The following is a 56,421-nucleotide window of genomic DNA, read 5'->3' on the forward strand; positions in this document are numbered from 1 at the left end:
GTCGGCGACGCGCTCGCCGCGTACAACCCCGTCTACGGGCACGGCATGGCGGTCGCGGCGCAGAGTGCCGTCGCGCTGCGCGACACGGTCCGCAGGCGGGGCTGGGGCAGCCCCGGGCTGGCCCGCGCCCTCCAGAAGGCGGTTGCCCGGCCGGTCAACGCGGCCTGGGACCTCGCCACCGGACAGGACGTCTTCTACCCGGGCGCGACGGAGAACGGCCCCACCCGCAGGGACAAGGTCCTCGCCGCGTACGTAGGCCGCCTCCTGCTCACCGCCACCGGCAACGGCCGCATAGCCCGCCGCTTCACCGACGTCTCGTCCCTGGAACGCGGCGCCCACGTCCTCCTCACCCCCCGTGTCCTCTGCGCCGCCGTGGCCGGCCCCCTCAAGCCCCAGCTCACCGGCCCCCCGCTCACGGCCGAGGAGTGGAAGGCCGCCACCCCCTAGGGCCCGGGGCGCGCGGCGAAAACGCCTGGCCCGGCTGCACGCCGGTTGTTAGCCTGCGGCCGGATCAGCAGGAGACCGCCGTACGAGGATGGAGTCCACCGTGGCCCGCAGTGCCGCACGTGCCCGGATCGCACTCGCCACCTACGACCCGGGCGAGGAGCCCAGCGCCGACCGCGATCTGCCGGTGCTGACGGCGGCGCTGGCGCAGGCGGGAGCCGAGGTCCGTGCGGTGTACTGGGACGATCCCGGTGTCGACTGGGCGGCGTTCGACCTGGTCGTGATCCGGTCCACCTGGGACTACAGCTGGCGGGCCGCGGAGTTCGTGGCCTGGGCCGAGCGCTGCGGGCGGATGACCCGGCTGGCCAACCCGGCGGGCGTGGTGCGGTGGAACGCCGACAAGCGATACCTCGGAATCCTGGCGGAGGCGGGCGTCCCGGTGGTGCCGACCCGGTATGTGGCGCCCGGTGAGTCCGTCGGCCTCCCCGACGACCGCGAGTTCGTCGTGAAACCCACCGCGGGCGCGGGCGCCCGCTACGCCGCCCGGTACGCCCCCGAGGACCGGGAGACGGCCGCGGCGCAGCTCGCCCGGATGCACGCCGAGGGGCTGACCGCGATGGTCCAGCCGTACGTGAAGAACATCGACGCCGGGGGCGAACGAGCGCTCCAGTTCTTCGGCGGGCACCTGGTGCACGCCAGCAGGAAGGGCGCCGTACTCGAGTCCGGCACCTCCTTCGACGCGAAGAAGGTGGCACACCCCCGGTTGGAGCCCTGGCAGCCCACCCCGGCCGAACTCTCCGTCGCCGAGCGGGCGTTGGCGGCCGTCCCCGACGCCGGTGAACTGCTCTACGCCCGGGTGGACCTGGTGGACGGTGACGACGGCGAGCCGTGCGTGATGGAGCTTGAGCTGATCGAGCCCAACCTCTTTCTGTGGCTGCACCCGGAGTCGGTCCCCGTGGTCGCGGAGGCGATCGTCACGGCTGCCCCCTGACGCCCACCCGCTGCAACAGCCCCCAGGTGAACTCCGCCGCGCACTCCTGTCGTACGCCCGACGCGTCGGGGGCCGTGAACGCCAGCCCCCAGCGGGTCGGGGCGGTGCCCTCCAGGGGCCGGACGGGGGCGAAGGCGCGGGCCGCCTCGTCGACGGTGCAGGACCAGGGGGTGAGGTCGTCGAGGGTGTCGAGCGCCGGGCCGGGGGCGCCCGGCGCCCGCACCAGCCATTCGTTCCAGGCCACCCCGTTCGGCGCGACCAGGACCTCGAAGCGGAGGTCGGGCCACAGGGGGACGGGCCAGAGACGCGCCTCGCAGGACAGGTCGCCGATCCGCCGGGGGACGACCGACTCGGGGGTGCCGAGGATCGAGCGGTAGCGGGCGGTCGCCGCCCTGGTGCGTGGGGCGTGCAGCATCGCCTGCCAGCGGCGGTTGGCCTCGCGCATGCCGGCGATGGAGACGCCCAGCTCGTGCCGGGCGTCCTCCACCAGGTCAGGGTTGTGATCCGCCATCCGGCGCAGCAGGACCAGCTGGAAGTCCAGAGGGGTGAAGGGGGTCGTGGGGCGTTTCGCGGGCGGCATGGGATCCATCGTCGCGCACCCGCGGAGCGCCCGGACGGCGGCCGTCCGTGAGGAAGAGGACCGAGTTCACGTAGCGGGGGCCTTGCGGGGGCAGCACCCTGCGCAGCAGACCGCGCGAGACGACGTGGCAGGTGCGGGCCTGGTGGGTCTCCAGGTCGAAGGACGCCAGGGGCTGCCAGGTGTCGCCGGGCAGGACCCAGCCCTCGTAACCCAGCCCGGCGAGGTGGTCGACGACGGGGGCGATGGGCTGGATACGGAACTCCAGCTCGACGAAGAGGGCCGGGCGGTCGCGGGTGAGGAGGGTGCTCGCGCCGTGCAGGACGGCCAGTTCGTTGCCGTCCACGTCGATCTTCATGAAGTCGACGTCGTGCAGGTCCAGGCTGTCCAGGGTCAGACAGGGGACGTCCAGGGCACGGGCGTGGATGTCCCGGCGGACGAGGGAGGACACCCCCCGGTCACCGGCGTCGTCCGCGGGCAGCCACAGGTGGGCGGTGCCCTCGTGGTCGGAGGCGGCGGCGTGCACCACCCGGACGTTCGAGGGGGCCCCGGAGGTGAGGAGCCGGGCCAGGTGCGGGACCGGTTCGACGGTCACCACGCGGTCCGCCAGGCCTGCCAGCCGGTGCGTCCAGGGGCCGTACCAGCCGCCCACGTCCACCGCCGTGCGGCTGCCGGCCGGGCAGAGGTCGGACAGCCGGGCCAGTTCGGGCTCGAAGCGCGGATAGACGCGACGAGCGGTCGCGGCGACCAGCCGGGTGGGGACGAGGCGGGCCAGCCGCGCGGTCAGGGTCGTCGTGGAGCCGGTCGCCGGACCGGTCGCGGGGCCGCTCATGGGGTCATCCGCTTCAGGAGTTCCTCGTGTTCGTCCTCGTCGACCTGTTCCCCCGAGGACGGCAGCAGTTGCGGAATGCCGTCCAGGATCGCGTAACGGCGTTGCAGGCGGGGGTTGTAGAGGGCGGCCTCCGACCCCGGGGACTCATCGGGTACGAGCAGATGGAGCGGGCCCTTGTCCAACGGGCAGGCCAGGATCTTCAGCAACGGGTCGTCGGGGTTCACGGGGGAGTCAACTCCTTGGTGGCAACGGAAGGTTGGGGCGCGGTGTCGTGCTTGGGCATGGCGAGCAGGACGGAGACCGCGAGTGCCGTGCCCGCCAGGCGCAGGGCGAGCCGCACCGGTTCGTGCGGCAGCGCCTCGCCGAACGCCAGAGTGCCCAGCACGGCCGTGAACAGACAGGTCACCGTCGTACAGACCGGCACGATCAGCGAGGCCCGGCAGCGCTGCAACGCGGCCTGCGACATGACCAGACCGAACGCGCCGGTGAAGACCAGGAGATAGGGGTACGGGGAGCGCAGCAGGCCGGCCAGCGCCCCGAGCGGTCCACTGGCCGTCAGATAACTGGACATGCCCTTGATGGCGAGCGAGCTCACCCCGTACAACAGGCCCACCGCCACGCCGTACTCGACGCCGGTGGTCGGCATCCGGTGCCGGTGCCGGGAGCGCCGCTCGGCCGCTCCGTACAGCCAGATGCCCAGCGCCAGGGACGGCAGGCAGACGGTGAGGATCAGCGGCGCCGGGGCGCTCTGGCTGACCCTGTCCGAGTCCTCGCTCAGGGACAGCACCACCATCAGCAGGGCGGCGAGGATCGCGCCGAGCGCGTACCGTTCCCGGCCGGTCGTCTCCTCGCCGAGCAGCCGGGAGGAGAGCAGCACCAGGATGACGAGCCCGGAGACGAAGATGCCCTGGGCGGCGGCGATGGGAAGCGTGCGGTAGACGGCGAGCTGCGCGCCGAACCCGGCGGCGAGGGACAGCGAACCGCCGATCCACAGCGGGCTGCCCAGGACCAGACGCAACAGGCGGGCGGGGCGGCGGATGTCCACCTCGGGCATGGCCGCCAACGCGCGTTTCTCCAGGACGAATCCGGTGCTGTAAAGAACGTTCGCCAGCAGAGCCGCGGCCACTCCCCACCACATGGGCTACGTCCTTCGGGCGTGCAGCAGGAGGATCGAGGACAGCGAGGGGGCGGCGCAGGCCAGGCGGTCCAGCGGGCGCAGCGGACGCGGTACGCCGTGGAAGGGCGCGCCCCGGAGCGCGACGACCTCGAAGCCCGACGCCGTCACGAACTCCCGCAGCGCGCGCGGTGTGTAGAGCCGCAGATGCCCCACGACCTCCTTGCCCGGCCGGCCGTGGATCGCGCGCAGGCTCACCTCGGAGAACACCGGCTGCACGCCGGCCAGCAGGAGGGCGCGGTTGTACCAGGCGGCGAGGTTCGGCGTGGACAGCATCAGGTGGCCTCCGGGGCGCAGCACCCGGCGGATCTCGTCGAGCGCCGAGTCCGGGTCGACGAGGTGCTCGACCACCTCGCTGAACAGCACCGCGTCGGCCGCCGCCGTCGTGAACGGCAGCCCTCCGTCGGTGAGTTCGCCGCGGATCGCGTACGGCACATGGGCGTGCGCCCGCCTGAGGGCGTCCTGCGACCAGTCGACCCCGACGAGGCGGTGCCCGGCGAGAAGGGGGGCCGCGGTCGCCGCGGCGCTGCCGTCGCCGCAGCCGATGTCCAGGACGGTCTTCGCGCCCTCCGTCGCCGGGCCGAGCGCCGCGGCGAGCATGCGGGCCTGGCGCAGACTGCGCGCGCCGCCGGAGGCGACGGGAACGGCCGGGTCCTCGTAGAAGTCGCGAAGTCCTCGGCGTACGGCACCTGGTGTCCGGTCCGCCGCGGGAGCCTTTGCCGTCATGGGCCCTTCTCCTGTGTCGCGTGCAGATAGTGCTCGAAGAGGTCGCGGAGGTGCGCGCCGTCACCGTGGCTGAGCAGGGAGCGCGACCAGCGCAGCGCGACGTGCAGGCGGCCGGCGGTGGAGGCGGTGGTGACCGTCAGGCCGCGGGGCATCCGGGCGGGCGCCGAGAACCAGACCGCGGTGGCGCGGCCCGCCGTCTCCCCGAAGTCCAGCGCGTACGGGATCCGGCCGATGTTGCTCAGCAGGGTGGTCGACGTCCAGGGGGCGGCGGCCCTGCGCAGGCCCCGGGTGACGGCGGCGCGCCAGGACACCGGGACCACGGGAGCGGTCAGCAGGGCGGCGCCGTGGCCGAGCTGGGGGCGCTCCGCGGACTTCAGCGCCTGGGTGCGCAGCGCGGTGCGGCGCAGCAGCGCGCCCATCTCCCTCTCGTCCAGCTCCTCGGGCGCGAAGGTCACTTCGACGAGTCTCGTGCCGTTCCCGATGGGCATGTCCATATCCCTGGAGCGGTCGTCGACCGGCATGGTGATCCGCAGCGGGCGCCGCCTGGCGCCGTGCTCCCGGTTCCAGTGGGCGAGCATCAGGGCGGTGGTGACCATGAGCTGGTCGTTCACCGTGTAGAGGGAGCCCTTGGGGCGGCGCGGGACGCTGAGTTCGGTGACGAGCAGGCCGTTGCCCGGGGAGGAGTCGGGGCTGCCCGGGGCCACCCGGGCGGGCGGGGCCCAGGTGGAGGGGGTCTCCACCCGCTCGGCCTCGGGGGCGCCGGGGGTGCGTACGGGGGGTGCGGTGGGGGAGTTGTCCCGGCCGCCGTACAGCTCCGCCGCCGTGGCCAGGATGCGGAGGCAGGCGGGGCCGTCGATCGCCGTGTGGCTCATGGTGAGGAAGAGGACGGTGCCCCGGGTCGCGCTGTCCCCGTCGACGACCTCCAGGCGTACCGGCGGTGCGGCCGTCAGCGGCGGTGCGGTGCTCAGCGCCCGGTCGCGGGCGTGCTTGAGGGCGTTCCGGTCCGGCGGCGGGAACGTCACGACCTCCTGGTCCGGTTCCTCGGCGAGCTCCCACTCGTACCGCAGCCGGTACCAGGACCCCGGCGCCTCCCGGATCAGGGCGCGGGGGTGCCTGCGCAGAGCCTCGGTGAAGGCCGAGCGCAGCCGGGCGTGGTCCAGCGGGCCGGGCAGATGGATCTCGATGTGGACCGTCTCCGGCTCCGCCTCCTGGAGGCAGTGCCGGGACACCTCGTCGACGACGGGGAAGGGGACACGGGTGGGCGGACGGACCGGTCCCTCCGCGCCGTTGCGTGCCGGGTGCCCGACAGCCGTCATGTGGCCTCGCCCCTCCCCGTGTCGTCCGAGGGTGTCGTTCTCGGCCTCCGCCCGCGGAACGGGATCCGGGTCGTCGGGGGGTCGGCCTCCCGCTGGGCGTGGCCGGGCCCCCGCGCGGAGACCGTCGGCCCCGACGCCGCCCGCTCCTCCGGCGCGCGGGGACGGGTCGCGGGCGCGGCAGGCAGGGGCTCCGTGTGAGGCGGCGGCGGCTGCTCGCCGAACGCACCGGGACCGCCGTGCTCGCCCCGCACCCGCTGCGGCAGCGGTGCCGTCGGCGCCTCCGAACCGGAGGGTTCCCACCGCCACGGCGGACCGGCGGGGTCGGACTCCCTGACGCTCACCAGCGCCGCGAACAGGCCGATCAGCGCCAGCAGTTGAGCAGCCGCGGAGAACGCCCCCGCGTCCGCGGACGGCGCGTCCCCGGCCCCCGTCGCGGCGGCGATCCCCGCCCCGGCGAACGCGAGGAACGCGATGGGTACGAGGAACGTGTGGCGCTTCCGGGCGAGCAGGGCCAGTGCCGGGACCAGCAGCGCGAAGAACCCGGCGATGACGATCCCGACCAGCGTGAGCGCGACCAGGCCCAGCCACACGCCGGGCCCCGACGGCACCGGCTGCGGCTCGTCCTGGCTGGGTGAGCGGCGGCGCCACAGGACGAGGCCCACGAGAACGGCCACGCCGACACCGCCGCCGATCAGCCCGGCCTCGTACGCCGTCGAGGGCTCGTACGACAGCTTGACCGTGCCGGCCGAGCCGGACGGGATCTGCCAGCCCTGCTGCCAGCCGTCGAGCCGTACCGGCGTGAGTTCCCTGCCGTCGAGCGTCGCCTTCCAGCCGTCGTTGAAGTTCTCGTACGTCGTCAGGTACGAGGCCGCGCCGGAGCCGACGGTCACCTCGCGGCGGTCGCCGAGCCAGTCGCGTATCCCCAGCTCACGTGCGGTGGTCGCCTCCTCCGTGACCGTTCCGCGGGTCAGCGTGACGTCGGTGACGGTGAGCGGTCCCGCGTCCCCGGCCTCGACCCGGTGCGAGCCGGAAGCGAGGTCCAACCCGGCGTTGTCGGCGCCCTCCTGGCAGAGCGTCAGGTCAATGGCCCGGCGTGCCGTCAGGTCCTCCACCGTCCCGGTCGCGCTCGTCTCGTACAGCTTCCCGTCGACCGCGAGCACCGGCCCCTTCCCGCAGGGGAGCGAGAACTCCCGGGTGCCGGACGGCTGTGGGGTGCGGTACTGGTCGAGCGCGGGGACGTACGCCTCCGTGAGGCCGACCGGGAGTCGCAGGTCGGCGCCCGCGACCGGGTTGTGGACGGTCAGCGGCGCGGTCTCCGTGACGGTGATGTCGAGCCGGTCGGTGGTGATGGGCTCGAAGCGGGCCCAGCCGTTCTCGTCGACACCGACGGTCGCCGCCCCGTCCGGGGAACTGATGGCGACCTTCGTGGGCCGGGTGGACAGGCCGCCCGCCGGGGCGAGCACGATCGAGGAGACCGCCTGCTTGTCCGGCCAGCTCAGGTGGATCGTCGGTTTGTCGCCCGCGATCCACGCCGTCGTCAGGTCGCCGTCCGTGAGGTTGCGCGCCGACAGACCCGCGCCGAGTCGCGCCGTCGAGTCCGCCGTCGCGACGATCCGGCTCTGCTGCTCGGGCGCGACCTCGTAGAGCAGCTTGTCGAGTTCCTCGCCCGGGACGGGGACCGCGCTCGCCCTGATCGCGTACGTTCCCGACGCCGAGGTCGAGAAGACACGGTGCAGGCCCGCCTCCGTGCCCGTCGGAGAGAGCCCGGTGGGGTCGGCGGAGCGGTGCAGGGAGACGATCTCGGCCGCGGCGTCCGAGTCGGCCGCGTCGGTCGGGAGCTTCAGCAGACGGGTCACCTGGACGTCCGGGATGTTGATCTCGGAGAAGCCGGCGCCGGTGAGACCCGCGTGCTGCTCGGTGGAGTCGACGATCGTGATTCTCAGCCAACTCGATTCGCCGGTGGGCGACTTGATGCTCTGCGTCAGGCCGTTCGGCTGGAGGTAGCTGGTGGCTCTGCCCCGCTCCGTCTCCACCCGCACCCGCGTCGCCGCGGACCGCACCCCGTCCTGCGCCAGCGGAGTCACCTTGAACGACGACGGCATGTCCACGGAGCCGGTGAAACCGATCCGCAGCCACTGTCCGTCGGCCGAGCCCGCCGCGCCCTCCGCCCACGCGGTGTCCGGATTGCCGTCGAAGGCGTTCACCGGGTCGTACTGCGGCAGGTAGAACAGCCAGTTGCCGGTCGAGGAGGCCGTCACCGAGCCGGCGCCGCGCAGTTCGGAGACCGTCTGGTGCTCGATGCCCTCCGTCGGCAGGATCTGGTGCGGCTTGTCACCCGGGTTCTGCGCGCTGTCGCTGTCGTTGCGCTGGTTCGCGGTGTACGTGTACGAGGTGTTGGCGTTGACCAGGCCGAAGCGGGTGTCGGCCCGCCGCAGCCCGTCGCCGAGCACCTGGACGGCCGGGGTGCCCAGGCCCGGATGGTTGTCGCCGGTGAGCACGGCGGCGCGGTCGCGCATCGCCGGGTCGGCGGCGAGCGGCAGGAGCGCCTCGGGTCCGCCGGAGACCACCGCGGTGTCGGCGATCGGCTTGAGCCCGGCCTGTCCCGGCCGCGGCACGTCCTCGCTCACCGGTTCGTAGATCTCCACGGACCGCTGGCGCGGATACAGGCCCTCGACCTGGAGGGGGGTGTCCTCGGCGATCCGGCCGCCCGTCATGACCGGACCGAAGCCCGTCACACGCTGGTAGCCCGACTGCTCCAGGGTCCGTTTCACGGTGACGGTCGGAACATAGCCGAGCTGGTCGGGGTCCAGGTCGTTGCGTACCACGACGTAGTAGAGGCCCGCCCGGCTCAAGTAGTCCGCCAGACCCGGGACTTCGGAGCCCGTCATCAGTGACTGCTCGACCGCGTCCATGGCCCGCCGGTTGCCCGCCGTGCCGAACGGGACGTAGTCGCGCTGCGCCCAGCGGGACTCGGCGAGGACGTCGAGGGGCTGGTCGATGGTGGAGCCCCAGGTGTAGATGCCGTGCGCGGTGGCGGGGACGACGAGGGCGCGGGAGTCGGGGGAGTACTTCTCCAGCCAGTCGGCGGTGGACTGCCAGTACTTGGGGAGCTCCTGGAAGGAACCCGGGTTCAGGATCGACCCGTTGAGATAGGGCCAGGCGAGTCCGGGGAGCACCAGGACAGCCGCTATCAGCGGGGCGAGACGGCGTCCGCGGACCTGTCTGGCCCCTCGCTCCTGCGAGGCGACCCCGACCAGGTGGGCCAGCCCGAGCACCAGCGCCAGCGCCAGTCCCACCTGGAACTTGTAGATGTTGCGGAAGGGGACGAGCCCGCCGTTCAGCAAGTCCTGGACCACGCCGTGGAAGGGCGCGCCGAACGAACCGCCGTACCCGGCAAGGGTGATGAGCGCGACGGACAGCACGGTGAGCACCAGCCAGCGCCGCTCGGGCAGGTCACGCCGGGCAAGACCGGCAAGACCCAGCGCCGCCGCGAACGCCGAGCAGACGATGACGATCACCGAGGACACCACGGTCCAGCCGGCCGGCAGCCAGGCCTCGCCGAAGTGCAGGTACGCGACCCAGTTCCCGGCGCCGCGCAGGGTCTCCGTCGCCGACATGGTGGCCGTGGTGGTCTGCGAAGTCTCCACGTACGGAAGGAAGTTCTCGCCGTAGATGCCCAGCATCAGCAGCGGGACCACCCACCAGGCGGTCGCCAGGATCACGCCCGGCACCCACCAGGTGATCAGCTTGCGCTGCCGGGGACCGCGCGGGCGGGAGAGGAGATACAGGCCGACGGGCAGCAGGGCGGCGAGTGTCGAGGCCGCGTTCACCCCGCCCATGAAGGGGATGACCAGCGCCGAGCGGAGGGCGGCGACCCGGGCGCTGTAGCGCTCGTCGGTGAGGGGGAGCAGGACCCAGGGGAGGAAGGCGCCGGGGAGCGCGGCGGCCGAGGTCGAGCCGACGACGATCGTGAACACCGGCCACAGCGCGTAGGCGGCGGCGGAGAGCAGCCGGGACGCGGGGGTGCCGATCCGCAGGCGCTCGGCCAGCCGCAGCGCACCCCAGAACGCGACCGACACGATCAGCGACATCCACAGCCGCTCGGCCAGCCACACCGGCAGGCTGATCAGCTTGCACAGGCCGTAGAACGGCAGCATCGGCCAGACATAGCCGACGAACTGGTCCTGGATGCCGCCGAAGCCGCCCCGGTCGTGCCACAACTGTCCGAGGTCGGACAGGAACTGCCACGGATCCAGCGCGACACCGAGCTTGGTGTCGAAGGTCGTCCGTCCGGGGTGCACGGCCAGGAACAGCACGAACACCACGGCCCAGAACCCCAGCAGCCACCGCCGCGACCGCGGCCCCTCCGGAGGGCCCGACCTGGTCGCGGTGGGGCGCACTGCTGCCGGGGGTGGAGCCTGGACCGTGCTCGTCATGGTGAGGACCGCCGGAGGATGAGGAGGAGATTCCAGGTGGCGAACTCGCGCAGCCCCGGCGCCTTCACGACGGCTCCCGCGAGAAACGGCCAGTAGCGGGAGCGCGCCGAGACGACCGTGACGTCGTCGCGGGCGCGCACCTGCCGAAGGGTGGTTCCGATGTGCACGGCGAAGAGGTTCTCGCCGAGGGTGTGCTTGGCCGGTTTTCCGGTGCGGCGGTGATAGCGGGCCCGCGCCCGCTCCGCGCCGAAGTAGTGCCAGGGCGCCCACTCGTGACCGCCCCACGGGGACAGCCAGTTGGTGAACGACACGTAGACGAGGCCGCCGGGCCGGGTCACCCGGACCAGCTCGCTGACGAACGTCTGCGGATCGGCCACGTGCTCAAGGACGTTGGACGAGAAACAGACGTCCGCGACCCCGTCCGCCAGCGGCAGCAGATAACCGTCCGCCACCACCGCCGAGTCGGGCGGCTTCGGCCCCAGCTCCGCCATGTCCGGCTCGAAGAGGTACGCCTGCGCCCCGCGCCGCCTGAACTCCTCGGTGAAGTACCCGCTGCCCCCGCCGACGTCCACGACGGTTCGGCCCGCCACGGCGCCGCCGTAGGCCTCGACCTGGTCGGCGGCGTCACGGGCGAGCAGCGAGTAGCAGGCCTCGGGGTCGTCCTGCTCGTGCAGGAAGGCGCGGAAGAGGGTCACCGAGCGGCGTATCGAGGGGTCCTTCATACGTTCGGTGGGGGCACTCAAGGGGCCCAGCCCCTCACCGCCTCCGCGGCCACCGCCCTGAACCGGCGGACCGTGTGGTCCCAGCGGTACTGCGCGGCCCGGTCGCGGGCCGACCTGCCCATCAGGGTCCGGCGGTGGGCGGACAGGGCGAGAGTGCACCAGGCCGCCGCGAACGAGGACTCCCCGCGGGCCAGTACCCCGGTCTCGCCGTCCACCACCGAGTCGCGCAGACCGGGTACGTCGAAGGCGACCGCCGGGGTCTCCCGGGCCGCGGCCTCGGTGACCACCAGGCCCCAGCCCTCCACCGCCGAGGGGTGCAGCAGCAGCCAGGCGGCGCACAGCAGCCGGTGCTTCTCGGCCTCGGAGACATGGCCGGCGAACTCAACTCCGGGGCCTGCGAGTTGCTCCAGACGCTCCCGCTCCGGGCCGTCTCCCACGATCACCAGACGGCCGCCGGTGACCGGGCGGACCCGCTCCCACAGCCGCAGCAGCAGATCGATCCGCTTGTACTCGACGAGTCTTCCCATCGCGACGAACAGCGGCTCCGGAGAGCGCGGACCCCGTGGGCCCGGCTCCTCGACCCCGTTGTGCACGACCCGGATCCGGTCCCGCTCGACGCCGATGTCGCGCAGCGCGTGTGCCGTCGAGGGAGAGACGGCTACCAGCAGGTTGCGGCGCTGCGCGGCGCCCGCCAGTGCCCAGTGCTCGAGTCTTCGGCCGATCCGGGCGGCGGGCGCCAGCGGTCCGCCGAACCGCATCCGCCACAGGTCGGTGTGCACGTGGTTGACCAGGCAGAGCGTGGGTCCGCGGTGCCACAGCGGCGCCAGGTACGGCATGCCGTTGGACACCTCGACCAGCAGGTCGCAGTCACCCACCTGGCGGTGGAAGGTGGGGCGGGCGCGCAGATAGTGCCCCAGGTCGCCGCCCGCCGACACGACCCGGTAGTCGCGATAGGCCGCGGGCCCGCCGCACAGCAGGGTGACCTGGTGGCCGAGCTGGGTCAGCCCCTCGGCGAGGCGGTCGACCAGCAGCTCGGAGCCGCCGGCCGCGGGGTTGTCGAGATCCCGGCGAGCGAGGAAGACGATACGGCGCGGCGCCTGGGGAAGCGCCGCGAGGTGCTGCGCGGAGCGCGGGGACGCCGCGCGCAGCGAGGACGGCACGTGCTGGGGCATGGGTGCTCCAACTCGTCTCAGGGTGCGGAACTCGGCGTGGGGGTCGGACGAGGTAAGGATCGAGGGTTGGTCGTACGGGTTCTGTAGGTCTGTGCGATTCGTGGGTACTGGCTGTATCGGGAGTGTGGGCGGGCTGTGTTCGGGTGGGGGTGGACAGTTTTCGCCCAGCGGTACCGTGCGGCTACTCACCCAAGTGATAATTTCCGGGGTTTGTGAGCTGACGCTTCATCACATCGTGGACGCAGGCTGGGATGACTCGGGCGTATCGGGATGCGGACGCCCGCGTACCACCAAAACGGCCCCCACCGCGGCGAGGACCAGCCCCAGCACACCCGCCCCGATCGGCAACGTCTGTCCCACCAGCCCCAGTTGGGCGCTCTCCTCGTCGGCCCGGTCCACCGCGAACTTCTGGGTGTCCGTGGTGAAGGCGAGCTTCTCGGAGTCCAGCAGTACCGCCGCGTCCTCGGTGCCGCCCGGTGCGCGCAGCGTCTTACGGGGTCCGGTCTGCGCGTACAGCACACGTCCTGTGCGCTGGTCGACGACGAGTTCGACGCCGTGGTTGGCGTACCACTCCTCGGCGAGCACCTGGCTGCGCTCGGGCTGGCCGACGATCGCGCCCGGTACCAGCCGCGTTCCGGTCTTGGTGGCCGGGACCGTGCCGGTGAACCGGTAACCCTCGTAGCCCTGGACCTTCTTGACGCCCCGGTAGTTCAGAGTGACCGTCGCGCCGAGGGAGTTGTCCCACCAGCGGTACGACCGTTTCTGCACGTCGAAGGGGAACTTGAGGTACGCCTCGCCCTGGATGTACGGCTTCTCCCGGCAGCAGTGCACCGGCTTGTTGGTCGTCCGGTCGCTGACCCACCGGTGCGGGGTGAACTCCAGTGCGTCGTGCGGGTCGGCGGCGGGCAGCGACTTGTCCGTGTCGACCGTGGTCGTCACGTCCCAGACCGCGTTTCCGCTGGTCTCGCTGGCGGCGACGTCACCGCGTACCCGCTGGGTGACGGTGATCCGCTGGTCGGGCACGGTCTTGACCTTCGTGACGTCGAAGACGCTGCCCGTGCCGGTGTAGACGGCGGTCTGGTCGATGTCGATCGGATTCACGGCGGCATGTGGTTTTACGTACCACGCGAGCAGTGGGGCCAGCACGAGGAGAAAGGTCCCGAGGCCCAGCAGAACGAGGGAGACGGGCGAGGCTTTCCGGTGCATCCGGGCACTCCAGAGGGCGTGAGGCGGTTCGACACGCGGGGTCGTGCGGCGGGTCGACACCGTGGGGAAAGTGCACCCGCGGTATGGGCCGGGAACCGTAGGCGCACCCTTGACGGAGTGTCAATGCATTGTCGAGACTGTGGACTTGCCGGACGGGACCGGCGAACATCGGGAACGCACCACGGGGAACGGGCAGGGGTCGCCGACCGCACGGCCATGGGACGACCATGACCGCGGACGCGGCGGCCGGGGTGGGGACGACCTCCGAAAGAGAGGCTGACCCTCGATGTCCAGACTGCTCGCCGCCGCACTGACCGTCCTGGCCGCCACCGCACTCGCGGTGGGTGCCGCCCTCGGCATCGTCGCGCTGCTCGAAGCGACCCCCGACCAGCCGAACACCCCGCTCATCACCTACGAGAACGCCGGGCAGGAGCGCTGACGTGCGCCCACCCCCGTCGCGCGCGGGAACGATGAGGCCGGCCTCCGTGGTGCCCCACGCCGGGATCTCCGGTCCACCACACACCGGGGCCCCGGCGGTGACCTCCGTCGCGCCGCGCGCCACGACGCCCCGCGCGGGAACCCCGACCGTGAGCTCCGTCACCCTCCGCACCGCGCCGCTCCGGCCCGGAGCCCCGAAGTGACCCCCCGCCCCGGAATCGTCACCACGCGCTCGGCGTGGCGTGACGTGCCGCGGCTCCAGGTGCGCCAGTTCTCGGCGCTCGCGATGGCCGAGGCGCCGGTGCTCGCGGAGGAGATCCTTCAGGAGATCCGGCACGAGTACCCGACGCTGCCCGTGTTCCTCGACGACTCGGGCGAGCCGATGGCGCTGATCGGCATCCGCCGGGCCATCGAGGTGTTCGTGCAGCAACTGGAGACCGCCGAGGGCCGCCCCCGCGTCCACCCCGAGGTCTTCCAGGAGTTCGGCCGCGGTGAGGGACTCAACGGCCGCAGCCTCGACTCGCTCCAGGCGATCTACCGGCTCGGAGTCCGGCTCGCCTGGCGCCGCTTCGCCGAGATCGGTCAGCGCGTCGAGATCCCGCCACCGGCGATGTACGACCTCGTCGACGCCGGCTACGAGTACCTCGACGGCCTGGTCAACCAGTCCGTACGCGGCTACGCCGAGGCCGCCGCCCGCCAGGCGGGCGAACGCCTGCGTCTCCAGCGCCGGCTGATGGAACTCCTGCTCTCCGAGCACCACCACCGCGGCGACCCCGCCGAAGCGCTTGTCGAACGTGCCGCCCGCATCGGCTGGCCGCTGCCCGACAAGGTAGCCGTCGGCGTACTGCGGCGCCCCGCCCGCGAGGCCGTCGCCCCCGCCGTGGGCCAGGGCGTGCTGCTCGACATGGAGTACGAGCAGCCCCGCATGGTCGTGCCCGAACCGGACGCCGCGGGCCGCCCCGAACTGCTGCACCGCGCGCTGACCGGCTGGTCCGGCGCCATCGGCCCCCCGGTGCCGCTCGCCGACGCGGCGAAGTCGCTGCGCTGGGCGGAGGCCGCCGTACGCCTGATGGAGCGGCACCTGCTCCCGGCGGGCGAGGTCCTGCACTGCACGGAACACACCGAGGCACTCGTCCTCCTCCAGCCCGAGGAACTCATCGACGACCTCGCCCTGCGCTGCCTCGCGCCCCTCGCGCACTGCGGGCCCACCCACGGCAGACGCCTCGCCGAGACCCTGCTCGCCTGGCTGGAGACACGCGGTGGCGCTCCCGAGGTCGCGGCCCGCCTCGGCGTCCACCCGCAGACCGTCCGCTACCGCCTGCGCCAGATCCGGGAACTGTGGGGCGACGAGGTCGACGACCCCGACCGCCGCTTCGAGCTGGAGCTGGTGCTCAGGGCCCAACGCCTGCGCGGTGAACTCGGCGACCCCCGAACACGGCGGTAGTCACACGGGGAACGGTGGCGCTCAGGTACCCCTCAGGTGGCCCACCGTCACTCACAGCGCACACCCATTGCCCACCCAACACCACTATGCGTAACCTGTGTTCGCCATGCCGATCGTCTGTTGAAATTTCGAACACAAGAGAGGGGGCCGGTTGTGGGACGACTCGTGCCTGCCGTGACCCGAGCTCTGGACATCCTCGAGCTCTTCCTCGACGGGGACGGCACGCTCTCCGCCCCCGACATCGTGCGCAGGCTGCAACTGCCGCGCACGACCGTGCACGAGCTGGTCACCACGCTCGCCGCCCGCTCGTACATCGTGCAGGTGCCGGGCCAGCCCGGACGCTACCGGCTCGGTGTGCGGCCGTACCAGCTCGGCAGCCGGTACGCCGAGCAGCTCGACCTCGCCGCCGAGGGCCAGCAGGTCGCCCGCACGGTCGCCGAGACCTGCGACGAGACCGTGCACGTGGCCATCCTGGAGGGCACCGACGTCATCTACATCGCGAAGGTGGACTCCACGCACGCGGTGCGCATGGTGTCCGCCGCCGGCCGTCGGCTGCCCGCCCACTGCACCTCCGTGGGCAAGATGCTGCTCGCCTCGCTCTCCGGGCCCGAGCTGACCTCTCGCGTCCCCGACGACGCCGAACTGGTCGCTATGACGCCCAACAGCATCACCGATCCCGCCGCGCTGCGCGAGGCCCTCACCGAGATCCGCGGCCGGGGCATCGCCGTGGAGAGCCGCGAGTCCAACCCGGACGTCAGTTGCGTCGCCGCCCCGGTGCGCGACCGTACGGGCCAGGTCGTCGCCGCCCTCTCCATCTCCGTACCGATGATCCGCTGGAGCGACGAGCGCCGGGACGAACTGGAGCAGCTCGCCGCGAAGGGTGCCGCCGACCTGTCCGAGCGGCTCGGCCACCGGAGCGTGGGATGACGGCGGTCGAGGTCGCCGTGCGTGAGCGGGCGGCGCTGGGGGAGGGGCCCACCTGGGACTCCCGGGAGCAGCGGCTGATCTGGGTCGACATCCTCGGCTCGCGGATCCACACCTACGACCCGTCAGGCGGGCGGCGCACGGTCATGGTCACCGAGCAGCACGTGGGCGCCGCGAAGCCGCGCGCGGGCGGCGGTCTGGTGGCCAACCTCCGTGACGGCGTGGCGGTCTACGACGGCATCGACGGCTTCCGGTGGCTGCACCGCGAGGTCGTCCCCGGCCGCCGCGGCAACGACGCGGCGGTCGCGCCGGACGGCGCCCTGTGGATCGGCACCATGCGCTACGACGAGGCGCCGGGCGGCGGCACCCTGTCCCGGCTCGCCCCCGACGGCACCGCGAGGACCGTCCTCGGCTCCGTCGCCGTCAGCAACGGCACTGGCTGGAGCCCCGACGGGCGGCTGATGTACTACATCGACTCGCCGACCCGCAGGATCGACGTGTTCGACGTGGGCGACGACCAACTGCCGGCCAACAGACGGCAGTTGGCGGCGATTGACGAGGGCTTCCCGGACGGGCTCACCGTCGACGCCGACGGCTGCGTGTGGGTCGCCCTCTGGGACGGCGGCGCGGTCCGCCGCTACACCCCGGACGGGAGGCTCGACCGCGTGATCGAGCTGCCCGTACTCCGCCCCACCGCCTGCGCGTTCGGCGGCGCCGACCTCACCGACCTGTACATCACCACGGCTCGTACGGGCCTGGAGGCACCGCATCCGCTCTCCGGCTCGGTGCTGGTGGTGCCCGGCGCCGGAAAGGGCGTGGCGCAACCCGCGTTCGCCGGCTAGCCACACCCGCGACACCCCCGAAGTCCCCGACCGGTTGCTGGTCGGGGACTTCTGATTTTGCGCAGACCATTGACGGGAAAGCGCTTCCTACTTACGGTCCCGTTCGAAGTTGCGAGCGTTCTCCGAAATATCGAACGCAAAAACTCCGACAGTTAGGGCAGGGCATGGGACGACCTGACCTGAATCGCAGGCACTTCCTGGCGGGACTGGGCGGACTGACGGTCGCCGGCAGCCTCGGCTTCGCCGCGCTCGGCACCGGCGCGGACGCGCTCGCCTCCGGCGCGGACACCCGTGTCCGCTACTGGAACCTCTTCAGCGGCGGCGACGGCTACAACATGATCGCGATGCTCGACGCCTTCCGTAAGGCGAACCCGGACATCGACGTCAAGGACTCCACCCTCCAGTGGGGCAGCCCCTTCTACACCAAGCTGGCCATGGCGGCGGCCGGCAACCGCGCACCCGACCTCGGCGTCATGCACCTGGGCCGGGTCACCGGCTTCTCGCCGGGCCGGCTCCTGGACCCGTGGGACGTCGAGCTGCTCGCCAAGTACGGCGTGCGGGAGGCGGACTTCAACCCCGAGCTGTGGAAGCGCGCCGTCATCGACGGCAAGCTCTACGCCCTTCCCCTCGACATCCACGTCCAGCTCTGCTTCTACCGCAAGGACGTGCTGAAGAAGGCGGGCCTGCTCGGCGACGACGGCAGGATGGTGCCGGTCACCTCCGCCGACGAGTGGTTCGACGTGTTGAAGGAGGCCAAGAAGGCCACCAGGAAGGGCCTGCAGACCATCGGCATGTGGTCCGGCGACCAGAACTTCCAGTGGTGGTTCTTCGTCGCCTTCTACACCCAGCTCGGCGGCACCTGGTTCGACGACGCCAACGCCGAGGTCACCTTCGACACCGAAAAGGCCACCCAGGTACTGGAGTTCCTTCGGCGGCACATCACCGACGGCTACTCCGACCCGGGCTTCGCGGGTGGCGCGGGCGCCGAACAGTTCGTCAACGGCGGGCCGTTCGTCTGGGAGGGCAACTGGTCGGTGCCGGTCTACGACGGCGCGAGGATCGAGTACGGCGCGACCCCGCTGCCGCCCGTGTTCGGCGAGCAGGCCACCCACGCCGAGTCGCACGCCTTCGTGCTGCCGCACCAGTCCGGCCGCGGCGGAGCCGCCGACGAGGGCGCGCACCAGCTCGCCGCCTACATCGTCCAGCACGCCGAGCAGTGGGCGGCCGGCGGCCACATCCCCGCGTACACGCCGACCCTCTCCACGGCCGCCTACCAGAAGCTGAACCCGCAGAGCGAGTACGTCTCGGCGATGGACCACCAGGCCACCGAGCCGAAGGTGTGGTTCGCAGGGTCCACCGGCATCCTCGCCCAGCGCGTCGGCCCGGTCGTCGTCTCCTCCACGATGGGCTCCGCCAAGCCGGACGCCGCCGCCCGCGGCATGAAGAGCACGCTCACCGAACTGCTCGCCATGAAGAACCCCATGGACGGCAGGACCGCCGCGCAGGGAGGTGCGGTCGCATGACGACGACCAGCGCACAGACCGTCATCGCGCCGACCCGCGCACGGACCGCGGCGAACAGCGCCACCGTCCGCCGCAGGCAGGGCTTCCAGCACGGCGCCTGGTTCGTCGCCCCGTTCCTCGTGCTGTTCACGCTGTTCGTGATCTGGCCGCTGCTGCGCGGCTTCTACCTCAGTTTCACGGACGCCAACATCTCCGGCGACGCCACGAACCTCATCGGCCTCGACAACTACCGCGAGGCCCTGGGCGACCCGCTGGTGTGGGAATCCCTAGGCCACAGCGCTTACTTCACGCTCCTGGTCGTGCCCTGCATCACCGTCCTCGCCTTCCTCCTCGCCATGCTCGCCCACCACATCGAGCGCGGCAGATGGCTGTGGCGGCTGTGCTTCTTCGCCCCGTTCCTGCTGCCGTCCACCGTCGCCGCCAACCTGTGGCAGTGGCTGTTCAACCCCGGCACCGGAATGGTCGACTTCGTCTTCGGCGGAGAGACGCCCTGGCTCACCGACAAGTCGTACGCCATGCTCGCCGTCGTCATCTGCACCTTGTGGTGGACGGTCGGCTTCAGCTTCCTGCTCTACCTCGCCGCCCTCCAGGGCATCCCCGCGCACCTCTACGAGGCCGCCAAGCTGGACGGCGCGAACGCCTGGCACCGCATGGTCCACATCACCCTGCCGTTGCTGCGGAACATCACCGGCCTCGTCCTCGCCCTGCAGATCCTCGCCTCGCTCCAGGTCTTCGACCAGGCCGTGGTCATGATGGACTTCCTGCCCGGACCCGAGGGCTCCACCAGGACGTTCGTGCAATACACCCTCGAAGAGGGCTTCACCAGCTACCGCGTCGGCTACGCCTCCGCGATCTCCATCATCTTCTTCGTGATCATCGCGGCCGTCGCCCTCGCCCGGATGTGGCTGCTGCGCAACCGTGAGGAGGGCGGCCGATGAGCACCACCGCACAGACCCGCGACGAGGCCCCGGCGCGTACAGGTGACGCGCCACGTGTACGCACCAGGACCCGCAAGGCCTGGACCCCCAGCCAGATCGTGCTCACCCTCCTCGCCACCGCGGTCTCCGCGGTGTTCCTCGCGCCGCTCCTCTGGGCCCTGTTCACCTCCCTGAAGTCCGAGACCGAGGCCGTCGAGGTGCCGACGCACTGGCTGCCGAAGGTGTGGACGACCCAGGCGTGGCGGGCCGTCTTCGAGACCGGCAACATCACCAACTGGTTCGTGAACTCGCTGGTGGTCTCGGTCTGTGTGACGGCCGTGGTGCTGTTCGTGAGCGCCCTCGCCGGATACGGCTTCGCCCGCACGGAGTTCCGCGGCAAGAACGCCCTGCTGGGCCTGGTCATGACCGGCCTGATGGTCTCGCCCGCGGTCCTCGGCGTGCCGCTCTTCACCACCGTGCAGCAGATGGGAATGGTCGACACCTACTGGGGCATGATCCTGCCGCAGTGCGCGCCCGCCGCGATGGTCTACATCCTCTACAAGTTCTTCCAGGGCATCCCGCGCGAGCTGGAGGAGGCCGCCTTCATCGACGGCGCGGGCCGCTGGCGGGTCTTCTTCACCATCGTGCTCCCGCTCTCCCGCCCCTCCCTCGCGGCGGTCGGCATCTTCACCTTCATCGCGTCCTGGAACAACTTCCTGTGGCCGTACATGGTGACCAACAACCCCGACCTGATGACCATGCCGAACGGCATCGCGACCGTCATGAACTCCTACGGCATCCAGTGGGCCCAGCTCATGGCAGGCGGCCTGATGGCGGGCCTGCCGCTGATCATCGTCTTCGTCTTCTTCCAGCGCCAGATCGTCGCGGGTGTCGCGCACACCGGCCTCGCGGGCCAGTAACTCCCGACAAGGAGCTACCAGTTGAAGCACATCAGACTCGCGACGGTACTCGCCGCCGCCTTCCTCGCCCTGCTGCCGACAACAGCACAGGCCGCCGCCTACCCCGACCCCGTCCAGATCACCGGACAGCAGATCATCCACGACCCGACCGTCATCCGCCTCAACTCCGGTGAGTACGCGGCTTATTCGACCGGCGGGGTGATCGGCGCCCGCCTGTCGACGGACGGCCGGCACTGGAACGACGCGGGCAACGCCTTCGCCGGGCCGCCGAGCTGGTGGTACGAGTACAACGCCACCGGCGACCCCTGGGCCCCCGACATCTCCTACCGCGCGGGCAAGTACTGGCTGTACTACGCGGTCTCCTCCTGGGGCACCAACCACTCCGCGATCGGCGTCGCCACCTCCACCTCCGGACGGCCCGGCACCTGGACCGACCAGGGCAAGGTCCTCACCTCGGAGACGACCGACACCTGGAACGCCATCGACCCGGCGATCACCAGTGCCGGCGGCAGACTGTGGATGGCGTTCGGCTCGTACTGGACCGGCGTCCGCATGGTCGAGCTGAACCAGGCCACCGGAAAGGCGATCCCCGGCACGACCGTCCACCACCTGGCGACCCGCCCGGACGCCCCGTACGCGGTCGAGGGCCCGTACATCGTCCAACACAGCGGCTACTACTACCTCTTCGCCTCCTACGACGCGTGCTGCGCGGGCGTCAACTCCACCTACAGGATCAGGGTCGGCAGGTCGGCCTCGGTGACCGGCCCGTACCTGGACAGCACGGGCAAGCCGCTTCTCAACGGCGGCGGCGACCTCCTCCTGGAGGGCCACGGCCGGTACGTCGGAACGGGCGGCCAGTCGGTCTTCCGCGACAACGGCCAGGACTGGCTGGCCTACCACTACTACGACGCGCAGGACGCGGGCACCCCGAAGCTGGGGCTGAACCGGCTTGGCTGGAAGGCCAACGGCTGGCCCCAGGTCCTCTAGGGGCGCGGGGCTGTATCGATATGCGGCTCCACCGCGTGAGCGCGAACAGCCCCCCGCCCCCGCGGACGGAACTGAACCACCGAAAGGAAAAGATGCGCACCGCCCACTTCACCCTCGACCCCGCCTTCACCATCGGTGACGTGAACCCCCGTCTCTTCGGCTCGTTCGTGGAACACCTCGGCCGCTGCGTGTACACCGGCATCCACGAGCCCGGGCACCCCACCGCCGACGAGGCGGGCCTGCGCCAGGACGTCCTCGACCTGGTCCGGGAACTCGGCGTCACCACCGTCCGCTACCCCGGCGGCAACTTCGTCTCCGCCTACGACTGGGAGGACTCGGTGGGCCCCGTCGAGGACCGCCCCCGTCGCCTGGACCTGGCCTGGCGCTCCACGGAGACCAACCGCTTCGGCCTGTCCGAGTTCATCGCCTTCCTCAAGAAGGTCGGCCCCCAGACCGAGCCCATGATGGCCGTCAACCTCGGCACCCGAGGCGTCCCCGAGGCACTGGCGCTCCAGGAGTACGCCAACCACCCCTCGGGGACGGCCCGTTCGGACCTGCGAGTGGCGCACGGCGACAAGGACCCCTTCGGGATCCGGCTGTGGTGCCTCGGCAACGAGATGGACGGGCCCTGGCAGACGGGGCACAAGACGGCGGAGGAGTACGGCCGCCTCGCCGCCGAGACCGCCCGCGCGATGCGGCAGATCGACCCGGACCTCGAACTCGTCGCCTGCGGTTCCTCGGGCCAGGGCATGGAGACGTTCGCCGCCTGGGAGGCGACCGTGCTCGAGGAGACGTACGACCTCGTCGACCACATCTCCCTGCACGCCTACTACGAGGAGAACGACGGCGACCGGGACTCCTTCCTGGCCTCCGCCGTCGACACCGAGTCCTTCATCGAGAACGTCGTGGCGACCTGCGACCACATTGGCGCCCGCCTCAAGTCGAAGAAGAAGATCAACCTCTCCTTCGACGAGTGGAACGTCTGGTACCAGAGCCGCCCCAACCCGCACCCCGTCGAGGACTGGCAGGAGGCCCCGCGCATCCTGGAGGACGTCTACTCCGTCACGGACGCCGTCGTCTTCGGCTCGCTGCTCATCGCGCTGCTGCGGCACGCGGACCGGGTGACGGTCGCCTGCCTCGCCCAGCTCGTCAACGTCATCGCCCCGATCATGACGGAGCCGGGCGGCCCGGCCTGGCGGCAGACGACCTTCTTCCCCTTCGCGCAGACCTCGAAGTACGGGCGCGGCCGGGTCCTCGACGTACGGGTGGACTCGCCGACGTACGGGACGAGGAAGTACGGCGAGACGGACCTGCTGCACGCCACGGCCGTGCGCGCCGAGGACGGCTCGGTCACCGTCTTCGCGGTCAACCGTGGCCAGAGCGAGCCGCTGCCGCTCGAAGTCACCCTGAACGGAATGGGGTTGACGAAGGTGATCGAGCACAGTGCGATCGCCGACGCCGACCCGGACGCCGTCAACACACTGGAGGACCAGGAGCGGGTCACCCCGCACCGGGTCGAGGGGACCGCTCTCCAGGACGGCACGCTGACCGCCGTCCTGGAGCCGCTGTCCTGGAACGTGATCCGGCTCGGCTAACGACGGCCACGGCACTAACCGGCGGCGCGGCCGGGGGAGTCCACCACGGACACCGGGACTCCGCCGGCCGCGCTGCCCATCAGCGTCAGCTCCACCTCGCCGGGCCCCGAGGGCGTGGTCCCGTCGGACAGCACGGCGAGCGCCAGGGTGTTGGAACCCCGGGTGCGCAGCAGCCCGTTCGGCAGGACGAAGGTGTGCTGAGGGCCCACGTCGTTGATGTACTGGCCCATGTTCCAGCCGTTCAGGAAGATCTGGACGCGGTAGGCGCGGTCCGGATCGTCGGTGAGCGTGAGGCCGACGGAGGCGTCGACAGCGGAGTCGACGGAGAGCCGGAATTCGGTGCGGTACCAGACGACGCCCTGCCGCCGCTCGGCCCGCGGGAAGCCGGCAGCCTTCCAGCCACCGTCCGCGAACCCGGGCAGATGCCAGCCTTCGCGTTCGCCGTGCAGGCCGCCGTGGTTGAGCGGCCCGCGCACCGGGTCGGCGGCCGTCTCTCCCTGGATCCGCCAAGTGACTTCAGGGGAAGCGCCGTTGAAGGTCACGGCGGTCAGGCCACGGGCCGCCTTGTGGGTGTCGTCCGCCTTCCCGTCCTGGTCGTGCTGCATCCGGCGGACGAGAACGGAGAGCACGCGCGGACCCTCGGACCTCTCGGCCGGAGGGAGGGGAAAGGTCACCGTGGCATCCCAAGTCCCTTGTCTGACCGTCTTCCTGTCCGGCACCGGCATCCGGTGCGTGCCCAGCGGCCGCCCGTCCAGCCAGGCCATCAGCAGACCCTGGGTACCCGTGACGCAGGAGAGGGACACGGAGTCCGCGGCACCCTCGAAGTGCCCCCGGTACCAGACGTCTCCGTAGTGGAAGCCGTAGTCGTCGGCGAACAGCACGGGCTGCCCGGCCGGCACCGGAGTGGTGCTGTGGGAGGACGTCCGGTCCGCGACCCGCCACCCCGAGTCGTCGAAACCGGCCGCGGACTCCGGGTTCTCCTCGCACCGCCGCCAGCCGGTCAGCGCGGGCAGCCGGACGTCCGGCACGCCGGGCAGCAGCCGCTCGGCCCGCAGGCTCCCGGAAGCCGTGGCCCGCGTCCGCAACACGCCCTGGTTCCAGTGGACTTCGCTCACCCCGCGCGGCCCCCACACCTCCAGCTCGGCCGCCTCCACCGTGTCCCCGGTGAGCTCCACGACCGAGCCGCGCAGGGCGGCGGTGCGCAGCAGCGCCGGGCCGCGTACCAGGACCGGGCCCGACGGGGTGTCGTACCGCCACAGCCGCCCGGAGGTCTCGTCGTCGGCGAGGAGCAGCAGAAGGGGCGCCGAGCTGCCGCCGCCTTCCACCAACACCCGGGTGAGACCCCCGAGTCGGGCGGAGACCCGCAGCACGCCACTCTCGTACTCGTGTGCCGCGTCCCCCGCCAGTACGGTCACCGTCGGCTCGCTCGCGCACTCCAGCGCGGTCTCGGTGTGCTCCCCGGAGCGGCCGGTGAACACGGCGATGTCCTGCCGCCCCGCCGTGAGCCACAGCATCGGCTGCGCGGTGGAGTACGCCAGCTTCCGCCGCCCGACCAGGATCCCGGCGGCCAGCAGTCGCGCGTCGAGCGCGGGCACGGTGAGCGGCAGCCGCGCGAACGGAACCGGTGTCGTCACCTCCGCCGTCCCGTCGTTGCGTACGACGTGGAAGCGCGCGCCGGTGTCCGGGTTGACCAGGGGATACACCGTGAGCCGCGGGTCCGTTCCGGTGACCGGACCGGCGCGGTCCAGCTTGGCCAGGTCGGGCACGGAACGCAGCAACTGCCCGATCTGGTGCATCGGGACCAGCTTGGGAGTCGGCCGCCGGGCCTCGTCGAGGGCGGCGCCGTAGTCGTACGAGGTGTAGACGACCGGCGCGGGCAGCCAGCCCCAGGAGGTGCCGCCGAAGGTCATGTAGACGTTGTGGATCTTGATGCCGTTGGCGAGGTTGGTGAGGTAGAAACGCCGCTCGTACGCCGCGTCACGCGTTCTGGCCGACTCCGCGTACCCCTTCCCGCCGAACTCGGCGCCGCCCCACGGGTCGAACCAGCCGCCCCCGAACTCGGGCATGAATCCCGGCGTCGAAGGACTCGCGGTCGAGCCCCCCTTCGTACCGCCGACTCCGAAGTAGCCCCAGTCCGGCGGGGGTTTGACCGGTGAGGGATACCCGTCGAAGCCGTACAGGTAACGCCCGCTCTCCCCACCCGTGTCGAAGGTCCCCGGGGTCCAATGGCCGTTCCTGCCCTTGTCGTTGTGGAACAGCGGTACGTCGATGCCGTCGGCGCGGACCTTGGCGTACAGGTGGGCCATGTAGTCGCGGCCGAGCGGGCCGGTGACGTGGTCCGCGTACTCGTTCTCCAACTGGTAGAGGACGACGGTGCCGCCGCCGTCGGTGTGCAGGTGCCGGGCGACGATCCGGTCGACGACGGTCAGCCACTCGTCGACGTGCCTGAGGTAGGCCGGGTCCGAGGTCCTCGCCGTGCCCTCGGTGACGGTCAGCCAGCCGGGGAAACCGCCCGCGTCGACCTCGGCGTTGATGTACGGGCCGGGACGCAGGATCACGTACAGCCCGGTCTCGGCGGCCGTCCGCAGGAACAGGTCCAGATCGCGGACACCGGTGAAGTCGTACCTGCCGGGCGCGGGGGAGTGGTAGTTCCAGGACACGTAGATGCTGACCGCGTTGTAGCCGTGGGCGCGCAGCTTCTGCAGGACGTCCCGCCACAGGGAAGGGCTCGGCAGCCGGAAGGGATGGACCTCGCCCGACCAGAGGACGACCCGCCGGCCGTCGATGAGCATCGAGTACCGGTCGAAGCCGATGGTGTGCCGCTCGCCGTCGGCCTCCGGCGGCACGGGCGCGGGTCCCGTGGGCGCGGTCCCGGCGGCGGCCGCGCTGCCGCTCCCCAGGGAGAGCCCGAGCGCGCCGGCCGTGGCGAGTGCGCTGAAGGAACGTCTGCTCAACACCATGTGGATCTCCCCTGGACAGCGGCGGCTCGGGCGGCCATTGTCCCCAGCGATTCGTCCCGCAATGGGTGTATGGGGAACTCGGCGCGGCGGCCACGGGGTGCCGGTGGTCACCGGGAGGCGGGAGCGGCCGGTGGAAGGCCTGGTTCTGTCTGTGAAGCGTCCTCATTCGGCACTAAGGCCGCGCTCAGGTTCAGCCCCTAGCGTCACGTCCCGTTCAGTCCTGTCGGCCCGACGGGAAGGACCGGAAACCGAGAACGACGGGACGGCTCCATGCGCACGCTCATCCTGCTGGCCCTCGCAGGCCTGGGCGCCCAGCTGGTGGACGGCAGTCTGGGCATGGCCTACGGCGTCACCTCCACCACCCTGCTGCTCGCCATGGGCACCAACCCGGCCCTGGCCTCCGCCACGGTCCACCTCTCCGAGATCGGCACCACGCTGATGTCCGGTGCCTCGCACTGGCGCTTCGGCAACGTGGACTGGAAGGTCGTCGCCAGGATCGGCGTGCCGGGAGCCGTCGGCTCCTTCCTCGGCGCGACCGTGCTCTCCCACCTCTCCACCGAGGTCGCCGAGCCCGTGATGTCGCTGATCCTGTTCGGCCTCGGCCTGTACGTCATGTCCCGCTTCACCTTCCGCGGCATGCCCAGGGGCAACCTCGGCAAGCCGCTCCGCAAGCGGTTCCTCGCGCCGCTCGGCCTGGTCGCCGGCTTCCTGGACGCGACGGGCGGAGGCGGCTGGGGGCCCGTCGGTACGCCCGCGCTGCTCGCCAGCGGCCGGATGGAGCCGCGCAAGGTGATCGGCTCGATCGACACCAGCGAGTTCCTGGTCGCCGTCGCCGCGAGCCTCGGCTTCCTCTTCTCCCTCGGCTCCCAGGGCCTGAACTGGGGCTGGGTCGGGGCCTTCCTGCTCGGCGGCGTGGTCGCCGCGCCGGTCGCCGCCTGGCTGGTCCGGCTGGTCCCGCCGCGCGTCCTCGGCTCCGCGGTCGGCGGCATCATCATCGTCACCAACGTCCGCACGCTCCTCAAGAGCGACTGGATCGCCGCGCCCGGCTCGGTCAGCACCCCCGTGTACGTCCTCCTCTACGCGCTGTGGGCTGCCGCCCTGACGTACTCGATCCGCGCCTACCGCAAGGAGGAGGCGGCGGAGGAGCAGGCCGCCGAGGAGCGGCAGCCCGTCGCGGTCAGGTGACCCGGACGGAGCCGTCGACCACTCAGGGGGAGTTGCCGACGCCGACCGTCGCGCAGAAACGTGCCGTTGTCCTCCGGGGTTCTCCCGGACAGCCCTAGGGGGTGTCGTTCGGATCGGCGTGGACCCGGGTTGATCCGAACGGCACCCCCTAGTTGCCCGCGGTCACGGCCTTCAGCTGCTCGAACGACTCCCGCATGATCTGCGACATGCTCTGCTGGTTGCTCTCGTCGATCCAGCGCTCGAACCCGATCTTGAAGACGGTGATCCCCGCCTCGGCGGCCAGGCTCGCGGTCGGGTCCGCGACGCCGCGCCGGCGCAGGGCGGCGGAGAGCGCCGCGGACAGTGACGCGAGTTTGATCAGCTCGCGCTCTCGCAGCTCCGCGTTCGCGGAGATGACCTTCTGGCGCTGCTGCGAGTGCGGGCGGCGCTCCTCGAAGGCCGCCGCCGCGGCGTCGAGGGCCCTGGCCACCGCGGCGATCGGGGTCGCGGAGCCGGGGGCACCCTCGAGGGCTCCCACCAGGAGTTCCTCCAGAGTCGCCGAGCCCGCGAAGAGGACCTCTCGCTTGTCGGCGTAGTGCCTGAAGAAGGTCCGTTCGGTGAGCCCCGCCCGTTTGGCGATCTCGGTCACGGTGGTCTGTTCGAACCCGCGCTCGCTGTAGAGCTCAAGTGCGGCCCGCTCCAGCCGGCCGCGCGCGTTCGGCTCCCATCGACTCATGCCGCTGATTCTATGTGATGACAGTGACTGGCATCAGGTGTACGTTGATGACAGTCGCTGACATTGACCCTGTCGCGTTCGCCGTGGCGTGGGCGGTCGGCATACTCAGGAGGTTTTCCATGCGCGTGTTCATGACGGGTGCGTCCGGCTGGATCGGATCCGCGGTCGTTCCCGAACTCATCGGCGCGGGTCATCAGGTCACCGGGCTCGCCCGCTCGGACGCCTCGGCAGCCGCGCTCGTCGCGGCAGGGGCGGAGGTGCGCCGCGGCGACCTCGACGACCTCGACGGCCTGCGCGAGGCCGCCGCCGCGTCGGACGGCGTGATCCACCTCGCGTTCAAGCACGACATCGCCTTCTCGGGAGGCTTCCAGGAGGCCGCCGAGGCGGACCGCCGCGCCGTCGAGACCTTCGGCGAGGCACTCGCGGGTACGGACCGGCCGTTCCTCATGGCCTCCGGGACGCTCGGGCTCGCGCCCGGACAGGTGGCGACCGAGGAGGACGGGCACGATTCCGCGGCGGTGGCTGCCGCTTGGGGCGAGGGCCCCCGGATCCGGTTCGCCACCGCCGAGTCGGCGCTCTCCTTCGCCGCCCGCGGGGTCCGCTCCTCCGTCGTACGGCTCCCCCCGACCAACCACGGCGAAGGAGACAACGGCTTCATGACAGCCCTGGTCGGTATCGCCCGCGAGAAGGGTGTGTCCGGCTACATCGGTGACGGGTCCAACCGCTGGCCCGCCGTGCACCGGCTCGACACCGCGCACCTCATCGCCCTGGCGCTGGACAAGGCCGCGCCGGGATCGACCCTGCACTCCGTCGCCGACGAGGGCGTGCCGATCCGCGACATCGCCGAGGTGATCGGACGCCATCTCGACGTCCCCGTGGTCTCCGTCTCCGCCGAGGACGCGGCCGGGCACTTCACCTGGCTGAGCGGCTTCCTGGGAGTCGACAGCCCGGTCTCCAGCGCCCGAACCCGCGAGGCACTCGGCTGGCACCCGACCCAGCCCGGACTCCTTGAGGACCTCGACAAGGGGCACTACTTCCACACGGTCTGACCGGCGGGCGGGAACGGCTGTACGTCCTGGCCGACCCGGCCGGGCCCCGGACGCGGCCGGGGACGAGTTGCTGCGAGTCGTCTCACGGGACCTCGCCGAGGCGGGAGCCGGGGCCGTGGTGCCGCTTGTCCAGGGTCTGTCGCTGATGCCGATGACGGACCAGCTCTTCGACGCCGTCACGGACGGCGGTGACGGCGGTGACGGCGGTCGTGGCGGTCACGGTGGCGGTGCGGACGGGCCGCTGGGATTCCGGCGGCTGCCGGCAGGCTTCGACGGACGGCTGGCCCGGTGGTCCGCCGCCGGCCCGGTCGCCCGCGTCGAGGCCGAGTACTTCGGCGGCGTCGGCGAACAGCGCGCCGCCGTCCGGGCCGGCGGGGCCGTCGTGCTCGGGCCGCTGCACGAACCGGAGGACCGGCCGAGGCCCTCCGCCGGCAGCCCGGTGTCCCAGGCCCTTCGGCGACTTGGCGCGGTGGCCGGCGCGACCGGGGACGAGTTCCAGGCCGTAGGACTCGACCGCCATCGGAGCACCGAGGACTGGCTTACGGCCGCGAAGGGTTGACCGACGGTCAGTGCTTGGCGTCCAGCCTGCTGAACGCGCTGGTCAGGCCCCGTTTGAGTTTTCGGGACAGGGGGACCTCGACGAAGCGGTGGACGAGCCAGCTCAGGGCGAGCATCGCCGTGATGACCGCGGGGACCAGGAGGCGGGCGTCGACGTGGTCGTGCAGATGGTGGATCAGCGTGGTGCCCACGCCGTAGTGGAGGAGATAGAAGGGGTAGGTGAGCGCGCCCGCGGTGGTGAGCCACTTCCACCGGATCCTGTCGGTCAGGCCGAGGGCGATGCCCGCCATGAGGAGCAGGAAGAGCGTGTAGAGGATCAGCGAGCCCGGCCAGCCCGACACCTTCTCCACGCTGATCCGGGCCGGCAACTGGTTCTGAGACATCACCCAGGCCAGGCCCAGGACGCCCCACAGCAGCAGGTCCTGACCGAAGCGGTGCATGAGGTACAGGGCGAGGCCGGCGATGAAGAACCAAGCGGCGTCGGGGTTGACGACCGTCACGAGCAGCGGAATCCCCGAGTCGTGCGCGACCGCCGCGAGCGCGCCCCAGACGCAGCAGAACACCACGACCCTGCGGTAGGTCAGCCCGGTCGCCACCACCAGCATGAAGACGACGTAGAAGCGCAGTTCGGACCAGAGCGTCCAGTACACGCCGTCCACCGCGGGCGAACCGTCGCCCTGCTGGAGCATGGAGAGGTTGAGGATGACCTTCACCGACGGAATGGCGGTGAACTCCGCGGGCCACAGCGTGAGTACCGCGGTGGTGAACAGCACCGCGAACCAGTAGGCCGGGTAGAGGCGGATCACCCGTGAGACGAAGAACTCCCTGGCCCGCCTGCCCCAACTCGACATGCAGATGACGAATCCGCTGATGACGAAGAAGAACTCGACGCCGATCCAGCCGTACGCGGCGACCGGGAACAGGCTGGGGAAGATCTCCGAGACCGGACGGTCCCAGATGTGGTTGTCCGGCTGGTTGGCCCGATAGGTGCCGATGTAGTGGTGCAGCGCCACCATCAGAGCCGCCATCAGCCGCAGCGCGTCGATCACGTACAGCCGAGGTCTGCGCCGCGCGCCCCCGGAGGCGGCCGGCGACTCCTCCCGTGCCGACGGGAGCGGATCCTGTCCGAGTGGCTGGTGGTGCTGCCGCCGGTGCTCGGTGGCGGCGTTTCCGGCCTGTATCACGTGTCCATTCCGCCTGTCCGGCCCGTGCGGGGGCCATTGTCCGAATGACCGGGAGGTGGTGGCGCGGCCCACGCGGATCCGGCTCGTCCGCATCGCGTCCCGGGCCGTGCACGGCAGCTCGGCGGGCTCGCTCGCGGACGCTCACCCGGGTGCCGCGCCGCCCGGCGGACCGTACCCGCAGAGCCTGGGAGGCTCCTGGGTGCCGAATGGCCGCGGGCGGCTACAAGAACTAGGGGGAGGTGCCCTGATCCGGGACGATGTGGCTCCTGACGCGGAAGCGGCCGACTTCCACCGCCAGGGCCGGTGCCAGCCGGACGTCCACCGGCCCGGCGAAGGTGTAGCCGCACTCCGCCGCGTGACGGCGTACCTGCGTCGCGAGATGTCTGGCCAGCAGCGCGCTGTCGGGGGTCAGCCGACGGTGGGACTCCGGCGGGAGTTCGATGACGAAGGCGTTGGGGACCAGGGTGCGCCGGCTGTCCAGGATCAGGGCGCGGTCGTCGCACTCGCGGCGGAGTGTCCCCACCACCGCGGCCTGTTTCCGCGCGGGCGGGATCACCAGTTCCCACAGGGCGTTCGACCATCGCTCCATGGTGCGTTCGAGGTCACCCAGGAATCTCATCCCGCTCCGCTGCCCACCGGGATACGGGGCACACGCACCCATACGGGTGTCGCGCGGAACGGCGCCGAGAGCCTACGGTGGAGGTGCGATGTCCACGCAGACCCACCGCCTGACGATCACCGAGGTCACCGGCTGCGACGCCTGCGCGGTGCTGCGGGTAAGTGGCGAACTCGACCAGAGCTGCGAGACGTACTTCCTGAGCACGCTCGCCGCCAGTGTCGACGCCGGCCACCGGCACCTGGTGCTGGATGTCACAGCCCTCGTCTTCTGCGACTCACGAGGCCTCAACTGCCTGCTCGCCGTCCGCTGGCTGCTGCTGCGCCGGGACGGGAAGCTCATCCTGGCCGGAGCGGGACGCCGGCTGACGGATCTGCTGGTGGGGACGGGGAGTTCCGAACTGCTGCCCACCCGGCGAACGGTCGGCCACGCCCTGCTCGACCTGCCCCCGGCGCATCGCCCCGTCTGGCCGCCGACACAGACGCCGACGTCTGCACCGAGGTCAACACCGACGCCGATTCCCATGCCGCCCGGTGACAGCGGTCTCGGCGATCCGACTCGGCAGCCGCCTCCGGCCGTACCGCGCCGCCACCCGCAGGACAGCGAGAGCGAGTAGCCGAGCGGGGGAGCGGACGCCCGTGCCGGATTGCCGAGCTATCTGGGAAGCTCCGCCCGTACGGTCTTGCCGCCGGGCCCCGTGCTCACGGTGACGCTGTCGGCCAGGTTCTGCACCATCGGCCAGCCGAAGCCGCCGGTTCCGCCCGTGAGGTCGGGAGTGCGCTCCCGCGGCGGCCGGGGGTCCGGGTCGGTGACGGCGATGGTGATGGTGCCGGCCCGCGCCGTCAGACGCAGTGAGCAGGTCGCGCCGTACGCGTGCCGTACGGCGTTGGTGACGAGTTCGGACACCACCAGGGCGACACTCGAGGTGGCCAGGGAGTCCATGGGCGGGTCGAGGCTGTTCATGAAGGCGTGGGCGAGATCACGTGCGTCCGCGGCGGCCTCGGGCCGTGCGTCGAAGACGGCGTGGTCCGGCGGCCTGGTGTCGATTCGCGGGTGGCGCGTTCGCATAGGCCCCTCCTCGTACGGGGTGGCTTCTGTTCAGGATGAACGCCTGCCCCTGAAGTGGGAGCTGTAACGCGCTCCAACGTGAGGACCATGAGTCACCACCCGTCACACGGATGACACCACCAGATGATCCATGGGGTGGGCTTCACACATTGTTGTGTTTCGGAGGGAGTGAGACGGCGAAGCGCGGGTAGGCGCGGACTACGCTTCTGTTGGGGATGGCAGAGGGCCGACGGACCAGGGAGGGCAACGATGACGACGATGGCGACCATGACGACGGCTACCCGGACACACACGGATGCCGGTTTCGCGGGGCTGCCGGAGATCGTCGACCCGCAGACGGTCGCGCCGAAGGACGCGCGAGACCTGTCGACGCGGTTCTTCGCTCAACTCGCCGTACTGGAAGAGGGAACCCCCGAGTACCAGTACGCGCGCAACACGCTCATCGAGATGAACATGTCGCTGGTGCGCTACGCGGCGGGCCGGTTCCGCCACCGCAGCGACGACATGGAGGACATCGTCCAGGTGGGCATGATCGGCCTCATCAAGGCCATCGACCGCTTCGAGCTCAGCCGGGAGAACCAGTTCGCCACCTTCGCCGTGCCGTACATCGTCGGCGAGATCAAGCGGTTCTTCCGTGACACCTCCTGGGCCGTCCACGTGCCGCGCAGGCTCCAGGAGGCCCGCGTCGAGCTCGCCAAGGCCACCGAGGAGCTCAGCACCCGCCTCGGGCGTGCGCCCAAGGTCGCCGAACTGGCCGTCCTGATGAACCTCACCGAGGATGAGGTCATCGAGGCCCGCATGGCCTCCAACGGCTACAACTCCACCTCCCTGGACGCCGCGATCCACGGCGACGCCGACGAGGGCGAGACCGCCCTCGCCAGCTTCATCGGTGAGGAGGACCCGGCGATGGAGCTGGTGGAGGACTTCCACGCCCTCGCCCCGCTCCTCGCCGAACTCGACGACCGCGACCGGTACATCCTCCAGCTCCGCTTCGTCGACGAACTCACCCAGTCGCAGATCGGCGAACGCCTCGGCGTGTCCCAGATGCACGTCTCCCGCCTGCTGACCCGCACCCTGACGCGGCTGCGTGAAGGCATGCTCACCACCCACTGACTCCGGCCCCGCACGTTGGCGAGCCCCACCCGCATGCGGGTGGGGCTCGCCAACGTGCGGGTAGGGGCGGATCAGCTCGCTTCGATACCGACCGTGAGCGTGCCGGCGTAGCCGGATGAGGGCGTGCTGCCCAGAAGCGCCAGCGTGAGGAGACCGGAGGCGGCGCCTCCGTCGTCGTAGATGGAGTCCTGCGCGAGGGTGGTGCGGGTGACGGTGTTGGTGGCGTACGGGGAGAGCCTGGCCACCGTCGCCGTGACCGTTTCGCTGAAGAAGAGCTGGCCCGTGTGGAGCTCCTGGCCTCCGGTGAACGAGCCGTCGGCGGTGAGCGTGACGCCGGTGTGCACCTTGAGGTGGATGTGGATGCACCGGCCGCGGTACCAGCCGGGGTAGATGGTCGTGATCCTCGCTACGCCGTCCGTGCCGGTCAGGACGCCGCCGCGCAGGAACGTGCCGTTGTCGGGCTCGTTGTGGCCGTTGCCGCCGACGAAGCCGGAGTACTCGCCGAGCGCGTCGCAGTGCCAGATCTCGACGAGAGCCTTGTCCAGCGGCGCGCAGGTGTCGTCGTCGACGACGGTGAGCGTGAGCTGGAGGGGGATCCCCTCCTTGTCCTCACTGACGTCGGCGCGTACGTAGGCGCCGTCCAGGTAGTAGGGGCCTTCGGTCATCTCCTTGGTGAGGGTGCAGACGGCCGCCGCGGCGGCGGGGGTCGCGGTCGCCGTGTCGGTTGTGGGGTCCGCGGTGGCCGCGGTGACGCCGACGGCCAGCGTTGCCGCTGTGGCACCCGTGGCGATCAGTACGGTGCGGCGCCCGATCGGGGCTTCTGGCGTGCCTTTCGAAGTGTCTGTCATGAACATGGCACCCTAGGGACGGAAGCTGTCGGTGGGCTGTGCGTCCCGTAAAGTGACAGCCCGTCAAGTTCTTTGTCGGACAAGGAACCTGACGGGGCTCCGGACCGACTGGCCCGCCTGATTCCGGACCGACTAACCCGCCTGGTTGTACATCGCTCCCGCGGCGGGCCACCCCATGGCCTGGGGCGGGGGTTCGGGTTGTGTGCGGCCGCGGACCTGGGCGGCGGTGAGCCCGCTGGGGTGGCCGCCCTGCGTCGCCGCCGGGGCGGGCTGCTGAGCCTGTACGGCGGCGGCCATGCCCGGCATCCCGGTCTGCGTGTACGCGGGCAGTCCGGCCGCCGGGACCGGGGCGTACCCGGGCATCGGGGCGGCCTGAGGCTGCGGAATCACGGCGGCCGGTGGCGCGGCGGGTATCAGGCCGGGCATGGCGCCGGGGGCCTGCGCGGCGGCCGGCGGGGGCCAGGTGGCCTGCTGCACGGGTTGTGGGGGCTGTGCGGGCGCGAGGCTCGGCATCGCCGCGGCCTGCGCCGCGAGCCCCTGCATGCCCGCCCCGTTCGTGGCACCGACCAGCCGGTCCACCGCCGCCGTACCCGAGCTGTAGTTCATCGCGTTGTTCAGCTCGGGCACGACGGCTCCCCTCCTGGTCCCGTAGAGCACGCCTTCCAGGCCGGACACCAGGCGACGCACGTCCACCTGGGGGCGCACCACGAGCCGCAGGAAGCGGCTGGACGAACCGATCTTGTTGCCGCACTCGCGGACCAGGATGCGGTGCTCGGTGAGCATCCGGTCCCGGACCACGGTGCCTTCGGCGCCCACGGGGAGGCGTACGAAGAGGAAGTTGCCCTGCGACGGATAGACCGTCAGGCCGGGCAACTGGGAGAGCTGCTGGGCCATGTCGAGCCGGTCGCGGCGGACCATGTGCAGGCTCTGCATGTACTCCTGGCCGTGGTTCTTGAGCATGAACACCACGGTCTCCGCGAAGGAGTTGAGGTTCCACTTGGGCAGCATGGAGCGGACCTTGCCGGCGAGCGCGGGGTTGGCGACCATGTAGCCGAAGCGGATGCCGTGCAGGCCGAAGTTCTTGCCCAGGCTGCGCAGGACGACGACGTTGGGGCGCATCACGGCGTCCTCGACGACACTCGGATCGTGCTCCGCGTCGGCGAACTCCAGGAACGACTCGTCGATGACGATGAGGTCCAGGTCCGCCATCGCGTCCATGAACTGCACGAGCGACTGGCGGGGGATGAAGCCGCCGTCGGGGTTGTTCGGGTTGCAGATGACGGCGACCCGGGTGCCGCGGGCGCGGATGAACTCGGCGTACTTGGCCAGGTCGAGGGCGAACCCGCTGGACTCCTGGAGCGGGAACATGTCGACCCGCTTGCCGGTCTCCATCGGCTGGTCGGTCCAGCGGCCGAAGGTGGGGACGGGTATCGCGAGGGACTCCCGGACCAGCAAGTGGTCGATCCAGGTGATGAGTTCGGTCGAACCGTTACCCATCGCGACGCACTGCGGCGGGAGTTGGAGAAGGTTGCAGAGCTCGGCCGTGATGGTGTCGGCGCTGCTCGGGTAGTACGTGATGATCTCGCGCAGCCGGCCCGCCAGATCGTCGAACATGGCCGGCGTCGGGAAGTACGGGTTGCACGGGATACAGAAGTCGACCGGACCGGCCCCGTCGCCGCCCTCGCGGGTGAGCGCTGCCATCGAGGGGCTGTGCGCCGCCGTGCTGCGGAACAGCGAGGTGACGTTGTCGGCCATGGAACCTCCGTAAGGCGCGGGCCCGGTGGGGAGGACGGGCCCTCCGTCTGTGGGTGGCCCGCGCGGGGGAGCGCGGGCCACCCATACATACGGATGCGTAGGAGGCGCTGTTCAACTCGTGTGAATTCGGTGAGTGTTGGTGATCACAGGCAACCTGGAGGACCAGAAGTCCGTCAGGGCCCGCTGAATTCTCAGGCGCCGAAGGTGTGCACCGTGCTCGTACGGTACGCCTGACCTGGCCGCAGCGTCGTCGACGGGAACGACGGCTGGTTGGGGGAGTCCGGGAAGTGCTGGGTCTCCAGGCACAGCGCGTCGCCCTGCCGGTAGATGTGCCCGCCGGTGCCGACCAGCGTGCCGTCCAGGAAGTTGCCGGAGTAGAACTGGAGGCCCGGCTCGGTGGTGGCGATCTTCAGCGTACGGCCGGAGGACGGGTCCCGCAGGGTCGCCGCGTGCTCGGGCTTCGCCGTGATGCCCTTGTCCAGGGCCCAGTTGTGGTCGATGCCCTTGCCGTACAGCAGTTGCTGGTTGGCGACCCGGATGTCCTCGCCGACCGTCTTGGTGCGCCGGAAGTCGAAGGGGGTGCCCGCGACCCTGGCCAGTTCGCCCGTGGGGATCAGCCCCGAGTCGACCGGTGTGTAACGGGCGGCGGGGATCTTCAGCTCGTGGTCGTAGATCGAGCCGCTGCCCTCGCCTGCCAGGTTCCAGTAGACGTGGCTGGTGAGGTTGACGACGGTCGCCTTGTCGGTGGTGGCCGCGTAGTCGATCCGCCAGTCGCCGTGCCTGGTGAGCGTGTAGGTCACCTTGACCTTGAGCGTGCCGGGGAAGCCCTGCTCGCCGTCGATGCTCGTGTAGTGCAGGTGGAGGCCCACGTCGGAACCCTTGGTGAAGGGCTCCACGTCCCAGATCCGCTTGTCGAAGCCCTTGGCGCCGCCGTGCAGGGTGTTCTCGCCGTCGTTGACGGAAAGCTGGTGGGCGGTCCCGTCCAGGCTGAACCTGCCCTTGGCTATGCGGTTTCCGAAGCGGCCGATCAGTGCGCCGAAGTACGGGCTGGAGGCGACGTAGTCCTCGATGTTGTCGAAGCCCAGCGAGATGTTCCTGTACTTGCCGTGCCGGTCGGGGACTTCGAGGGACTGGACGATCCCGCCGTAGGACAGGACCTTGAGCTTCGTCCCGCCGTTCGCCAGCGACCACCGGTAGACCTTGGTGCCGTCGGCGAGCTTGCCGAAGAGCGACTTCACCGGCGTCCTGCCTCCCGTGGCGTGTGCCGTGCCGCCGAGCGAGGCGGCGGTGATTCCGGCGGCTGCCGCCGCGGCGAGTACCGTACGTCTGTTCGTTTCCATCTCTAGCGGCTCCAGAAATAGGTACGGGGGCCCGAGCGGACCCCCGTAGGACAGGACTTACGAACCGACCTTGCGTTTGTTCCACACGTCGAAGCCGACCGCTGCCAGGAGGGCCATGCCCTTGATGACCTGCTGCCAGTCGGAGCCGACGCTGAGGAGGTTCATGCCGTTGTTCAGCACGCCGAGGACGAGACCGCCGATGATCGCGCCGAGGACGGTGCCGACACCGCCGCTCATGGACGCACCACCGATGAACGCCGAGGCGATCGCCTCGAGTTCGTAGTTCAGGCCCGCCTTCGGAGAGGCCGCGTTCAGGCGGGCGGCGATCGCCATACCCGCCAGGGCCGCGAGCGCGCCCATGTTCAGGAAGACCAGGAAGGTGACCTTCTTGTCCCGCACGCCGGACAGCTTCGCGGCCGGCAGGTTGCCGCCGATCGCGTAGATGTGGCGGCCGAAGACGGCGTTGCGCATGAGATAGCCGTAACCGACCACCAGCACGCCGAGAACGAGCAGGATGATCGGCGCGCCCTTGTAGCTGGCGAGCAGCATCGTGACGACGAGGATCGCGGCGATGATCGCGACGAGCTTGAGCAGGAAGATGTTCCTGGGCAGTACCTCGAGCGAGAACTCCTGCTGACGCTTGCGGTCGCGGACCTCCTGGAGGACCGCGAAGACGATCAGGGCGAGGCCGAGCAGCAGCGTGAGGTTGTGGTAGTTGGTGTTCGGTCCGGCCTCCGGGAGGAAGCCGTTGCCCATCTTCTGCAGCCCGTCCGGGAACGGGCCGAGGGTCTGGCCCTCCAGCAGGATCTCCGTCAGACCGCGGAAGATCAGCATGCCGGCCAGGGTGACGATGAACGACGGTATGCCGCCGTACGCGATGAAGAACCCCTGTACGGCGCCCGCCGCCGCGCCCATCAGCAGGCACAGCACCACCGCGACCGGCCACGGCACGTCGTGCTGCACCGTCAGCACGGCCGCGAACGCGCCCACGAACGCCGTGAGCGAGCCGACCGACAGGTCGATGTGGCCCGCGATGATCACCAGCATCATGCCGATCGCGAGGATCAGGATGTAGCTGTTCTGCAGCACCAGGTTGGAGACGTTGCGCGGCAGCAGCAGGTCGCCGTCGGTCCACACGGCGAACAGCGCCACGATCAGGCCGAGGGCGATCAGCATGCCGTACTGGCGCATGTTGCGGCGCAGACCGTCCAGCACAAGCTGGAGCAGGCCGCCGCTGGTGGCCGAGCCGCCGGACTTCCCCGGCGGCGCCGGGGCCGGGGACTTGGCGGTCACATCCGTGCTCATCGGGATACCTCTTTGTCCTTGGTCATCTGGCGCATCAGCGCTTCCTGCGTGGCCTCGGCCCGCGGGACCTCGCCCGTGAGCCGCCCGGCGGCCATGGTGTAGATGCGGTCGCACATACCGAGCAGTTCGGGCAGCTCGGAGGAGATGAAGACGACCGCCTTGCCCTCGGCTGCCAGCTTGTCGATCACCGTGTAGATCTCGAACTTGGCGCCCACGTCGATCCCGCGGGTCGGCTCGTCCAGGATCAGCACCTCGGGTCCCGCGAAGATCCACTTACTGAGGACGACCTTCTGCTGGTTGCCGCCCGACAGCTTGCCCACCGGCTCGAAGACGGTCGGCGCCTTGATGTTCATGGACTTGCGGAAGCCCTCGGAGACCTGCCGCTCCTCGTGCTCGTCGACGACACCGTGCCTGGAGACCTTGCCCAGGGCACTGAGCGAGATGTTGCGGTTGATGGTGTCGATGAGGTTGAGGCCGTAGTGCTTGCGGTCCTCGGTGACGTACGCGATCCCGTGCCCGACCGCCTCGGGCACGGACTTCGTACGGATTTCCTTGCCGTCCCGCAGAACCGTGCCGCCCGCGTACCGGCCGTAGGTGCGCCCGAAGACGCTCATCGCGAGCTCGGTGCGCCCGGCGCCCATCAGGCCCGCGATGCCGACGATCTCGCCGCGCTTGACGTTGATCGACACATCGTCGACCACCTTGCGCGACTGGTCGATCGGATGGTGCACGGTCCAGTTGCGGACCTCCAGGGCCGGGGCCGCGCCCACCTCCCCCTCGTACGGGGTGCGGTCGGGGAAGCGGTGGTCGAGGTCGCGGCCGACCATGCCGCTGATGATCCGGTCCTCGGTGGTCTCCGCCGCCTTCACGTCGAGGGTCTCGATGGACTTCCCGTCGCGGAGGATGGTCACCGAGTCGGCGACCTTGCGGATCTCGTTGAGCTTGTGGGAGATGATGATCGAGGTGATGCCCTGGTTCTTCAACTCCAGGATGAGATCCAGGAGTTTGCCGCTGTCCTCGTCGTTCAGGGCGGCGGTCGGCTCATCCAGGATGAGCAGCTTCACCTTCTTCGACAGCGCCTTGGCGATCTCCACGAGCTGCTGCTTGCCCACGCCGATGTCGGTGACACGGGTCTCCGGGTGGTCGTTCAGGCCGACCCGGCGCAGCAGTTGGGACGCGTGCCGCAGGGTCTCGTTCCAGTTGATCAGCCCACGCTTGGCGTGCTCGTTGCCGAGGAAGATGTTCTCCGCGATGGAGAGGTACGGCACCAGGGCCAGCTCCTGGTGGATGATGACGATGCCGTGCTGCTCGCTGGCCCTGATGTCCTTGAACGTGCAGACCTCTCCCTCGAAGAGGACTTCTCCCTCGTAACTTCCGTGCGGGTGGAGGCCGGAGAGGACCTTCATCAAGGTCGACTTGCCGGCCCCGTTCTCCCCGCAGATGGCGTGGACCTCGCCCTGACGGACGGTCAGTGTGACGTCCGACAGCGCCTTGACGCCGGGAAAGGTCTTGACGATCGAGCGCATTTCCAGGACGGGTCCCGCCATGGTCGTGCCTTCCTATCCTTGCTAGTGGTCCCTGCGGTCCTGGCGGTTACTTGAGGTCGCTCTCCTTGATGTAGCCGGAGTCGACGACGACCTTCTGGTAGTTGTCCTTGTTGACGCTCACCGGCACCAGCAGGTACGCGGGAACGACCTTCGCGCCGTTGTCGTACGTCTTGGTGTCGTTGGTCTCGGGCTTCTTGTCGTTGAGCACCGCGTCGACCATGTTCGAGGCCACCTTGGCCAGTTCACGGGTGTCCTTGTAGACGGTCATCGCCTGCTCGCCCGCGATGATCGACTTCACCGAGGCGACCTCGGCGTCCTGGCCGGTCACGATCGGCAGCGGCTTGCTCCCGGAACCGTAACCGTCCGACTTCAGCGCCGAGATGATGCCGATGGAGATGCCGTCGTACGGCGAGAGCACCGCGTCGACCTTGCCGCTCTTGTACGAGGCGGTGAGGATGTCGTCCATGCGCCGCTGCGCGGTCGCGCCGTCCCAGCGCAGCGTGGTGACCTGGGTCAGCTTCGTCTGGCCGGACTTGACGACGAGCTTGCCCTCGTCGATGTACGGCTGTAGGACGCTCATCGCGCCAGAGAAGAAGTACCGGGTGTTGTTGTCGTCGTTCGAGCCCGCGAACAGCTCGATGTTGAACGGCCCCTTCTCGCTGCCGTCCTTCAGCCCGAGCTGCTCGACGATGTAGGAGCCCTGGAGCTCGCCGACCTTCTCGTTGTCGAAAGACGCGTAGTAGTCGACGTTCTTCGTACCGAGGATCAGACGGTCGTACGAGATCACCGGGATCTTGGCGTCCGCGGCCTGCTGGAGCACGTTGTTCAGCGACTTGTTGTCGATCGCGGCGACGATCAGCGCGTCCACGCCCTGCGTGATCATGTTCTCGATCTGCGAGACCTGCTGGTCCGGCTCGTCCTCGCCGAAGACCAGCTTGGTCTTGAAGCCCTTGGACTCCAGGTTCTTGACGACGTTGGCCCCGTCGGCGATCCAGCGCTCGGAGGACTTGGTGGGCATCGAGATCCCGATGGTGGCGTCCTTGGCGTCGCCCCCCTTGTCCTCGCTGCCGCCGTCACTGTCCTGCCCGCAGGCGGAGAGGGTGAGGGCGAGGGAAGCGGCTCCGGCTATGGCGGCGAGTGCGGCTCTGCGGTTACGCATGATCATCATCCTTGATGTGTGGGCCGGTTCTGGCTGGCGGTGCGGGAGACGTTTCCCGAAGGGGGTGCGAAGTGGGACCGAGAAGAGGTGTGTGGGATTGTGTGCGGCTGCGTCGTCTTTTGTGAAGCGGTTGGCCCGGAACGTTATGAGGGCGTTTCGAACCGCACGAGGGCGCCGGGCAACCGCGAGCCGAGCGGCGCCATTTCGCCGTCGGCCCCGTGCCGTGCGAGCAGGTCCAGAGCGAGCCGGCCGCGCCGCACCCGTTCCCTCGCCGTGTTCAGGGCCAGGTCCCGCAGATGGTGCCCGTAGGGGTAGATCCCGGGCGCCTTGGACAGACCGAACTTCAGATAGAGCGGTGCGCCGCGCCGGATGAGCTCGGCGACCTCGTACATCCGCACGTACCCGCCGAGGTCGTCGGGGGCCTCGATGTACATGTCCATGGGTGCGGCCGAAACCCGCCGGATCTCGGTGAGGTGATCGAGCGTCAGATCACTGGGCACGTTGAGGGAGTCCGCGCCGAGGTGTTCGTACACGGCGTACGAGGCCGGGTTGACGGGGCCCACCAGCGCCGAGAGCTTGAGGGTCGTGTCGGCCGGGATGATCCCGGCCACCCGCGCCCTGTGCAGCGTCCACAGCACGCCCTCGTCCGCGACGAGCAGGCACTTGACGCCCAACTCCGTTGCCCTGATCGCGTCTTCGACGCATCCGGCGACCGCGTCGTGGCCCCGGGCGCGCAGCCCGCCGCCCCGCGAGTCGGAGCGCACCGAGCCGCCGATGTCCCAGGTGCCGCGCGGCCCGGTGAACAGGCAGAGCTCGATGTCGTGTTCGTCGGTGGCCTCGACCATCTCGGTGATCTCCGAGTCGGTCAGCATCCAGACGCCGCTGCCCTGGCTGATCCGGTGGATCGGCACATCGAGCCGCGAGGACTCCTTGAGGACCACGGCGAGAGCCTCGGGGCCCTCGACGGAGGGAACCTCGGTGCGCCAGCGGCCGCCTCCCGGGAAGGTGTGCGGTGAGGCGTCGGCGGGGGAGAGGGGCGGCGCGTCGAGGCCGAGCGCGGCGAGCGCCTGCTCGCCGGGTCGACGGGCTGCCGGAGGCGGGGCGTCGGTCACAAGCTGTCCTTCGCGTTCGTTGACTTGGGGTGCGTTCGTTGTCTCGAACGCGGTTCGTGTCGGTGGGTGTACGCCGGTACGGAGTGGTCAGGCACCCCGCACCGGCGTACTGCTCAGGGGAGCGGAAGGATCTGGCTCATGGGCGGAGAAGGGCGAGGTTCATGGGCGCAGCAGGACCTTTCCGACCTTGGGATCGCCGGACCCCACCAGCTCGATGGCCTCCGGGAAGTCGGCGAGCGCCAGCTCGTGGGTGACCAGCGGAAGCGGGTTGAGGAGCCCGGCGCCGAACACCCGCACCGTGTGCGCCCAGGCGTCCGGCGGCGCCCCGAACACGGTGTGCACCTCAAGCTGCCGTACGACGAGATCGGTGGGGTCGAGACCCTCCGCGCCCGGCGCCGGGATACCCGTGAGGACAAGGCGTCCGCCGCGCCTGAGCAGGGAGGCGGCGGTGCGCGCGGCGGACGCCGACCCGGCGGTTTCGACGACCACGTCGAAGTCGTCGGGCAGTTCCTGGTTCCTGGTACGGAAGTCGGTGGCGCCGAAGTCCCTGGACAGCGCCGCGCGGTCGGGGCGGGTGCCGACGACCAGCAGTTCGGCCGGGGAGCCGGCCTTCAGGAACTGCACGGCGAACATCCCGAGCGTCCCCGTGCCCACGACGGCGACCCGTTCCCCGGGCAGCGCGTTGGCCTTGAGCGCGGCGGCCGCGATACAGGCGGCGGGCTCGAGCAGCGCTGCCGCCGTCAAGTCCGCGTCGTCGGGCAGGACATGGAGAAGGCGGGCGGGGAGGGTGAGGGTGGTGGCCATCGCGCCCGGCTGGGTGAAGCCGGTCTCCTCGTACCCCGCGGTGCACAGCGTGGTCTCGCCCGCGTGACAGCGGTCGCAGACCTGGCAGTTGCGGAAACCCTCGCCGACGACCTTCCGGCCGACGAGAGCCGCGGGCACGCCGGCGCCGGCCGCCTGCACCGTCCCGGACCATTCGTGGCCGGGCGTGAGGGGGTAACGGACGTACCCCTCGGGCCGGTTGCCCTGGTAGAGCTCGCGGTCGCTGCCGCAGATGCCGACCGCGTGCACGCGCACCAGCGCCTCGCCCGCGTCCGGCTGCCGGGGCTCGTGGCGGATCAGCCGGTGCTCGCCCGGCGCCGCGACGACGACCGCCGTACTCACTGCGCGCCCTTCGGCTTGCGCTGCTCCCAGCCGTCCGCCCACAGGTCGAACCGGGCCTGCTGCTGCGGGAACTCGGCGGCCGCGTCGGTGTCGAGCTCGACACCGAGGCCGGGCGCCTCGGAGAGCTGGAAGTAGCCGTCGACGACCTCGGGAGCCCCCTTCACGACCTTCTTGATCTCCGCGTCCGCGAAGTCGTTGAAGTGCTCCAGGATCTTGAAGTTCGGCGAGGTGAAGCCGACTTGGAGGGAGGCGGCGGTCAGGACGGGCCCGCCCACGTTGTGCGGCGCGACGAGGACGTAGTGCGCCTCGGCGGTCGCGGCCAGCTTCCGGGTCTCCCAGATGCCCCCGATGTGACCGACGTCGGGCTGGATGATGTCGACGGCCTGGCTCTCGAACAGCTCGCGGAACTCGACGCGGTCGTGGATCCGCTCGCCGGTGGCGATCGGGATGTCCACCTTGGCGGCGACCTTCTCCAGGGCCTTGAGGTTCTCCGGCGGAACCGGCTCCTCCAGCCAGGCGGGCTTGAAGGGCGCGAGTTCGTGGGCGAGCCGGACGGCGGTCGAGGGCGAGAACCGGCCGTGCATCTCCAGCATCAGCTCGGTCTCGGGGCCGATCGCGTCGCGCACGGCCTCGATCAGCGAGACGGAGTAGAGGGTGGCCTGGTGGTCGAGCTCGAAGTGACCGGTGCCGAAGGGGTCGATCTTCAGGGCCTTGTACCCGCGTGCGACGACCTCCTGCGCGGCCTTGTGGTAGGCCTCCGGGGTCCGCTCCGTGGTGTACCAGCCGTTGGCGTACGCCTTGACCCTGTCGGTGACCTTGCCGCCGAGAAGCTGCCAGACGGGAACGCCGAGCGCCTTGCCCTTGATGTCCCAGCACGCCATCTCGATGACGGCGATACCGGACATCACGATCTCGCCGGCCCGGCCGTAGTCGCCGTACTTCATCCGCCGGACGAGGTCCTCGACAGCGAACGGGTCGGAGCCGAGAATGTGATTGGCCTCCGCCTCCCGCAGATAGCCGATCAGCGCGTCGGTATGGCCCAGCATGCGGGTTTCGCCGACTCCGGTGACACCCTCGTCGGTGTGCACCTGGACGTAGGTCAGGTTCCGCCAGGGTGTCCCGACCACGTGTGTGCTGATTCCCGTGATGCGCACGGCAGTTGCCCCCTGTGCTCTTCGGCTCTGTTCGAAATTTCGTCACACGTTCGAAATGCTGGCGTGACAGTAAGGACGCGGCCCCGTGGGTGTCAATGGGTCGAACACATAACGGTTTCGACGCGATGGGCGCGGGATGCCCGGCGATGGCGGGGAATGTTCGGGGGCGTCCCCGATCCGGTACACCGGAACGGACGGTTCCCTACACAACATTCACAGCCGTGACTATGAACGGGACGTCCGGGGAACCTAGTCTTCCGGCGTCATGGACTACTGCCACCCGTGCCGCAGGCACCTCAATGGCGCCCTTGCATGCCCGGGGTGCGGCACACCAGCCGATAAGGTCCGCGAGCACGCGGACGCGGTCGAGTCACGCCCGGAGGCCGACGACGACGTCGGTGAGTCTCCCGAGGGCGACGACGCGCATCCCCGGGGGCGGCGGCGGGGCGTCGGCGCCGGGCCGGCCGGGCGGCGGGACCGGAAGGCCGCCGCGCACCGGAAGCGGCGTCGCGGGGCCCTGATAGCCGGCGCCGGACTGCTGCTCGCCGCGGGCGGGCTGAGTCTCGCCGAGCTCGGTGTGGAGGGGGCGGGGTCCAATCCGCAGGCCTCCAAGGCGGACGAGTCGCCCGAGGGTGGTGCGGCTACTCCGGCGCGGACCGCTCGGGCGATCGACGATGCGGCGGGGTCCGACGGTGCCTCCGCCTCCGGCTCGCCGTCGGCCTCCTCGTCGCCTTCGCCGTCCGCGTCCGTGTCGGCCTCCGAGTCCGCCGCGGGCGACGAGGAGGAGCAGTCGGCGCCCTCGACCCAGGGCGTCACGACCTCGGCCCCGACGTCGAGCCGGCCCACCGCCACCTCCCAGCCCCCGAGTGCCGACCCGACCTCGGCGGACCCGAGCCCGGACCCTTCGCCTTCGGAAACGTGCGCGCAGTTCCTGTGGTGGTGCACGTAGGGGCTGATTCTCAGCCCGTCCGGCGTTTGAGGACGAGCGCGTCAGCGCGATGCGGGGGTCTGGGGGCGGCAGCCCCCGGGAACGGGACGGGAAGGGGCGGAGGGGGCGAGGAAACCACCCCGGCCCACCTACGCCGCGAGCATCCGTTGAAGCAACCCCCGCAAAGACACCCGCTCCTCCCGGGACAGCCCCGCGAGCGGCTCCCGGGCGAAGCGGAGCGAATCCCGCAGGCCGCGGGCGACCCGCCGCCCCTCCTCCGTGGCAGCCGCCAGCTTGACCCGCCGGTCCGCGGGATCCGGACGCCGCTCCACCAGCCCCCGCGCCTCCAGCCGGTCCACGATCCCGGTGACATTCGACGGCTCGCACTTGAGCTTCTGCGCGAGCCGCCGCATCGGCAGCGGCTCCAGCGACAGCAGGCTCAGCAGCCGCGCCTGCGCCCCCGTCAGCGCGTGCTCGGCCGCGGCCTCCTCGTACTCCTCGTGATACCGCGCCACCACCGTGCCGATGAGGTCGACGACCTCCAGCGTCAGCGGGTCGATACGGGGTGTCTTCTGGGTGGCCATGCGCTCAATGCTAACCGGTTACTTGACATCATGAAATATTCAGGAGCATGGTTGTTTCAGTTAGTGAAGTAGTTGAGAGAGGCGTAATTTCATGACCGACACCCCCCAGCTCCCCGCCGTCAGCCGCGAGTGGCTCCTCGTCAGCCGCCCCGTCGGCTGGCCCAAGCCGGAGGACTTCGCCCTCGTCGAGGCCGAGGTCGGACAGCCGGGCGAGGGGCAGGTGCTCGTGCGGAACAAGTACGTCTCGGTCGACCCGTACATGCGCGGCCGCATGAGCGCCGCCAAGTCGTACGTCGCCCCCTTCGAGCTGGGCAAGGTCATGCAGGGCGGCGCGGTCGGCGAGGTCGTCGCCTCGAACGCCGAGGGCATCGCGGCCGGCGACCACGTGCTGCACTTCTTCGGCTGGCGCGAGTACGCCGTGGTCGACGCCAAGCAGGCCGTCAAGGTGGACGCGGAGGCCGCGCCGCTGAGCACGTACCTCGGCGTCCTCGGCATGACCGGCCTCACCGCGTACGCCGGTCTGCTGCGCACCGCCTCCTTCAAGGAGGGCGACTCGGTGTTCGTGTCGGGCGCCGCCGGTGCCGTCGGCAGCCAGGTCGGCCAGATCGCCAGGCTCAAGGGTGCCTCGCGGGTCATCGGCTCGGCAGGCTCCGACGAGAAGGTCAAGCTGCTCGTCGAGGAGTACGGCTTCGACGCCGCGTTCAACTACAAGAACGGCCCCGTGAACGCGCAGCTCCGCGAGGCCGCTCCCGACGGCGTCGACGTCTACTTCGACAACGTCGGCGGTGACCACCTGGAGGCGGCCATCGGTCAGCTCAACCGGGACGGCCGTATCGCCGTCTGCGGCGCGATCTCCGTCTACAACAGCACGGAGCCCGTCCCCGGCCCGAAGAACCTCGCCCGCCTGATCCAGACCCGCGGCCGCATCGAGGGCTTCCTCGTCGGCGACCACTACGACCTCCAGAAGCAGTTCGTCCAGGAGGTCGGCCCCTGGGTCGCCTCGGGCGCGCTCAAGTACCGCGAGACGGTCGTCGAGGGCATCGAGAACAACCTGGAGGCGTTCCTCGGGGTCCTGCGCGGCGACAACACCGGAAAGATGATCGTCAAGCTCTGACCTTCGCCCGCCCTTCTGCTGAACTTCCGACATGCGGTAACTTCTTTCCATAATCGCCGCGATCGCGGGCGCGAGTCGCGGCGGACCGAGGAGGAACGCACCGTATGTCCATTCAGCAGTCGGACGTCCTGTACACCGCCGTCGCCACCGCCGAGAACGGCCGCGACGGCCGGGTGGCCACCGATGACGGCAAGATCGACGCCGTCCTCAACCCGCCCCAGGAGATGGGCGGCAGTGGTGTCGGCACCAACCCCGAGCAGTTCTTCGCCGCCGGGTACAGCGCCTGCTTCCAGGGCGCGCTCGGCGTCGTCGCCCGTCAGGAGAAGGCCGACATCTCCGGCTCGACCGTCACCGCGAAGGTCGGCATAGGCAAGAACGAGGACGGGTTCGGGCTCATCGTCGAGATCTCCGCCGCCATCCCGAACGTGGACGCGGCGACGGCTCAGGCGCTGCTCGAGAAGGCCCACCAGGTCTGCCCGTACTCGAAGGCGACGCGCGGCAACATCACCGTGACGCTCGTCTGAGGTCTGAGGTCTGAGGTCTGAGGTCCGGCGACAGTCGTCGCACATGGCGGAGGCGGCACCCCGAGGACGTGGGGTGCCGCCTCTGTCGTAGGGACCCCGCTAGTGGGCCAGTGCCAGCAACGCCCTTGCCACCTGCGGGAATTCACCCTTGGGATGGTCGCGGAAGAGCGGCTCGGTGCCGAACAGGACCGCGTGCGGGCCGCTGACGACGGAGGCCCGACCCGCGGCCGCCGTGGGCCCGGCCGTGCCGTCGGCCAGCGGACGCCAGTGCCCGGAGACGAGCGGGTTGCCGTTCGCGTACGACTGTTCCACGCGCACCCCGGGGCCGAGACCGGTGAACCAGAGCGGGGCGTAGACGAAGCTGTGGTCGGGGGCGCCCGCGGTCACCACGCCCGAATTCACCACACGTACAACGCCGTTGGCGTCCCCGTCGGCCGCCACCGGCCGTACGGCGAGCAGCCCTGTGGCCGCGTTGAGCGCCGCGCCGGTGGCTCCGCGCCCCACCAGGCCGTGGGTGCCCAGAAAGGCGCCGAGAGCGGCCCGTGCGGACGCGTTGAGACCCGCGTGGCTGAGCCCCGACGACGCGAACAGCACATCGGCCGCCGACCAGTCGAAGCCCGCGTTGAGGATCGCCGTCGACACCGGGACCACGTCGAAGTTCATCTCGCGCAGCGCGAACAGCTCGCCCGGGGTGACGGCGGCGGCAACTCGCGTGAGGCGCAGGGGAGTACCGCCGGTCGCGTTCGCCTTCGTCGCGTCGAAGACGACGTCGTACACGCGGGCGAGAGCGACGGCCCTCGCCCGGGCCGAGCCCGGTACGAGCGCGCTGCCGTCGGCTGCCTGCCGTACCGAAACCCCCTGCTTCAGAAGGGAGTTGAGGGCCGCGATCTCCTGCGGGTCGTCGAGCCGGAGCCGCAGGTCGCCGCGCGGCGCGACGTAACCGACATCGGTGGCCGCGTGGACCGTGCGCCGCGGGACCGCCGCCAGACCGGTGCCGCCGCGCACGGGCGTGACCGTCGCGCCCCACAGCCGGCCCAGGCTCCACCCCGAGATGTCGTACATGACCGACACCTTGCCGCTGATGTCCGTCCCGTCCGCCAGCAGCACGTTGGCCATGCCGCGCTTGGGCTGACGCAGGTCGACGACGTAACTGCCCTTCGGGTACGACCGTCCCGCGAGCCGGAAGCGGTCGGTCGCGCGGGTGACGCGGACGTCGTTGGCGAGCAGGTGGTCCACCAGACGGGCCGCGGCGGTCGCGGAGCGCTGCGTCGCGCCCGCCGGAATGACGTACGCGCGCGGGAACTCGGTCGTGTAGACGTCCTCGGGCCCGATGCCCGGGACGCCGGGGACCGTCTCGGCGGAGACCGGTACCTGCGCGGCCCCCTCCGCGCCGCGCCGGAAGACCTCGATCTGGTCGGCGACGAGTGAAGTCCGGTGCGTCCGGGCGAAGTCGAGGGTCGCGCGGATGGCCGCGCCCGCGACATCGACGTTGACGGCGGCGCGCCGCCTCAACTCCTCGACCGGCAGCGACTCGTAGGCCGCGTTGTTCACCTGCAACGGGATCTCCACGGTGTGCGCGGCGACCGTGCCGTGGAACGCCGCGTACTGCGGCGTGAAGATCGGCGGCCAGTCGTCCCAGCCCTCCTCCTGGTCGCGGAAGGGGATCTGCGCGGGCTCCACACCGTCCTCGGCGGGCGTGTAGCCGAGGCCGTTGACGGCGGCCTCCATGCCCAGCGCGTTGGCGTAGGTGTTCTTGAGGAAGAGGTCGTACTCGTAGTTCTCGCCGTGAGGCGGGGTCGTCGGCTCGATCAGCGTGCCGTTGACGTAGCCGTGCAGGTCGACCATGACCGCGGGCTGCTTGTCGATGCCGATCTGGCGGATCGCCCGGGACTCGGGCTGCGAGGCGGTGACGAAGTCCCGGTTCAGGTCGAAGCCGTTGGCGTTGGCCCGGGTTCCGGCGATCCGGCCGTCCGGGTTCGCGGTGATGTTGAAGTACAGCCGGCTGTGGGCGAGGAGGTCGGCGGTCCTGGCGTCCTTGGCCGTCGCGAGCCGCTCGACGGCTCCGAGGGCGGCGTCCGTGCCCTCCCACTCGTTGCCGTGGATGTTGTTGTTGAAGAAGACGGGCGTCTTGTACGTCTTCTTCACGGCAGGGTCCTTGGCCGCCGCCCGCGGCGCGTTCTCGATGAGCTCACGCATCCGTTCCTGGGCGCGGGTCTCGCGGGCGGACTCGGGCGCGGTGACGGTGACGAGATAGAGCCGGTGGCCGCCGGCCGACTCGCCCGCGATCTCCACACTGACCCGGTCGCCGAGCCGTTGGAGGGCGTTCAGCTTCGGGGCGATCGCGTGGTACGGGGTGAGGCCGAGCTTGACGGACCTGTCGGCCGGGTTCTCCGGGTCGGGGGTGAGGACCTGCTCACGGGGATAGCCGGCGGTCGTGCCCGAGAGGTCGGTGACGGGGGTGGCGAGGGCGTTGCGGGCGGCGCTCGCGGAGTTCCTGGCGGCGCCGCTCCCCGCGTCACCGTCCTGGGCGGAGCCCTCGCGCACCGGTGGATTGCGGTCCGCGGTGGCGCTGTGCGGGGCGAGCAGGAGCGAGCCGGTCGCCGTGACGACGACGGTGGCGGTCAGGACGGGTCTCGGTAGGCGCACGCGTCGTACCTCCTGAGTGATGCCCGGGATCGGTACAGGGCCGGTGGTCGGTACGGCGAGGTGTACCTGTTCGACTCTCCCGCAACAAGAGGGCGTTCCCGCCACGCACGCCGCGGGGCGCACCGTGGCGTACGTCATCCGCGCCGCGACCCGGCCTGCGGAGCCGCACGACGTCTCGGCGAGCTGTCTGGCCCAGCGGTCGCGGGCGCTCTCACGCGCCGGGCTGGTGCGGTCGGTGCGGGGCGAGGCGGGCGGCTGCGCTCGCCCGGGAGCCCGCCTCGATGACGGTGGTTGACGTGGTTGACGTGGTCGAAGGGGTCGACGGGCTCGACGTGGTCGAAGGCGGCGACGGGCCCGCCCCGCCTTCGCCCGCACCGAGATCCGCAGGCGCGGCCCGTCGGCCATCCCGGCGCCCAGTCCCGCACCGCGCACCGTGCGATCGCCGACCCGGTCCGGAGCGCCGGCTCGGACGGCGGCCCCGCCGCGATGGCCGGCATCGGGAAGTGGCTGACCGCGACGGACGCGTGAAGGCCCCGGGAGAACGCGGCTAAGGTTCCCCCATGCGTGACTTCGGGGTGGGCTTCAACTACTTGATACAGGGCCAGCGATGGGTGGCCAGGCACGGGAAGCAGTACGGCTTCGGCCTGCTCCCGGGACTGATCACCCTCGTGGTGTACGCGGCGTCCCTCGTCGCCCTGGGGATATACGCCGATGACTTCGTCGGCTGGGCCACCCCGTTCGCGGACGACTGGTCCAGCCCCTGGCAGGGCGGCTTCCGCGGCCTCCTCACCGCCGTGCTGTTCGCCCTCGCCCTCCTCCTCTCCGTCGTCACCTTCACGGCGGTCACCCTCCTCATCGGCCAGCCCTTCTACGAGAACCTCTCGGAGAAGGTCGACCGGGACGTCTCCCCGGACGGCACGGCACCCGAGTCGGGCCTGCCGATGTGGCGGGAGCTGTGGATCTCGGGCCGCGACAGCCTCCGTATCGTCGTCAGGGCGGCTCTGTGGGGCATCCTGCTCTTCGCCTGCGGCTTCATCCCGTTCGTCGGCCAGACGGCGGTCCCGGTGATCGGCCTCTTCGTCACCGGCTTCTTCCTGACCGAGGAGCTGACGGCGGTGGCCATGCAACGCCGTCGCGTCGACCTCCGCCGCCGCCTCACCCTGCTCCGCGGCCGAAAGCGGCTGATCTGGGGCTTCGGTACCCCGCTGGCCGTCTCCTTCCTGGTCCCGTTCGTCGCCGTCTTCCTGATGCCCGGCGCCGTCGCGGGCGCCACCCTGATGGCCCGCGACCTGCTGGGCGAGGAGACGACTGACGGCGACCGGGGCAAGGGCAAGAAGGCCGCGAACCACCAGCGGCCGGCGCCCACGGCCTGACCGCCGCCCCGCCACCCGTCAGGAACCCGACTCCACCGCCACCGTCAGGATCGCCCGCACCTGGGCGATGATGTCCAGCCGGTTCCGTACGAACTCGGCGTCGGTGACCACCCCGGTCGCCGGGTCCGTGTTGTCCGTGCCGAACTGGAGCACGGGCGTGTGCACATGCCCGCCCGGCAGGGCGTCGTGCAGACCGAGCCGGTCGCGCAGCAGCGTCGCGCGGTACGCGATCTCGTTGGAGAGGTAGTTCCCGCCGCCCCCGGCACGAGCCGTCGAACCGGGAGTCGGGCCGTCCGGACGTACGACCGCGGTGGTGCCGCCCGCCGGGATCTCGGTCACCGACGTGTTGTCGTACACCGGGAAGCGGCCCGTGTTCGCGGCCACGATCTCCGCGTACGGAAGGGTCGTCGACGTCCACTGCGGCTGTGAGGCCGGGTGGGTGACCGGCACGGTCCCAGTGACCGAGAGATTCCGGTTGTCCGGGAAGCCGCCGCGCCAGGCCCCGTTGGTCCGCTCCACGTCGAAGCGGCCCACCCGGCCCTGGCTGATGGTCGTGAACAGGTCCACGCGGGGCAGCTTCGACCGCAGCGTCCGCTCCACCGTGCCCTCGGCGAAGTCCTCCCAGCGGACCGGGAACACGGCGGTCTCCACCCGAGCAGGACCGTCCGCGGTCCGGATCGTCGTGCCGTCCAGGGCGAGGGCACTGGCTCCGGACGGGTTGGAGATCCGGACGTCACGGTCCAGCGTGAACGGGTCGAATCCGGTCACCAGGATCCGCTTCACGCCCTTGGCCCGCGGATAGTGAATGGCGTCCTGACCGCGTGAGGACACCTCCAACCTGGCCAGCAGATTGTTCCGTTGAGCTTCGCTGAGCCTGAACTCCGGCTCCCACGCGCGTACTTCGCGTGTCATACCGAGCCGCGCCCAGTACAGCGGCCGGTCGTCGTCCCGGCTCAGATCCCCGCCCGCCGGACCCCGGCCCTGCGCCCGGTCCACGGCCCGCCGCCACAACCGCGCACCCTGCTGTACGGCGGCCCGCTCGGCCTGCGCGTACGAGTCGGCCTTCGCCAGCGCCCGGGCGAACCGCGGTGCCACGGTGTCGAATCCGGACCGCCGCAGGATCTCCTGGGGCGCGGCCCTGTCGAGCCGCAGCTCCTCCACGGTGGGGGGCTCGGCGCTGGAGGGGCCGGCGGACGCGGTGGGCGCCGCCGACAGACCCGCCGCCAGGGCCAGTCCGAGTACGCCGATCCGAGTACGTATGTGATTCAAGGGAGTTCTGGCCTTCCGCCGCCGTGGGGTGTGCCGGACGGCGGCAGTATCGCGTGACGGACGGGGCGTACGCCATGGGGCGTGACTGCCGTGACCACCGGGCTTCGCGAGGTCTCGCCAGGCGTTCTCCGCGTACCTTCCGCGAGTCGGGAATCAGACGCCCGAAGCAGGATTGAGACGCCGAAAGCCTGTCAAGGACTCCAGGGACTTCGATGTGGAGGTACCCCCGTGGCGGAGACCGCGCAGACCCCGCTGGACCAGGCCCGCGAGGCGGTCGTCGAGGCGGCGCTCGGCAGGCTCGGCCTCGACGCGAAGGTGAGGCTGCTGTCCGGGCAGGACATGTGGTCGCTGCCCGCGCTCCCGGAGATCGGGCTGAGGTCCCTGGTCATGTCCGACGGCCCGATCGGTGTCCGCGGCGTGCGCTGGAGCGCCGACGATCCCTCCGTCGCGCTGCCGTCCCCGACCGCGCTCGCCGCCACCTGGGACCCCGGCCTCGCCCACCGCGCCGGTGTCCTGCTCGCCCAGGAGGCCCGCCGCAAGAACGTCCACGTGCTGCTCGCGCCCACCGTGAACCTGCACCGTTCCCCGCTCGGCGGCCGGCACTTCGAGGCGTACAGCGAGGACCCGTATCTGACCGGCGTGATCGGCGGCGGCTATGTGCGGGGCGTCCAGTCCGGCGGCGTCGCCACCACCGTCAAGCACTTCGTCGCCAACGACGCCGAGACCGACCGCTTCACGGTGAACAACCTCGTCTCCCAACGCGCCCTGCGGGAGCTCTACCTGGCCCCCTTCGAAGCCATCGTCGACAGCGCCCGCCCCTGGGGCGTGATGACCGCCTACAACTCGGTCAACGGCACGACCATGTCCGAGCACCGCCGCCTCGTGAACGGGATCCTGCGCGGCGAATGGGGCTTCGACGGCTTCAACGTCTCCGACTGGACGGCCGCGCGCTCCACGACCGCCGCCATCGAGGGCGGCCTCGACGTCGCCATGCCAGGACCGCGCACCGTGTACGGCGAACCGCTCGCGCGGGCCGTACGGGACGGCCAGGTCGCGGAGTCGACGGTCGACGACGCCGTACGCAACGTCCTGCGCCTCGCCGCCCGCGTGGGCATCCTGGACGGCGCCGAACCGGTCGTGACCGAGCCGCCCGCCACCGTCGACGGCGAGGCCCTGGCCCGTGAGATCGCCCACCGCTCCTTCGTTCTCGTGCGCAACGAGAACGCGGCTCTACCGCTCGAACCGGGCACGGTCGCGCTCAGCGGCGCCGCCGCCCGCGACGCCCGCGTCCTCGGCGGCGGCTCCGCCACCGTCTTCCCCGCCCGGATCGTCTCGCCTCTCGACGGCCTCACCGCCGCCCTCCCCGAGGGCAGCCTGACGTACGCCGTCGGAGCCGACCCGAACGAGGAACTCGCCATCGCCGACAAGGGGTTCGAGCTGCGCGCCGTCTGCCGCGACGAGGCAGGCGAGGTCATCGGCAGTGGCTCCGCCCCCAACGGCCAGATCCAGTGGACGGGCAACGACCTACCGGACGGCGTCACCCACGACGCCCTCCGCACCGTCGAACTGACCGGCACCTTCACCCCGCGCGACACCGGCACGCACACCTTCGGCATCAAGGGCCTCGGCGCGTTCACCCTCACCGTCGACGGCACGACGTACTTCGACGAAGTCCAGCGCACCGACAAGGACAGCCCCTTCGAGACGTTCTTCGGAGCCCCGGTGCCCCGCGCCCACGCCGAACTCACCGCCGGCCGGCCGGTGAGCGTCTCCCTCACCCACACCGTCACCCTCCCCGAGGGCGGCCCCGTGAAGGTGATCGGCTTCTCGCTCGCCCACCAGGAGCCGCGGCGCGACGCCGACGAACTGATCGCGGAGGCCGTCGAGTCGGCCCGCGCCGCCGACACCGCCGTCGTCGTGGTCGCCACCACCGACCGCGTCGAGTCCGAGGGCTTCGACCGCGAGAACCTCCGGCTCCCGGGCCGCCAGGACGACCTGGTCCACGCCGTGGCCGCCGCCAACCCGAACACCGTCGTGATCGTCAACTCCGGCTCCCCGGTGGAGCTTCCGTGGCGCGAGGAGGTCGCCGCCGTCCTGCTGAACTGGTTCCCCGGCCAGGAGGGCGGCGCGGCCCTCGCCGACGTCCTCACCGGCGCCCACGAGCCCGGCGGCCGGCTGCCCACGACCTGGGGCTCCCTCGCCGCCGCCCCGGTTACCCAGGTCGCCCCCGAGAACGGCGAACTCCCTTACACCGAGGACGTGTTCATCGGCTACCGCGCCTGGGAGAAAGCCGGCGCCGTCCCCTCGTACGCCTTCGGGCACGGCCTCGGCTACACCGACTGGACGTACGAGTCGATCGAGGCCGACGGCACGACCGCCACGATCCGGGTCCGGAACTCCGGCGAGCGGGCCGGCCGCGAGGTCGTCCAGGTCTATCTGGCGCCCACCGAACAGGACACCGACCGCCCGGCCCGGTGGCTCGCCGGGTTCGCGAGCCTGGAGGCGGGGCCCGGCGAGAGCGCCGAGGCCGTGGTCGAACTCCCGCGCCGCGCCTTCGAGGTCTGGGACGAGACGGCGAACTCGTGGGCGTTTGTGAAGGGTTCGTACGAGATCCAGGCAGGACGCTCGATCGCGGACCGCCGCGTCGCGACGAGCATTACGGTCTGAGCCAGGACGAGCCGCCCCCCTGAGCAGCCCCGGTCCGGAACCTGACATCCGGGCCGGGGCTCGGGCGGAGCACCGGCTACGCGGAGTCCTGGTCCCGCACCGTGAACCGCCAGACGGTCTCCGACCGGTACACCCCGCCGGGCCGCAGCCCGGTGCTCGGGAACTCCGGGCGGTTCGGGGAGTCGGGGAAGTGCTGGGTCTCCAGCGCGATGCCGTCGCCGGGCGCGAAGGGCAGCGAACCGTCGAGGTGGTCGGCGGTGTAGAGCTGGAGGCCGGGCTCGGTGGTCGCCACGGTCAG

At 70.8% G+C, this 56,421-nt stretch carries 49 protein-coding genes and 1 pseudogene (1 of these 50 only partly in view); 21 read left to right on the forward strand and 29 right to left on the reverse strand.

Annotated elements, in window-relative coordinates:
• A pseudogene (locus ACIBLC_RS37610) lies at positions 1-447 on the forward strand (pyridine nucleotide-disulfide oxidoreductase); the annotation flags it as partial.
• 88 nt (positions 448-535) lie between these two features.
• Positions 536-1,435 carry a RimK family alpha-L-glutamate ligase gene (locus tag ACIBLC_RS37615; protein ID WP_399215958.1) on the forward strand — a complete coding sequence of 300 codons (900 nt, stop codon included), beginning with the start codon at positions 536-538 and terminating at the stop codon, positions 1,433-1,435.
• On the opposite strand, the gene ACIBLC_RS37620 is transcribed toward ACIBLC_RS37615, so the two are convergent.
• The 10 genes from ACIBLC_RS37620 to ACIBLC_RS37665 form a co-directional block, all read right to left on the reverse strand.
• Positions 1,419-2,024, reverse strand: a complete 606-nt coding sequence (locus tag ACIBLC_RS37620) for a hypothetical protein (protein ID WP_399215959.1) — start codon at positions 2,022-2,024, stop codon at positions 1,419-1,421. The genes ACIBLC_RS37615 and ACIBLC_RS37620 overlap by 17 nt on opposite strands.
• A complete protein-coding gene (locus ACIBLC_RS37625; protein ID WP_399215960.1) occupies positions 1,927-2,844 on the reverse strand; it encodes an FkbM family methyltransferase in 918 nt (305 codons plus the stop codon). Before ACIBLC_RS37625 ends, ACIBLC_RS37620 begins: the two co-directional genes overlap by 98 nt.
• Positions 2,841-3,068, reverse strand: a complete 228-nt coding sequence (locus ACIBLC_RS37630; protein WP_399215961.1) for a Trm112 family protein — start codon at positions 3,066-3,068, stop codon at positions 2,841-2,843. The genes ACIBLC_RS37625 and ACIBLC_RS37630 overlap by 4 nt, the downstream gene beginning before the upstream one ends.
• Positions 3,065-3,970 carry a hypothetical protein gene (locus tag ACIBLC_RS37635; protein WP_399216021.1) on the reverse strand — a complete coding sequence of 302 codons (906 nt, stop codon included), beginning with the start codon at positions 3,968-3,970 and terminating at the stop codon, positions 3,065-3,067. The genes ACIBLC_RS37630 and ACIBLC_RS37635 overlap by 4 nt, the downstream gene beginning before the upstream one ends.
• Before the next feature lie 15 nt (positions 3,971-3,985).
• A complete protein-coding gene (locus tag ACIBLC_RS37640; RefSeq protein WP_399215962.1) occupies positions 3,986-4,744 on the reverse strand; it encodes a class I SAM-dependent methyltransferase in 759 nt (252 codons plus the stop codon).
• On the reverse strand, positions 4,741-6,060 hold the full coding sequence (locus ACIBLC_RS37645; protein WP_399215964.1) for a condensation protein: 1,320 nt from the start codon (positions 6,058-6,060) through the stop codon (positions 4,741-4,743). Before ACIBLC_RS37645 ends, ACIBLC_RS37640 begins: the two co-directional genes overlap by 4 nt.
• On the reverse strand, positions 6,057-10,496 hold the full coding sequence (locus tag ACIBLC_RS37650; RefSeq protein ID WP_399215965.1) for an alpha-(1->3)-arabinofuranosyltransferase: 4,440 nt from the start codon (positions 10,494-10,496) through the stop codon (positions 6,057-6,059). Before ACIBLC_RS37650 ends, ACIBLC_RS37645 begins: the two co-directional genes overlap by 4 nt.
• A complete protein-coding gene (locus ACIBLC_RS37655; RefSeq protein ID WP_399216022.1) occupies positions 10,493-11,218 on the reverse strand; it encodes a class I SAM-dependent methyltransferase in 726 nt (241 codons plus the stop codon). Before ACIBLC_RS37655 ends, ACIBLC_RS37650 begins: the two co-directional genes overlap by 4 nt.
• Before the next feature lie 17 nt (positions 11,219-11,235).
• Complete coding sequence (locus ACIBLC_RS37660) at positions 11,236-12,390, reverse strand: glycosyltransferase family 4 protein (protein ID WP_399215966.1); 1,155 nt, start codon at positions 12,388-12,390, stop codon at positions 11,236-11,238.
• Between the two features lie 228 nt (positions 12,391-12,618).
• On the reverse strand, positions 12,619-13,596 hold the full coding sequence (locus ACIBLC_RS37665) for a DUF3068 domain-containing protein (protein ID WP_399215967.1): 978 nt from the start codon (positions 13,594-13,596) through the stop codon (positions 12,619-12,621).
• A 286-nt stretch (positions 13,597-13,882) separates the two neighbouring features.
• Here ACIBLC_RS37665 and ACIBLC_RS37670 point away from each other — a divergent pair, with 286 nt between their 5' ends.
• From ACIBLC_RS37670 to ACIBLC_RS37710, 9 genes are all read left to right on the forward strand, one after another.
• Entirely contained in the window at positions 13,883-14,035 is a 153-nt protein-coding gene (locus tag ACIBLC_RS37670; RefSeq protein WP_399215968.1) for a hypothetical protein, read from the forward strand.
• Between the two features lie 198 nt (positions 14,036-14,233).
• Positions 14,234-15,478, forward strand: coding sequence for a PucR family transcriptional regulator (locus tag ACIBLC_RS37675; RefSeq protein WP_399215969.1), 1,245 nt, complete (start codon positions 14,234-14,236; stop codon positions 15,476-15,478).
• Between the two features lie 153 nt (positions 15,479-15,631).
• Positions 15,632-16,405: an IclR family transcriptional regulator gene (locus tag ACIBLC_RS37680; protein ID WP_399215970.1), complete on the forward strand. Its 774-nt coding sequence runs from the start codon at positions 15,632-15,634 to the stop codon at positions 16,403-16,405.
• Complete coding sequence (locus ACIBLC_RS37685) at positions 16,402-17,244, forward strand: SMP-30/gluconolactonase/LRE family protein (RefSeq protein WP_399215971.1); 843 nt, start codon at positions 16,402-16,404, stop codon at positions 17,242-17,244. The genes ACIBLC_RS37680 and ACIBLC_RS37685 overlap by 4 nt, the downstream gene beginning before the upstream one ends.
• A gap of 164 nt (positions 17,245-17,408) precedes the next feature.
• Positions 17,409-18,767: an extracellular solute-binding protein gene (locus tag ACIBLC_RS37690; protein WP_399215972.1), complete on the forward strand. Its 1,359-nt coding sequence runs from the start codon at positions 17,409-17,411 to the stop codon at positions 18,765-18,767.
• Entirely contained in the window at positions 18,764-19,705 is a 942-nt protein-coding gene (locus ACIBLC_RS37695; protein ID WP_399215973.1) for a carbohydrate ABC transporter permease, read from the forward strand. Before ACIBLC_RS37690 ends, ACIBLC_RS37695 begins: the two co-directional genes overlap by 4 nt.
• Positions 19,702-20,604, forward strand: a complete 903-nt coding sequence (locus tag ACIBLC_RS37700; RefSeq protein ID WP_399215974.1) for a carbohydrate ABC transporter permease — start codon at positions 19,702-19,704, stop codon at positions 20,602-20,604. Before ACIBLC_RS37695 ends, ACIBLC_RS37700 begins: the two co-directional genes overlap by 4 nt.
• 21 nt (positions 20,605-20,625) lie before the next feature.
• Complete coding sequence (locus ACIBLC_RS37705; protein WP_399215975.1) at positions 20,626-21,591, forward strand: arabinan endo-1,5-alpha-L-arabinosidase; 966 nt, start codon at positions 20,626-20,628, stop codon at positions 21,589-21,591.
• Between the two features lie 92 nt (positions 21,592-21,683).
• Complete coding sequence (locus ACIBLC_RS37710) at positions 21,684-23,186, forward strand: alpha-N-arabinofuranosidase (protein ID WP_399215976.1); 1,503 nt, start codon at positions 21,684-21,686, stop codon at positions 23,184-23,186.
• A gap of 14 nt (positions 23,187-23,200) precedes the next feature.
• Here the strand turns inward: ACIBLC_RS37710 and ACIBLC_RS37715 are convergent, their stop codons facing one another.
• A complete protein-coding gene (locus ACIBLC_RS37715) occupies positions 23,201-26,146 on the reverse strand; it encodes a beta-galactosidase (RefSeq protein ID WP_399215977.1) in 2,946 nt (981 codons plus the stop codon).
• A 270-nt stretch (positions 26,147-26,416) separates the two neighbouring features.
• On the opposite strand from ACIBLC_RS37715, the gene ACIBLC_RS37720 reads away from it, so the two are divergent.
• Positions 26,417-27,331, forward strand: coding sequence for a sulfite exporter TauE/SafE family protein (locus tag ACIBLC_RS37720; protein ID WP_399215978.1), 915 nt, complete (start codon positions 26,417-26,419; stop codon positions 27,329-27,331).
• Positions 27,332-27,479: 148 nt separating this feature from the next.
• Here ACIBLC_RS37720 and ACIBLC_RS37725 read toward each other — a convergent pair whose 3' ends face one another.
• Positions 27,480-28,046, reverse strand: coding sequence for a TetR family transcriptional regulator (locus ACIBLC_RS37725; protein WP_399215979.1), 567 nt, complete (start codon positions 28,044-28,046; stop codon positions 27,480-27,482).
• Between the two features lie 119 nt (positions 28,047-28,165).
• Between ACIBLC_RS37725 and ACIBLC_RS37730 the strand changes: the two genes are divergently transcribed.
• Positions 28,166-29,095 carry an SDR family oxidoreductase gene (locus ACIBLC_RS37730; protein ID WP_399215981.1) on the forward strand — a complete coding sequence of 310 codons (930 nt, stop codon included), beginning with the start codon at positions 28,166-28,168 and terminating at the stop codon, positions 29,093-29,095.
• Between the two features lie 82 nt (positions 29,096-29,177).
• Here ACIBLC_RS37730 and ACIBLC_RS37735 read toward each other — a convergent pair whose 3' ends face one another.
• The 3 genes from ACIBLC_RS37735 to ACIBLC_RS37745 form a co-directional block, all read right to left on the reverse strand.
• The gene (locus tag ACIBLC_RS37735) at positions 29,178-29,615 is read right to left on the reverse strand and encodes a hypothetical protein (protein WP_399215982.1); all 438 of its coding nucleotides are present in this window, start codon (positions 29,613-29,615) and stop codon (positions 29,178-29,180) included.
• A 46-nt stretch (positions 29,616-29,661) separates the two neighbouring features.
• Positions 29,662-30,837 carry an acyltransferase family protein gene (locus tag ACIBLC_RS37740; RefSeq protein ID WP_399215983.1) on the reverse strand — a complete coding sequence of 392 codons (1,176 nt, stop codon included), beginning with the start codon at positions 30,835-30,837 and terminating at the stop codon, positions 29,662-29,664.
• A 229-nt stretch (positions 30,838-31,066) separates the two neighbouring features.
• Positions 31,067-31,456, reverse strand: a complete 390-nt coding sequence (locus tag ACIBLC_RS37745) for a DUF3662 domain-containing protein (RefSeq protein WP_399215984.1) — start codon at positions 31,454-31,456, stop codon at positions 31,067-31,069.
• A gap of 88 nt (positions 31,457-31,544) precedes the next feature.
• Between ACIBLC_RS37745 and ACIBLC_RS37750 the strand changes: the two genes are divergently transcribed.
• Positions 31,545-32,069 (forward strand): STAS domain-containing protein, encoded by a 525-nt coding sequence (locus ACIBLC_RS37750; protein ID WP_399215985.1) that lies wholly within the window; start codon positions 31,545-31,547, stop codon positions 32,067-32,069.
• A gap of 38 nt (positions 32,070-32,107) precedes the next feature.
• Here the strand turns inward: ACIBLC_RS37750 and ACIBLC_RS37755 are convergent, their stop codons facing one another.
• Positions 32,108-32,521: an ATP-binding protein gene (locus tag ACIBLC_RS37755; protein ID WP_399215986.1), complete on the reverse strand. Its 414-nt coding sequence runs from the start codon at positions 32,519-32,521 to the stop codon at positions 32,108-32,110.
• 258 nt (positions 32,522-32,779) lie between these two features.
• Here ACIBLC_RS37755 and ACIBLC_RS37760 point away from each other — a divergent pair, with 258 nt between their 5' ends.
• Positions 32,780-33,634 (forward strand): RNA polymerase sigma factor SigF, encoded by an 855-nt coding sequence (locus tag ACIBLC_RS37760; protein ID WP_399216023.1) that lies wholly within the window; start codon positions 32,780-32,782, stop codon positions 33,632-33,634.
• 71 nt (positions 33,635-33,705) lie between these two features.
• On the opposite strand, the gene ACIBLC_RS37765 is transcribed toward ACIBLC_RS37760, so the two are convergent.
• The 9 genes from ACIBLC_RS37765 to ACIBLC_RS37805 all read right to left on the reverse strand — a co-directional run bounded on the left by ACIBLC_RS37765 (position 33,706) and on the right by ACIBLC_RS37805 (position 45,018).
• Positions 33,706-34,482: an intradiol ring-cleavage dioxygenase gene (locus ACIBLC_RS37765; RefSeq protein ID WP_399215987.1), complete on the reverse strand. Its 777-nt coding sequence runs from the start codon at positions 34,480-34,482 to the stop codon at positions 33,706-33,708.
• 132 nt (positions 34,483-34,614) lie between these two features.
• A complete protein-coding gene (locus ACIBLC_RS37770; protein WP_399215988.1) occupies positions 34,615-36,237 on the reverse strand; it encodes a pyridoxal phosphate-dependent aminotransferase in 1,623 nt (540 codons plus the stop codon).
• Between the two features lie 191 nt (positions 36,238-36,428).
• Positions 36,429-37,577, reverse strand: a complete 1,149-nt coding sequence (locus ACIBLC_RS37775) for an aldose epimerase family protein (protein ID WP_399215989.1) — start codon at positions 37,575-37,577, stop codon at positions 36,429-36,431.
• 57 nt (positions 37,578-37,634) lie between these two features.
• Positions 37,635-38,882, reverse strand: coding sequence for a multiple monosaccharide ABC transporter permease (mmsB, locus tag ACIBLC_RS37780; RefSeq protein ID WP_399215990.1), 1,248 nt, complete (start codon positions 38,880-38,882; stop codon positions 37,635-37,637).
• Positions 38,879-40,429, reverse strand: coding sequence for a multiple monosaccharide ABC transporter ATP-binding protein (gene mmsA, locus ACIBLC_RS37785; protein WP_399215991.1), 1,551 nt, complete (start codon positions 40,427-40,429; stop codon positions 38,879-38,881). Before mmsA ends, mmsB begins: the two co-directional genes overlap by 4 nt.
• Before the next feature lie 46 nt (positions 40,430-40,475).
• Positions 40,476-41,588 (reverse strand): multiple monosaccharide ABC transporter substrate-binding protein, encoded by a 1,113-nt coding sequence (gene chvE / locus ACIBLC_RS37790; protein WP_399215992.1) that lies wholly within the window; start codon positions 41,586-41,588, stop codon positions 40,476-40,478.
• Positions 41,589-41,731: 143 nt separating this feature from the next.
• Positions 41,732-42,700, reverse strand: a complete 969-nt coding sequence (locus ACIBLC_RS37795) for a hypothetical protein (RefSeq protein ID WP_399215993.1) — start codon at positions 42,698-42,700, stop codon at positions 41,732-41,734.
• A gap of 159 nt (positions 42,701-42,859) precedes the next feature.
• A complete protein-coding gene (locus ACIBLC_RS37800) occupies positions 42,860-43,864 on the reverse strand; it encodes a zinc-binding dehydrogenase (RefSeq protein WP_399215994.1) in 1,005 nt (334 codons plus the stop codon).
• A complete protein-coding gene (locus ACIBLC_RS37805) occupies positions 43,861-45,018 on the reverse strand; it encodes a mandelate racemase/muconate lactonizing enzyme family protein (RefSeq protein WP_399215996.1) in 1,158 nt (385 codons plus the stop codon). Before ACIBLC_RS37805 ends, ACIBLC_RS37800 begins: the two co-directional genes overlap by 4 nt.
• A gap of 265 nt (positions 45,019-45,283) precedes the next feature.
• On the opposite strand from ACIBLC_RS37805, the gene ACIBLC_RS37810 reads away from it, so the two are divergent.
• Complete coding sequence (locus tag ACIBLC_RS37810; RefSeq protein WP_399215997.1) at positions 45,284-45,967, forward strand: hypothetical protein; 684 nt, start codon at positions 45,284-45,286, stop codon at positions 45,965-45,967.
• Positions 45,968-46,095: 128 nt separating this feature from the next.
• Here the strand turns inward: ACIBLC_RS37810 and ACIBLC_RS37815 are convergent, their stop codons facing one another.
• Positions 46,096-46,530, reverse strand: coding sequence for a MarR family winged helix-turn-helix transcriptional regulator (locus tag ACIBLC_RS37815; protein WP_399215998.1), 435 nt, complete (start codon positions 46,528-46,530; stop codon positions 46,096-46,098).
• Positions 46,531-46,621: 91 nt separating this feature from the next.
• On the opposite strand from ACIBLC_RS37815, the gene ACIBLC_RS37820 reads away from it, so the two are divergent.
• Complete coding sequence (locus ACIBLC_RS37820) at positions 46,622-47,644, forward strand: NADP-dependent oxidoreductase (protein ID WP_399215999.1); 1,023 nt, start codon at positions 46,622-46,624, stop codon at positions 47,642-47,644.
• 104 nt (positions 47,645-47,748) lie between these two features.
• Entirely contained in the window at positions 47,749-48,168 is a 420-nt protein-coding gene (locus ACIBLC_RS37825; protein WP_399216000.1) for an organic hydroperoxide resistance protein, read from the forward strand.
• Between the two features lie 99 nt (positions 48,169-48,267).
• Here ACIBLC_RS37825 and ACIBLC_RS37830 read toward each other — a convergent pair whose 3' ends face one another.
• Complete coding sequence (locus tag ACIBLC_RS37830; protein ID WP_399216001.1) at positions 48,268-50,814, reverse strand: M14 family zinc carboxypeptidase; 2,547 nt, start codon at positions 50,812-50,814, stop codon at positions 48,268-48,270.
• Between the two features lie 291 nt (positions 50,815-51,105).
• Here ACIBLC_RS37830 and ACIBLC_RS37835 point away from each other — a divergent pair, with 291 nt between their 5' ends.
• Together ACIBLC_RS37835 and ACIBLC_RS37840 are read left to right on the forward strand one after the other, a co-directional pair.
• Positions 51,106-51,342 carry a hypothetical protein gene (locus ACIBLC_RS37835; protein ID WP_399216002.1) on the forward strand — a complete coding sequence of 79 codons (237 nt, stop codon included), beginning with the start codon at positions 51,106-51,108 and terminating at the stop codon, positions 51,340-51,342.
• Positions 51,343-51,374: 32 nt separating this feature from the next.
• Positions 51,375-52,187, forward strand: coding sequence for an EI24 domain-containing protein (locus tag ACIBLC_RS37840; RefSeq protein WP_399216003.1), 813 nt, complete (start codon positions 51,375-51,377; stop codon positions 52,185-52,187).
• A gap of 18 nt (positions 52,188-52,205) precedes the next feature.
• On the opposite strand, the gene ACIBLC_RS37845 is transcribed toward ACIBLC_RS37840, so the two are convergent.
• Positions 52,206-53,456, reverse strand: coding sequence for a pyroglutamyl peptidase (locus tag ACIBLC_RS37845; RefSeq protein ID WP_399216004.1), 1,251 nt, complete (start codon positions 53,454-53,456; stop codon positions 52,206-52,208).
• 228 nt (positions 53,457-53,684) lie between these two features.
• On the opposite strand from ACIBLC_RS37845, the gene ACIBLC_RS37850 reads away from it, so the two are divergent.
• Positions 53,685-56,123, forward strand: coding sequence for a glycoside hydrolase family 3 protein (locus tag ACIBLC_RS37850; RefSeq protein WP_399216005.1), 2,439 nt, complete (start codon positions 53,685-53,687; stop codon positions 56,121-56,123).
• A gap of 76 nt (positions 56,124-56,199) precedes the next feature.
• Here ACIBLC_RS37850 and ACIBLC_RS37855 read toward each other — a convergent pair whose 3' ends face one another.
• Positions 56,200-56,421: the final stretch of an aldose epimerase family protein gene (locus ACIBLC_RS37855; protein ID WP_399216006.1), read on the reverse strand. Its footprint extends 783 nt past the window's final position; 222 of the gene's 1,005 nt are visible here — the last part of the coding sequence; the start codon falls outside the window, past its right edge; it ends in the stop codon at positions 56,200-56,202.

The organism is Streptomyces sp. NPDC050535 (assembly GCF_044457665.1).
Classification (GTDB): domain Bacteria; phylum Actinomycetota; class Actinomycetes; order Streptomycetales; family Streptomycetaceae; genus Streptomyces.

Excerpts from the sequence above, each read along its gene's own strand:
- ACIBLC_RS37615 (WP_399215958.1), top strand. The coding sequence starts at position 536 with ATGGAGTCCACCGTGGCCCGCAGTGCCGCACGTGCCCGGATCGCACTC.
- ACIBLC_RS37620 (WP_399215959.1), bottom strand. The coding sequence starts at position 2,024 with ATGGATCCCATGCCGCCCGCGAAACGCCCCACGACCCCCTTCACCCCT.
- ACIBLC_RS37625 (WP_399215960.1), bottom strand. The coding sequence starts at position 2,844 with ATGAGCGGCCCCGCGACCGGTCCGGCGACCGGCTCCACGACGACCCTG.
- ACIBLC_RS37640 (WP_399215962.1), bottom strand. The coding sequence starts at position 4,744 with ATGACGGCAAAGGCTCCCGCGGCGGACCGGACACCAGGTGCCGTACGC.
- ACIBLC_RS37645 (WP_399215964.1), bottom strand. The coding sequence starts at position 6,060 with ATGACGGCTGTCGGGCACCCGGCACGCAACGGCGCGGAGGGACCGGTC.
- ACIBLC_RS37650 (WP_399215965.1), bottom strand. The coding sequence starts at position 10,496 with ATGACGAGCACGGTCCAGGCTCCACCCCCGGCAGCAGTGCGCCCCACC.
- ACIBLC_RS37655 (WP_399216022.1), bottom strand. The coding sequence starts at position 11,218 with ATGAAGGACCCCTCGATACGCCGCTCGGTGACCCTCTTCCGCGCCTTC.
- ACIBLC_RS37660 (WP_399215966.1), bottom strand. The coding sequence starts at position 12,390 with ATGCCCCAGCACGTGCCGTCCTCGCTGCGCGCGGCGTCCCCGCGCTCC.
- ACIBLC_RS37665 (WP_399215967.1), bottom strand. The coding sequence starts at position 13,596 with ATGCACCGGAAAGCCTCGCCCGTCTCCCTCGTTCTGCTGGGCCTCGGG.
- ACIBLC_RS37670 (WP_399215968.1), top strand. The coding sequence starts at position 13,883 with ATGTCCAGACTGCTCGCCGCCGCACTGACCGTCCTGGCCGCCACCGCA.
- ACIBLC_RS37685 (WP_399215971.1), top strand. The coding sequence starts at position 16,402 with ATGACGGCGGTCGAGGTCGCCGTGCGTGAGCGGGCGGCGCTGGGGGAG.
- ACIBLC_RS37690 (WP_399215972.1), top strand. The coding sequence starts at position 17,409 with ATGGGACGACCTGACCTGAATCGCAGGCACTTCCTGGCGGGACTGGGC.
- ACIBLC_RS37695 (WP_399215973.1), top strand. The coding sequence starts at position 18,764 with ATGACGACGACCAGCGCACAGACCGTCATCGCGCCGACCCGCGCACGG.
- ACIBLC_RS37700 (WP_399215974.1), top strand. The coding sequence starts at position 19,702 with ATGAGCACCACCGCACAGACCCGCGACGAGGCCCCGGCGCGTACAGGT.
- ACIBLC_RS37710 (WP_399215976.1), top strand. The coding sequence starts at position 21,684 with ATGCGCACCGCCCACTTCACCCTCGACCCCGCCTTCACCATCGGTGAC.
- ACIBLC_RS37715 (WP_399215977.1), bottom strand. The coding sequence starts at position 26,146 with ATGGTGTTGAGCAGACGTTCCTTCAGCGCACTCGCCACGGCCGGCGCG.
- ACIBLC_RS37720 (WP_399215978.1), top strand. The coding sequence starts at position 26,417 with ATGCGCACGCTCATCCTGCTGGCCCTCGCAGGCCTGGGCGCCCAGCTG.
- ACIBLC_RS37725 (WP_399215979.1), bottom strand. The coding sequence starts at position 28,046 with ATGAGTCGATGGGAGCCGAACGCGCGCGGCCGGCTGGAGCGGGCCGCA.
- ACIBLC_RS37730 (WP_399215981.1), top strand. The coding sequence starts at position 28,166 with ATGCGCGTGTTCATGACGGGTGCGTCCGGCTGGATCGGATCCGCGGTC.
- ACIBLC_RS37735 (WP_399215982.1), bottom strand. The coding sequence starts at position 29,615 with ATGGCGGTCGAGTCCTACGGCCTGGAACTCGTCCCCGGTCGCGCCGGC.
- ACIBLC_RS37745 (WP_399215984.1), bottom strand. The coding sequence starts at position 31,456 with ATGAGATTCCTGGGTGACCTCGAACGCACCATGGAGCGATGGTCGAAC.
- ACIBLC_RS37750 (WP_399215985.1), top strand. The coding sequence starts at position 31,545 with ATGTCCACGCAGACCCACCGCCTGACGATCACCGAGGTCACCGGCTGC.
- ACIBLC_RS37755 (WP_399215986.1), bottom strand. The coding sequence starts at position 32,521 with ATGCGAACGCGCCACCCGCGAATCGACACCAGGCCGCCGGACCACGCC.
- ACIBLC_RS37760 (WP_399216023.1), top strand. The coding sequence starts at position 32,780 with ATGGCGACCATGACGACGGCTACCCGGACACACACGGATGCCGGTTTC.
- ACIBLC_RS37765 (WP_399215987.1), bottom strand. The coding sequence starts at position 34,482 with ATGACAGACACTTCGAAAGGCACGCCAGAAGCCCCGATCGGGCGCCGC.
- ACIBLC_RS37770 (WP_399215988.1), bottom strand. The coding sequence starts at position 36,237 with ATGGCCGACAACGTCACCTCGCTGTTCCGCAGCACGGCGGCGCACAGC.
- ACIBLC_RS37775 (WP_399215989.1), bottom strand. The coding sequence starts at position 37,577 with ATGGAAACGAACAGACGTACGGTACTCGCCGCGGCGGCAGCCGCCGGA.
- mmsB (WP_399215990.1), bottom strand. The coding sequence starts at position 38,882 with ATGAGCACGGATGTGACCGCCAAGTCCCCGGCCCCGGCGCCGCCGGGG.
- mmsA (WP_399215991.1), bottom strand. The coding sequence starts at position 40,429 with ATGGCGGGACCCGTCCTGGAAATGCGCTCGATCGTCAAGACCTTTCCC.
- chvE (WP_399215992.1), bottom strand. The coding sequence starts at position 41,588 with ATGCGTAACCGCAGAGCCGCACTCGCCGCCATAGCCGGAGCCGCTTCC.
- ACIBLC_RS37810 (WP_399215997.1), top strand. The coding sequence starts at position 45,284 with ATGGACTACTGCCACCCGTGCCGCAGGCACCTCAATGGCGCCCTTGCA.
- ACIBLC_RS37815 (WP_399215998.1), bottom strand. The coding sequence starts at position 46,530 with ATGGCCACCCAGAAGACACCCCGTATCGACCCGCTGACGCTGGAGGTC.
- ACIBLC_RS37820 (WP_399215999.1), top strand. The coding sequence starts at position 46,622 with ATGACCGACACCCCCCAGCTCCCCGCCGTCAGCCGCGAGTGGCTCCTC.
- ACIBLC_RS37825 (WP_399216000.1), top strand. The coding sequence starts at position 47,749 with ATGTCCATTCAGCAGTCGGACGTCCTGTACACCGCCGTCGCCACCGCC.
- ACIBLC_RS37840 (WP_399216003.1), top strand. The coding sequence starts at position 51,375 with ATGCGTGACTTCGGGGTGGGCTTCAACTACTTGATACAGGGCCAGCGA.